The following is a 57,671-nucleotide window of genomic DNA, read 5'->3' on the forward strand; positions in this document are numbered from 1 at the left end:
GCGTCCTTTCTGTTCTTGTCGGATCCCAGATGTTCTCTGGCGATCCGTGCCGTGAGTGGCGTTGTGTTGGGTGCGACCTGCTCGACGGGTGTCGAGATCAGGCCTCGTCGCCACCCTCGGCGACGTCTGCGGTGGCCTCTTCGGCAGCCGGAGCTGCGTCGGAAACCGGGCCCTCGGTCTCGACCTTCGCGCGCAGGGCCTCGATTGCACGAGCGCTCTGCGACAGCGGGGCCGCGAAGAGGTAAACCGCCTGGCTGAGCGAGGCCTGGAAGCCCCCGGCCAGCTTGGCGAGCAGGGTCTCGCGGGACTCGAGGTCCGCAAGCTTGTTGATCTCCTCGGCCGACATGGCCTTGCCGTCAAGGACGCCGCCCTTGATGACGAGGAGAGGGTTGGCCTTGGCGAAGTCACGCAGCTTCTTCGCCGTCTCCACCGGGTCACCGGTGACGAAGGCGATAGCGGACGGGCCCTGGAGCTGGCCGTCGAAGGCCGTGACTCCGGCCTCGGCAGCCGCACGAGCGGTCAGCGTGTTCTTCACCACGGAGTAAGTGGCGTGCTCACGAATGGAGTTACGCAGATCGGTGATCTGCGCCACGGTCAGGCCGCGGTACTCCGTCAGCACGGCAGCATCCGAGTTGCGGAAGTTGTCCGCGAGCTCGGCAATGGCTGCATCCTTTGCGGCAGTAGCCATGCGTGCCTCCTTCGGTGGTGAATGCCAGTGGTGAGGGCGCACATGAAAAAGAGCCTCAGGCGCAGGCGCGCTGAGGCTCGTATGTCACCGACGATCACACTCGAAGAGGCGATCACGATGGACGGCTTAGCTCACCTGCGCGGGCTGCTCACTTCCGTGAGGCCTTCGGTCGTGCGCCGCTTCGAGAAGCAACTCATGACAACCGGCGGTCATTGGTACGCAAGAGACTACCGGGCGCGGTGCCAGCGACCAAATCGAGGGCGCCGTCTTGCCCGGACGGCACGGACGTCGTCGACAGCACACCTGCTGTTCATCCACCGGACGCATCGGGCGCGCTCCGCGAACTCCTTTGGCAGCGTATGTTTTTCGGCGCACCCTGAAAACTCCTTGGAAGGCATCCCCATGGGTCAGCACCCTCCCCGCCGGTTCCTCGCCGGCACGGCCGCCCTCGTCGTGGTCGGCGCGCTCGGCACCGCGTTCAGCCCCGCGCAAGCCGCGTCCTCGACCGTCCTCGTCTCCGAGGTCTTTGGGGGCGGCGGCAACTCCGGCGCTCCGCTGCGCAGCGACTTCGTCGAGCTGTACAACGCCTCCGGCACGGCGATCGACCTCACCGGGTGGAGCGTGCAATACTGGTCCGCCTCAGGCACGAGCGCGCAGACGACGCCCCTCACCGGCTCGGTCCCGGCGGGCCACCACTTCCTCGTCCAGGAGGCTGACGGAGCGAACACCTCGGCCGCGGCCCTTCCGAACGCCGACGTGACGGGCCGCATCCCCATGTCCTCCTCCGCCGGTCGCGTCGCCCTCGTCAACGCCGATGGCGCCACCGTCGACCTCGTCGGCTGGGGCAATGCGGCGGTCGCCGAAGGAGCCCCGGCTCCCGCGACGTCGAACACCACCTCCGTCGCACGCCGCAGCGAGTGCACAGACACCGACGACAACGCGAGTGACTTCGCCACCGGGGCGCCCTCTCCGGCGGGCGCTGCCGCCGGCGCGAGCTTGTGCTCTGCCGTGCAGCCGCCAGCCCCATCGGCCACGACCATTCAGGAGATCCAGGGATCGTCGCACCTCTCCCCGCTGCGCGATCAGCGCGTGAGCGGCGTTGCCGGTGTCATCACGGCGACCTCGCGCACCGGCTTCTGGATGCAGGCGCCCAGCGACGAGAACGACGCCACGAGCGATGCTGTCTTCGTCTACACCAGGTCGGCGCCGGCGCAGAGCGTCGGTGACGCCGTCGAGGTCGCCGGCGTGGTCACCGAGTTCCGCCCCGGCGGCGCATCCGGCAATGACAACCTCACGACGACCCAGATCTCGAGCCCGAAGGTCTCCGTCACCGGCCACGGCCAGGCGATTCCGGCCGTGTGGATCGGCAAGGACCGCATCGCACCGCAGCAGACGATCGAAGCGGGCGACCCCAAGAGCGTCGAGTACGACTCCGCCGTCTTCGACCCGGCCCGGCACTCCATCGACTTCAACGAGTCCCTCGAGGGCATGAAGGTGGCTCTCGACGATGCGCGCGCCGTCGGCCCCACGAACGCGCGCTACGGCGAGACGCCCGTCGTGCCCGGCCAGAACGTCAGCGCCACCACCAGCCCGCGCGGCGGCGTCGTGTACGGCGGATACGATCGCCCCAACGCCATGCGCCTCGTTCTCGACGACTCGCTCATCCCGGCGAACTCCATCCCCGCAGCCAACGTCGGCGACACCTACACGGGCACGACCATGGGCATCATGGACTACGCCTTCGCCATGCCCCACGTGCTCGTCACGACGCCCGCCGGCCACATGCCGTCCGGCCTCACCCGCGAGACGACCAGCGCACAGTCGAACAACCAGCTCGCCGTCGCCACGTTCAACGTCGAGAATCTCGCGCCCAGCGACCAGCAGGACAAGTACGACCGCCTCGCCGACCAGGTGACGACCAACCTCCGCTCGCCCGACGTCCTCGCGCTCGAGGAGATCCAGGACAACAACGGGGTGCAGAACGACGGCACCGTGGACTCCTCCACCACCGTGCGCAAGCTCGTCGACACGATCAAGGCCAGGGGCGGTCCCGCCTACGAGGCACGGTGGGTCAACCCTGAGGACGGCCAGGACGGGGGCGCGCCCGGCGGCAACATCCGTCAGGTCTTCCTCTTCCGCACCGACCGCGACATCGACTTCGTCGACGCCGGCAACCCGTCCGCGACGACGGCCACGCAGGTCATCGGGCGCGGCAAGAAGGCGGCGCTCACCGTCTCCCCCGGCCGCATCGACCCGACGAACCCCGCCTTCGCGGACTCCCGCAAACCACTCGTCGGCCAGTTCCGCTTCCGCGGCGAGAACGTCTTCGTCATCGCCAATCACTTCAACTCCAAGGGCGGCGACGACCCGCTGTTCGGCCGGTGGCAGCAACCCGTTCGCTCCTCCGAGACCCAGCGCCACGCCCAGGCGCAGGTGGTGCGAACCTTCACCGACCAGCTCCTCGCAGCCGACCCCGACGCACGAATCGTCGCCCTCGGCGACATCAACGACTTCGAGTTCAGCCGCACCACCGACATCCTCGTCGGCTCCGGAGCGAACGCGATGACGGACCTGCCGCGCACGCTCCCCGCGAACGAGCGCTACAGCTACGTCTACGAGGGCAACAGCCAGACCCTCGACCACATCCTCGTCTCGCCGCAGCTGACGCGCAGCCCCAAGGGCTGGAAGGGCGCGCCCTACAGCTACGACATCGTGCACACGAACAGCGAGTTCACCGACCAGGACTCCGACCACGACCCGCAGGTGGTGCGACTGCAGATCCGCCCCAACTGATCCGATCAGCACGACGCAAGAGGCCCCGCCGAGTTCGACTCGGTGGGGCCTCGTGCGTCAACGAGAAAGATCAGGCCTGCTCGCCCGACTCCTCCATGAGGTTGCGCGTACGCGACTGGTCGAGCAGGATGCCGGGGCCCATCGTCGTGGCCAGCGTGGCCTTCGTGATGTAGCGACCCTTCGAAGCGGACGGCTTGAGGCGCAGGATCTCCTCCAGCGCAGCCGCGTAGTTCTCGACGAGGGCGCGCTCGTCGAACGAGGCCTTGCCGATGATGAAGTGAAGGTTCGCGTGCTTGTCGACGCGGAACTCGATCTTTCCGCCCTTGATGTCGGAGACGGCCTTGGCGACGTCCATCGTCACCGTGCCCGTCTTCGGGTTCGGCATGAGACCGCGGGGGCCGAGGACCTTACCGAGACGACCGACCTTGCCCATGAGGTCCGGCGTGGCGACGACGGCGTCGAAGTCCGTCCAGCCGCCCTGAACCTTGGCGATGAGGTCGTCCGAACCGACGAAGTCGGCGCCGGCGGCCTCAGCCGCAGCTGCCTTGTCGCCGTTCGCGAAGACGAGGACGCGGGCCGTCTTACCCGTGCCGTGCGGCAGGTTGACCGTGCCGCGGACCATCTGGTCGGCCTTGCGCGGGTCGACACCGAGACGCATCGCGACCTCGACGGTGGCGTCGAACTTCGTCTCGTTCGTCGACTTGGCGATACGAACCGCCTCGAGCGGGGAGTAGAGCTTGCCGGCCTCGATCTTCTCTTCGGCCGCGCGGTAAGCCTTGCTGCGCTTCATGAGTTCTCCTTGGAACAGGTGGAGGTCGTGGTTGTACGGACCAGCGCGGGCCCAACCACTTTCGAACCGTGAGGTTCACGACGGACGGAAAGGCTCCGAACGCCGCTGATGCCACAAGGGCAACCCTTCAAGGATAGCCGAAGGGCCCAGCCCACCGAAATCGGTGAGCCAGGCCCTTCGAGGACGACAGCGGTGGAGATCAGACCATGTTTTCTGGACTGAAAGCACACCGCCGGATCGTCACCTACGAAGCGAACGCGCGGCGTCCGTTCCGTCGGTGCACTTTCAGTCCGTGGTAATACCCATCGAGCGCGCCGTTCCCGCAATGATGCGCGAGGCCATGTCGATGTCGTTGGCGTTCAGGTCCTGCATCTTCATCTCGGCGATCTCGCGGATCTGGTCCTTGCTCAGGTGAGCGACCTTCGTCTTGTGGGGCTCGCCGGAGCCCTTCTGCACGCCCGCAGCCTTCTTGATGAGCTCAGCAGCCGGCGGCGTCTTCGTGATGAACGTGAAGGAGCGGTCTTCGTAGACCGTGATCTCGACCGGGATGACGTTGCCACGCTGGGATTCCGTCGCGGCGTTGTACGCCTTGACGAACTCCATGATGTTGACGCCGTGCTGACCCAGCGCCGGACCGACCGGCGGTGCCGGCGTAGCCGCGCCGGCCTGGATCTGCAGCTTGATGAAGCCGGAAACCTTCTTCTTCGGGGGCATGGTGCCACCTCTTTCGTGTTGTGGGCCGACGCCGTGGGCGATGACCCGGTTGCATCCTCGTCACCCGGACGGGCGACGAGAGGAACAGGTGGGGCTGATCAGATCTTGGCGACCTGGTTGAAGCCCAGTTCGACCGGCGTTTCGCGGCCGAAGATGGAGACGAGGACCTTGAGCTTCGCGGTGTCAGCGTTGATCTCGGAGATCGTCGCGGGCAGCGTCTCGAACGGGCCCTCCATGACGGTGACGGACTCGCCGACGGTGAAGTCGACAGCAACCGGGGCCGTGCCCGAGCCGCCCTTGGCGCCTCCGGTGGCAGCGGCGTCGGAAGCCTTCTCCGGCTCGTCGAACGTCGGGTTCAGCATCGTGACGACCTCGTCGATCGACAGCGGCGACGGCTGGTGGGCGTTGCCCACGAAGCCGGTGACGCCCGGCGTGTGACGCACGGCGCCCCACGACTCGTCGGTGAGGTCCATGCGCACGAGGACGTATCCGGGCATGCGAACGCGCGTGCCGGACTTCTTCTGACCGTTGCGGATCTCGGTGTACTCCTCGATCGGCACCTCGATCTGGAAGATGTAGTCCTCCATGTTGAGGCTCGTGATGCGCTGCTCGAGGTTCGTCTTCACGCGCTTCTCGTAGCCGGCGTAGGAGTGGATGACGTACCAGTCACCGAACTGCGACTTGAGGTCGGCGATGAAGGCCTCGCGCGGGTCGACGGCAGCCTCGTCGGCGCCGTCCTCGGAAGCGGACGCCTCGTCCTCGGTGCGCGCGGCGTTCTCCTCGTCGGCTTCGTCGGCCGTCGGCAGCTTGCCGATCTCGCCGAGCTCGGGCGTGAGATCGGCGTCCGGCGTCTGTGCGGCGTCGGCCGCGTACTCGGCCTCTTCTCGAGCGGCGGGCGAGAGCTGCTCGGGGTTCTGCTCGGTCATCGACCCTGCTTCCTTCACATGAGGGGAACTACATTCAAGTGGTGCGCCACACAAGCGCGCCGCCCGTGCCTCCCGCGAAGCGGGCGCCCAGGCGGCGACTCTCGTGATGTCTCGGGGATCAGCCGGAGCCGAAGACCCACGACACCGCACGCGTGAACATCCAGTCTAGACCGTTGACGTAGGCCATGATGACCGCGAGGAACACCAGGACGGCAATCGTGAAGCTGGTGAGTTCGTCACGCGTGGGGTAGACGACCTTGCGCATCTCGTCGATCACCTGTCGGGCGAACAACAGGATGCGGCCGAAGAAACCGCGGCGCTCACGCTCGCCTGCGACGGCCGTGCTCGTCGCTGCGTCGTTGTCTGCCACAGTGTCACCCTTCCGGATCAGTGCGCTGTGCAGGGCACGAGGGACTTGAACCCCCAACCCCCGGTTTTGGAGACCGGTGCTCTGCCAATTGAGCTAGTGCCCTTCGCGGGTTGCCCCGCGCGGTATCCCGAATGGGTGTCCGGTCTACCGGCGCACGAGTCTACGGGACGAACGGCGCTGGGTGGAAATCGGGGTGGCCCCACGGCCGCGAGGCTGCGCCACGCTCGGGAACGTACGTGCTCGGTGACAGGATGAGGGCGTGACCGGAACGACCAGGACCGCCCGCGACATCGACACCCTCCCGAAGGCCCACCTGCATCTGCACTTCACTGGCTCGATGGCGTTCGACACGCTGCTCGACCTCAGCGTCGCTCACCGAGTTCGCCTTCCGGAGAGCCTCACGGACCACTGGCCGCCGACTCTCGCCTCCGCCATGGACGAACGCGGCTGGTTCCGGTTCCAGCGCCTCTACGACGCGGCCCGCGCCTGCGTGCGCTCGGAGGACGACATGCGACGCATCGTGGACGAGGCCGCGGCCACAGACGCCGCGGAGGGTTCGCGATGGCTGGAGATCCAGGTCGACCCCACCTCCTACGCCCCCTTCGTCGGCGGAATCACACCCGCGCTGGAGATCGTGCTCGACGAAGCGCAGAAGGCGTCCGAGCGCCACGACATCGGCGTCGGCGTCGTCGTGGCTGCCTCGCGCCTCAAGCACCCCTTCGACGCCCGCACACTCGCCCGGCTCGCCGCGAGGAACGCAGGCCCGGTTGTCGGCTTCGGGTTGAGTAACGACGAGCGCCGCGGTGACACCGAGAGCTTCGCGCCGGCCTTCCGCATCGCCCGGGACGCCGGGCTCGCCTCGCTCCCCCACGGCGGTGAGCTGCTCGGCCCCGACGCGGTCACGGAAACGCTCGATGCGCTGCGTCCCGACCGCCTCGGCCACGGGGTGCGCAGTGCGGATTCCGATGACGTCCTGCGCAGGGTCGTCGACGACGGTGTGGGCCTCGAGGTGTGTCCCGGCAGCAACGTCGCGCTCGGCGTCTACGAGGAAGCACGTGACGTGCCCCTGCGCCGCCTCTTCGACGCCGGAGCCAAGATGGCGCTCGGCGCGGACGATCCCCTGCTGTTCGGCTCGCGCCTGAGCGATCAGTACCGCACGGCGCGCGACGTCCACGGCTTCAGCGACGCCGAACTCGCGCAGCTGGCACGCGACAGCTTCGCCATCTCCCGAGCACCGCAGGACGTCGTGCAGCGCGCGAACGCCGACATCGATGCGTGGCTGCTCGCCCAGCCCGCCAGCTCGCCCCGGCCGAACGAGGCGTGACGCTCAGAGCGTGAGGCCGACCCAGACGGGCTCGGGCACGAGACGGACGCCGAAGGCCTCCTCCACACCGTCGACGACGACGCGGGCGAGCGCTGCGACATCGGCAGCAGTGGCCGTACCGCGGTTCGTCAGGGCGAGCGTGTGCTTCGTCGAGAGGGCCGCGGGGCCCGGCATGTTGTAGCCCTTGCCGAAGCCGCCCTTGTCGATGAGCCACGCGGCCGACGTCTTGAGCATGTCGGGGTGCGCCGCGCCCGCGGGGAACTGCGGAGGCACCGGGCCGTCGGCGCCGAGGCGCTCCTCGGCGCGCGCGACGATCGAGTCCATTTGCTCACGCGTGACGATGGGGTTGGTGAAGAACGAGCCGCACGACCACGTGTCGTGATCGCCTGCCTCGAGCACCATGCCGCGCTTCGCGCGCTGCGCGAGAACGCCTGCACGCGCGTCGGCGAGCGGCACGCGCTCGCCCTGCTCGACGCCCAGGCCGGCCGCGAGGTCGGCGTACGCGATGGGCTGGCTGCGGTCTGCCTTGCGCAGCTGGAACGAGACGTCGAGCACGACGTAGCGCCCGCTCTTGTCACCCTCGCGATACGGGGTGTTCTTGAAGATGCTGTGGCGGTAGGTGAACTCGCAGTCGGCGTTCGCGAAAGTCTTGATCTGCTGCGTCACCCGGTCGTAGGTGCGCACGCTGGAGATCGTCTGGGCGACCTCCTGGCCGTAGGCGCCGACGTTCTGCACCGGGGTGGCGCCGACGAGACCGGGAATGCCGGAGAGCGCCTCGATGCCCGACCAGTCGCGCTCACACGCCTCCCGCACGAAGTCGTCCCACACGACGCCGGCACCGACGCGGACGGTGACGCCACCGCAGTCTGAGTCGTGCTCGATCTCGAGGCCCTGGTTGGCGATCTTGACGACTGTTCCGGGGAACCCCTCGTCGGCGATGAGCAGGTTGGAGCCACCGGAGAGAACGAGCAGGGGCTCGCCCGCGTCGTCGGTCTCGCGCACGGCGTCGACGATCTCGTCGATGGTCTCGGCCACGACGAGGCGGCGTGCGGGGCCGCCGACGTGCATCGTCGTCAGCGATGCCAGGGGGATGTCGAACTGCTCCTGCACGAAGACCTCACTCAGATGTTGACGACCGCTCGGGCTCGGTTCAAGACCTTAGTGCCTGCCACCGACACGGCCGCATCGAGCGTCACTGTGCCGGCGGACTCGTCCGTTGCGGCGACCGTGAGAACGAGCGCCACCTCGACGCCGTCGTCACCGGCCGGCACGACGACCGGGGCGGCGAAGCGCGTCGTGAAGGATGCGACCTCACGCCCCGCCGCTACCGTCTCGACGGCGGAAGCCACGAGGCCCATGGTGAGCATGCCGTGCGCGATGACGTCGGGCAGACCGACGGAGCGGGCAAACTCCTCGTCCTGGTGGATGGGGTTCTGATCGCCACTCGCGTTGGCATAGGCCACGAGGTCGGCTCGCAGCAGACGGTGGGTCGTCGACCAGACCTCGTCACCGACCTCGGCGTCGGCGAGGCATGTCACGGTGCTCATGCCTGCTCCCCTCGAATGACGACGACACTCGTCGTCGTGACGCGGGGCTCGCCCGCAGTGGTCTCGACGCCCGTCTCGAGCGTCACCATGTCGTGCCCGCCGGCCGAGCGCACCCGGCGCACCGTGGTGGTGGCGGCGAGTTCGTCGCCCGCGACGATCGGTGCGTGGTAGGTGAAGCCCTCCTCGCCGTGGACGAGCCGCGAGAAGTCGACGTTCGCCTCCGGATCGACCATGAACTCGGCCTCGGCGCGCTGCGCGATCGTGACGGCGAACGTCAGGGGCGCAGCCTGTGACGTCGCGCCCGAGCTGGCGCCGGGCGAGCGAACGGCCGCAGCGAAGGCGTCGAGCTCGTCCTGCGTCACGACGTGCGGCTCCGGAATGGAATAGGTGCGGCCCTCGACGGCCGGATTCACTGCCATGGCTCGACCGTAGGCGCCCCGCAGGGCTACCCGGAAGTCGCTGCCGACGCCGAACCTGCGCGAGCGGCTCAGACATGACGAAGGGCCGTCACCGTGCGGTGACGACCCTTCGTGGATGTTTCGTGCGCGAGATCAGCGGGTCTCGCGGTGCGCCGTGTGCTTCACGCAGCGCTTGCAGAACTTCGCCAGTTCGAGACGGTCGGGGTTGTTCCGACGGTTCTTCTTGGTGATGTAGTTGCGCTCCTTGCACACGGTGCAAGCCATCGTGATCTTCGGGCGAACGTCAGCGCTCTTGGAGGCCATGTCCCACACCTGCTCTCGGAAAGTCGAAATCTGTTGTCATGAAGATTGGTAGCGGGAGCGGGACTCGATCCCGCGACCTCACGATTATGAGTCGTGCGCTCTAACCAGCTGAGCTACCCCGCCGCGCCGTGAACCTTCCGGGCGAGCCCGAAACATTCAAGCGAGCCCCCAAACGGAATCGAACCGTTGACCTTCTCCTTACCATGGAGACGCTCTGCCGACTGAGCTATAGGGGCCTCGCGCCACCGGTATCGAAGGCTCGACACGTTTTGGGCGCGAGGAAGACCTTACACGGGTGGGTAACCAAAGTGAAATCGAGATGACCTGCGGATGCGGGTGTTCTCGACCACACACGAAGCCGCTTCGTGACGCCATCGCTACGACCGTGTAACACCGACCGGCACCCGGGCATTCCCGACGCTGCGCCGGGGCCACTCGGGCCACTCTGGGCCGTCGGAAGCCACTGGCGGCCGTTCGCGCACAGGATGACGGCGGGGCCTCCCCCAGAGGTGGCCCCGCCGTCTGCACCTTGTTCACCCTTGCCCTCGACGTGGACGTCAGGCTCCACGCGAGGACACCCGGACAAACGCCTCGGGGCGCCGGGAAAGTTCCCGACGCCCCGAGGCGTTTTTTCGGCGCTTCTTTTGCGCCGCGATCCGATGCGGCTCAGGCGAGCGGACGCACCGATCCGCGCACGTGTTCCGTGCGCTTCTTCGCGTTGCGCAGGGCAAGGTCGAAACCGCCGTCGCGCGCACCCTCGGCCACGAACGACACCGTGCTAGGGATGAGCAGCGGCTTGCGGAAGCTCATCGTCGCCTCGTAGGCGTCCGGCAAGCGGTTCTCGATCGCCGCGAGCATGCGCGCCTTGCTCCACATGCCGTGCACGATCGTCGTCGGGAAACCGAGCGCCTTGGCGGCAAGCGGATTCATGTGAATCGGGTTCACGTCGCCCGAGACCTTGGCGTAGCGACGCCCGAGGTCTCCCCCGAGGCGCCACGTGGCTCCGAAGCCCTCGACGGCGTCCGGCTCGTCCACCTTCGGCGGCACCTCGCCCTCGACCTTGCGGCCGCGGAAGAGGTACGTCGAACGCCCTTCCCACACGAGCTCGCCGCCGACGTAGACCTCACCGATGAGGTCGGCCTGCGCGCCGCGGAAGTGCGGACGCAGGTTCTCGGCACGAGCGCGCAGTTCGAGCGTCTCACCGAGCAGCACCGGACGGTGCTGCGTAATGGTGTTCTCGAGGTGCACGCTGCCCATGAGCGGGAACGGGAAGGCCTCGTCGGACATGAGCGCGACCTGCAGCGGGAAGACGAGCACGTGCAGGTACGTGCTCGGCAGGCGGTTGCTCAAAGCGAACCCGCAGACGGCGTCGTAGTCGGCGACGTCGGTAACGCTCGGCGTCACGTCCCGGCGCACGACCTCGAGGTCCGGCAGGGTCTTGCCCTTCCGGCGCCCGCCCGTGGCCACGGCCTTCGCGAACATCGGTCCGAGCTTGGGCTCGCCCTTCAGTTCGATCGTCCGAGCCGATGCCACGTCAGGCTCCGATCTGGCTCTGACCGCACACGCGCAGAACCTGGCCGGTCACACCCGCGGAACCCGGCTCGGCGAAGAAGGCGATGGCCTCGCCCACGTCGACCGGCTGGCCGCCCTGGAGCATCGAGTTGAGTCGACGACCCACCTCGCGCGTGGCGACGGGGATCTTGGACGTCATGTCGGTCTCGATGAAGCCCGGCGCGACGGCGTTGACCGTGATGTTGCGGTCGGCGAGGTGCTCCGACAGCTCACGGACGAGACCGATGACACCGGCCTTCGACGCGGCGTAGTTGGCCTGGCCACGGTTACCGCCGATGCCCGAGGTGGAGGCGACGGAGACGATGCGGCCGCCGTCCTTGAGCCCGCCCTTGGTGGCCGGGTCGAGGAGCACCTCGTTGATGCGCAGCTGCGAGGCGAGGTTGACGTCGATGACGGAACCCCAGCGGTCGGCGTCGGTGTTGACGAACAGCTTGTCGCGCGTGATGCCGGCGTTGTGGACGATGACGTCCAGCTTGTCGGCCTTGCGCGCCACGGCCTCGGCGATCTTGTGACCGGCGTCCGGCGTCGTGATGTCGAGGCCGAGCGACGTACCGCCGATCTCGTTGGCGACCTTGCTCAGGGCGTCACCGGCGGCGGGGATGTCGACGGCGATGACGTGCGCACCGGCGCGGGCGAAGACGCGCGCGATCTGCGCACCGATACCGCGAGCGGCGCCGGTGACGACGGCGACCTGACCGTCGAACGGACGGTGCCAGTCGAGCACCTCCTGGACGCCGTGCTTGCGAATGCGCACCGGCTGGCCGGAGACGTACGCCGAGCGGCTCGAGAGGAAGAAGCGCAGCGGCGCGGCGAGCACCGAGCTGTCGCCCTGAGCGTTCGGGTCGACCCAGAACAGGTTGGCCGAAGCGCCGGCACGCAGCTCCTTGCCGATCGAGCGCGTGATGCCCTCGAACGCCTGAGCGGTGGCGGCGGCCTCGACGTCGTCGATCTCGCTCGGCGTCGTCGCGAGGACGATGACGCGAGCCGAACGACCGAGCGCCTTGACGGCGGGCACGGCAATGGCGCGGAACGCCTCGAGGTCGGCCAGCGTCTTGGCGTCTGTCACGTCGATGACGAGGGCGCCCAGCTTGTCGCCGTAGGACGCGTCGGGCGTGGCCTCGACGACCGTGGCGTCGGACGAGCGGATGATCGCGGCGGCGTTGGCGGCAGCGACACCGGCGCCGACGACACCGACGGCGGCGGGGCCGTCGAGGAGGGCCTGGCCCACCTCGTAGCGGCGCAGCACCGGCGGCTGGGGAAGCCCCAGCTGCTTGGCGAGCTTCTTGCCGAAACCGTTGTTGACGAAGTTCGAGTAACCGTCAGCCATCACACTGCCTCCAGAATCGCGACGACGCCCTGGCCACCGGCGGCACACACGGAGATGAGGCCGCGGCCGGAGCCCTTTTCGTGCAGCTGCTTCGCGAGCTGGGCGATGATGCGCCCACCCGTGGCAGCGAAGGGGTGACCCGCCGCGAGCGACGAGCCGTTGACGTTGAGCTTGCTGCGGTCGATCGAGCCCAGGGGCGCGTCGAGACCGAGCTTCTCCTTGCAAAACTCCGGGTCCTCCCACGCCTTGAGCGTCGCGAGGACGGTCGAGGCGAAGGCCTCGTGGATCTCGTAGAAGTCGAAGTCCTGCAGGGACAGACCGTTGCGCTCCAGCAGACGCGGCACGGCGTAGGCGGGAGCCATGAGCAGGCCCTCGTCACCGTTGACGTAGTCCACCGCGGCGCCCTCACCGTCGACGAAGCGGGCGAGCAGCGGCAGGTTGCGCTCCTTGGCCCACTCCTCGCTGCCGAACAGGACGGCCGAGGCGCCGTCGGTGAGCGGCGTCGAGTTGCCGGCGGTCATCGTGCGGTTCTCGCCCTTGCCGAAGACCGGCTTGAGCTTGGCGAGCTTCTCCGCCGTGCTGTCGGGACGCAGGTTGTTGTCCTTGGAAAGGCCCAGGAAGGGCGTGATGAGGTCGTCGAAGAAACCGCGGTCGTACGCAGCGGCCATGTTCTGGTGGCTGGCGGCCGCGAGCTCGTCCTGAGCCTCGCGGGTGATGCCCCACTTCTCGGCCGTGATGGCCATGTGGTCACCCATGGTGAGGCCGGTGCGCGGCTCCTCGTTGCGCGGCTGCTCCGGGGCCAGCTGGTTCGGGCGGATCGAGGCGAGCGCCTTGAGGCGGTCACCCGTCGTCTTCGCGTAGTTGGCCTTCATCAGCGTCTTGCGCAGGCCGTCGTTGAGGGCCAGCGGGGCGTCGGACGTCGTGTCGGTGCCGCCGGTGATGGCGGAGTCGATCTGGCCGAGTTTGATCTTGTTCGACACGAGGATGGCGGCCTCGAGGCCGGTGGCGCAGGCCTGCTGAATGTCGTAGGCCGGCGTCGTCGACGCCAGGTGGCTGCCGAGAACCGACTCGCGGGTGAGGTTGAAGTCGCGCGCGTGCTTGATGACGGCGCCCGCGACGACCTCACCGAGGCGCTCGCCGGCCAGGGAATAGCGCGAGACGAGGCCGTCGATGGCCGCCGTCAGCATGTCCTGGTTGCTCGCCTTGAGGTAGGCGCCGCCCGAGCGTGCGAAGGGGATGCGGTTGCCGCCGATGACGTAGGCGTCACGGATCGTGGTCATTTCTCGCTCCGATGGTCGTGAGAACCCTGGTCGCCGAGCCGCGTTCGCGATTCGACGTGAGTAGAAGTGCTCATTGAAACTTACCGATACGGACAGTAGCAGGTACGCGCGGTACGCGGTACCCTCTGGGACATGTCCGCCCCTTCGAGCACCTCCGACCAAGGCCAGACGCCCCGCGACGGGCGCGACGTGCGCTGGGCCGCCCACCGCGTCGCCAGGCGCCGTGAGCTCGTCGACGCCACCGTGCGGGCCATCCGCACGCACGGCGCCGGCGTCGGCATGGAGGAGATCGCCGCGCAGGCGGGCACGAGCAAGACCGTCATCTACCGCCACCTCGGCGACCGACACGGGGTCTACCTCGCGGTCTGTGAATCCGTTGACGCCCGCATCCTCGCCGAGATCGAGCAGGCCACCGCCTCGTCCGGCGGCTTCGCCACGACGGCCGAGGTCAACCTCCCCCGGATCCTCGGCGCGGTCATCGACAGCTACCTGCGCCTCGTCGAACGCGACCCCGAGGTCTACCGCTTCGTCGTGCGCCGCCCCGACGTCACGCTTCCCGACGACCTGCCAGCGAGCGACCCGGTCACCGGCCTCTCGGGGCGTATTGCGGACAACCTCACCCACCTGCTCGCGCAGTTACAGCCGGACGACGCCCACGCCCAGGGGCGGAATCGGGCGCTGGCCTGGGCGCTCGTCGGCATGGTCAAGGAGTCGGCCGATCGCTGGCTCGAAAACCCCGACGGCCTCACGCGTACGGACCTCGCGCGCCACCTCGCAGCGTTCGCCCACACCGGCCTGGCCGGCCACGGCGAGCTCCCGACTTCCGACGGATCGGCCCCACACCCGCGCCGTCGATGACACGATCCTGACCAGACGATGCCCTTCATCCCACCCAGACCGACGCGTCACGCAACACCGCGTCCCAGGAGGACGACATGAGCACGACCACGAACGACACCACTCCCCGTCACGAGAACCCGAACGCCGCCGAACCGCTCGGCGCACAGGCCGACGTCGACGTCCTGCGCGCCGCGCTCGACGGCCCGTGGCGCGACCTTCGCGAGCGCGTGCGCCGCGAACTGCCGGCCGACGCCATCACGGGCACCCCGGGCGAGCCGATCGACGTCCAGCGCGAGCGCGTCACCCGTCAGGTACTCGCCCTCGCGGACATGGGCTACGGCTCCATCGGCTTCCCCACCGAGCACGGCGGCACCCTCGACTACGGCGCCTCCTGCGTCGCGTTCGAGATGCAAGCCTTCGGCGACCTGTCGCTCCTCATCAAACTCGGCGTCCAGTTCGGCCTGTTCGGCGGCGCGCTCGCCCGCCTCGGCACCGAGCGTCACCTCTCGGCGTACCTGCCCGACATCATGTCGGGGCGCCTCATGGGCTGCTTCGCCATGACGGAGATCGGCCACGGTTCCAACGTCGCAGAGGTCGAGACGACCGCGACGTACGACATCGAGACCGACGAGATCGTCATTCACTCCCCCACCGTCTCCGCGACGAAGACCTACATCGGCAACGCCGCGAAGGACGGCAAGGCGGCCGTGGTCTTCGCCCAGCTCGTCGTGCCGCAGGTCGGCGACGTCCCGGACGGCGAGGAGGAGAGCGGCGAGCACGGCGTGCACGCCCTGTTCGTGCGCATCCGCGACGACGAGGGCAACCCGATGCCCGGCGTCACGATCGGCGACAACGGCGCCAAGGGCGGCCTGCCGGGCGTCGACAACGGCACCATCGCGTTCGACCACGTCCGCGTGCCGCGCGAGAACCTGCTCGACAAGTTCGGCGGCATCGACGAGACCGGCGCCTACGTCTCCGAGATCGACAACGTCAACCGACGCTTCTTCACGATGCTCGGCACCCTCGTGCGCGGCCGCGTCTGCGTCGGTGGCGGCTCGGGTTCCGCGGCGCAGAAGGCGCTGGCCATCGCCATCCGCTACGGCGACCAGCGCCGTCAGTTCGCCGCTCCGGGTGAGGAGCAGGAGATCGTCGTCCTCGACTACCTCGCGCACCAGCGCAAGCTGCTGCCGCGCCTGGCGAAGTCGTACGCGCTGCGGTTCGCGCAGAACGCCATGACCTCGCGCCTGCAGGAGCTCGAGGACGCGGCCAAATCCGCCGAGGGCGGCACGCCCGGCCCCGACCACGAGGACGCCCAGCGCGAACTCGAGTCGTGGGTGGCCGGCATGAAGGCGCAGACGACCTGGCACGCGCTCGACACCATCCAGGCCTGCCGCGAGGCCTGCGGTGGCGCCGGGTACATGGCCGTCAACGGCCTGACGCAGATGCGCGCGGACGTCGACGTCTTCGCCACCTTCGAGGGCGACAACACCGTGCTCATGCAGCTCGTCGCCAAGGGTCTGCTCACCGAGTACCGCGACAGCTGGGGCGACCTCGACATCGCCGGCATGATCGCCCGCGTGGCCTCCCAGACCGTCGAGGGTCTCGTGGAGAACACGCTCAAGCGCGCCGGCCTGCAGAAGCTCATCGACGGCGCCACGCCGCGCAACGACGAGACCGCTCTCGACTCGCGCGGCTGGCAGGAATCGATGTTCTCCGAGCGCGCGAGCCACCTGCTCGAGACGGCGGCGATGCGTCTGCGCAAGGCCGGCAAGGACAACGGCTTCGAGGTGTTCAACAACGCCCAGGACCACATCCTCGCCGCCGCGAAGGCCGACATCGACCTGCGCGTCTTCGAGGCCTTCCAGGACGGCCTCGAGGCGATGGAGGACGGCTCGGCCCGCGACCTCATGGCGAAGGTCTTCGACCTCTACGCCCTGTCGTCGATCGAGGAGGACAAGGGCTGGTTCATGGAGCACGGCCGCCTCTCGGTGGCGCGCTCCAAGGCCGTCACGACGCGCATCAACTCGCTGTGCGGCGAGCTGCGCCCGCACGCCGTCATGCTGACGGAGGCGTTCGGCATCCCCGAGGGCTGGCTCGAGAACGACCTCATCGACCTCGGCCAGGACCGCGCCGGCGTCACCCGCTGACACGAAATCCTCGCACCACCTCAGACGGCGGCCCGGCTCAACGTAGCTGGGCAGCCGTCGGTGTCCGTCAGCGCTCGCTACGTCACGGCGACCGGGCCTGCCGCGAGCGCCGTTAGGGTCGGATCATGCAGACGATCCATCACATCGCCCTGGCCGACGAGTGGGACGAGGCGCAGCGTGAGGGCACCTACGCGACGTCGACGCTCGGCATGAGCATCGACGCCGTGGGTTACCTGCACGCGAGCTTCCCCGAGCAGGTTCGCCCGACCCTCGAGCGCTTCTACTCCGACGTCGACGCGCCGCTCGTCCTGCTCACGCTCGACCCGGAGGCCCTGGCCGAGGCGGGCCTCGAGGTGCGCGTCGAACCGGCGGCGCCCGACGACCCCGAGAGTGAGCGCTTCGCGCACGTGTACGGCGGCGTGCTGCCCGTCAACGCTGTCAGCTCTGTCGAGTCGCTCGAGTTGCCCGGCACGCAGGCGTGAACAGCAGCAAGGACAAGACGAAGGCCCCGCAGCTGATGCTGCGGGGCCTTCGTGCACTGGGGTGCCAGGTGAAGGATTCGAACCTTCGAAGCTTTCGCGACGGATTTACAGTCCGCTCCCATTGGCCGCTCGGGCAACCTGGCTCGCGTGCTCGGAAACAATAGCAAAGAGGCGGGAGGCTGGGCGAATCGGCTCGTTCGTCCCACCCGCGCGGCGCCACCTTCGCCGACCGCCTCCCCTAACCGGCATGTCGGGCTCTATCGTGGCGCTGGAGAAAGCACTCACCGGCGACCCGAGGAGACACCGTGGTAGACAGCTCGTTCGACATCGTCAGCAAGATCGACAAGCAGGAGGTCGCGAACGCCGTCAACCAGGCGGCCAAGGAGATCTCGTCGCGCTACGACTTCAAGAACGTCGGCGCCTCCGTCGAGCTGTCCGGCGACTCGATCGTCATGAAGGCCAACTCCGAGGAGCGCACCCTCGCCGTTCTCGACGTGCTGCAGACGAAGCTCGTCAAGCGCGGTGTCTCGCTCAAGACGCTCGACTACGGCAGCGACGAGCCGACGCCGAAGCTCTCCGGCAAGGAGTACCGACTCGAGGCCGCCCTCAAGGAGGGCATCTCGTCGGAAAACGCCAAAAAGATCAGCAAGCTCATCCGTGACGAGGGCCCCAAGACGGTCAAGGCACGTATCGAGGGTGACGAACTGCGCGTCACGAGCAAGAGCCGTGACGACCTGCAGACCGTGCAGCAGCTCCTTCGCGGCGCCGACCTCGACGTGGCCCTGCAGTTCACGAACTACCGCTGACCCGGCCATGACCTCCCTCCGCGAGTCCTACGCGCTACGGACGTGGGCACTCGTGCTCGTTCTCGTCGTTCTCGCCGCGGCCGGTGGCGAACGCCTCGTCGACACGCTGGCCGACGACGAGGAAACGGTCGCCTGGGCACACGGAGCACGCCTGGCCTCGTCCGCCGTGACACTCGTTGTCTCGCTCGTCGCGCTCGCGCTCATGGGGCGTGGACACCATCGTCGGATGGCCACGTTGCGCCCTGCCGCGCCCACCCCGACGAAGCTGTTGGGCTCCCCGCGGGACGAGGAGGACGAGGAGGAGAAGGCGCAGATGCTCGTCGAGACCTTCCCGCTGACGACGTGCCTGCTCGTGCTCGCCCTGGCGGTGGCGGTGTTCGTCGCGACCTACCCGGAGGAGCCCGCGTTCGTGCGGGTTCTTGCCTCGACGGGAGCCCTCATCACGTTCCTGTGGCTCCTCGGGGCCGTCGCCTCCCGCGTGCGCGCGGGACGGGCGCTACGCAGCTGAGAGCCGCCGGTCAGTGCAGTGGGTTGGGCAGGAGGAGTTCGGTGTTGCGGTCGGCCGGGGTGCCCAGCCCCTCGCGCTCGGCGTTGATGTCGTTGTACGACAGTTCGCGGTAGAGGGACGCCAGCGCAGCCTGGGAGCCGTCGGAGTAGGAGGCCTGGTACGGCGCCGCCGACTCGACGAGCGTCGTGAAGAGGCTCAGCGTGCCGTCGGCGTTGTCGCAGACCTCGATGATGCGGGCGAGCTGGGGGAAGTCGACGTGGCTGGCCGTGTTGATCTCCCAGAAGCTGCGCTCGGGATCGCGGTGACGGCGCGCGGTGATGCTGTTGACGTGAGTGTGGCCGTTGACCCAGGCGATGACGTTCGGGAAGCGCTTCAGGGTGTTGACGACTTCGAGGCCACCGTGGCGGATCTCGGGCTTGCCCGGGTCGAGGAGCAGGTTGTTCATCGACTCGCTCGTGTGGTGGCTGAACAGGACGAACAACTCGTCGTCGACCTGACGCTTCTGCTCGGCGCCCCAGACATCGAAGAACCGGCTGCTGCCGGCCTCCAGACGGCGCTGCAGCCAGCGGAACTGCTCGTCACCGAGGCTGCCCTCGGTCCAGCCCGCGCGGTTCGTCGAATCCATGGCGATGCCGGTGACGCCGTCGGCGATGCGGAACGCGTAGTAGCCACGGCCCGTGGCGACGTTCTCCTCGGTGAAGCCGTGTCCTCCGCTCGGCAGGTGCGCCTTCATGTACTCGACAGGCGTGAACGGCGCGCGACGGGCGTCCGGCGTCACGCTGCGCGTCGTCATCGACGATGTCTGCGGCAGGGTGCGCGAGGCGCCGGTGTAGGCACGACGTAGCTGCGTGTTCGAGGTTGACGCCTTGAACCCCATGAACTTCTTGTCGCTCGTGTAGAGCTTCGCGACGGCCGCCCAGTCGCTCGGCAGCACCCCGCTCATCGAGTCGTCGTGGTTACCGAAGACGCTGAACCACGGCGTCTTGAGGCCGTGGCTGCGGTGCGGCGCAACGGCGCGGGCGAAGAATCCGGGCACCGTCGGGAAGCCGGCCTCCTTGTACCGGTCGCGCACGGCGTCGTCGCTCACGTTGTAGAACTGCTCGTCACCGCCGGTGGCGACGCCCTCCCACTCGGTGGCGGCACCGGTGTTCTGCCGAATCGTTCCACCGTTCATCACGGCGAGGAACCAGTCGAGTTCGACCGACTCGTGGTTGTCGGTGTTGTCGCCGGTGGAGACGACGCAGTCGAAGACGCGCCCGGAGAAGGGCCCCTTCGCCAGATCGTTGATGCGCTTGACGAGCTGCGCCCCACCGTGCGAGCCGAGCGGCTCCTGCGGGCGGAACGCGCTGCCGTTGACCGTGCTCAACCACTCGAAGCGCACCGGGCTCTGGGCGTCGATCATGTGCAGGTCGGTGAACTGAACGATGCTCGCGAGCGCCTTACGGGTGTCGTCGCGGTTCGGCTTGCCTGCGACCAACTCGTCGCGCACGACGAGTGCCCAACCCGGCCCGGCAGTGAGGCGCGCGTAACCCGACGAGGCCTTCGGCGTCGCGACGTTCGCCAGCGTCGTGCCCTTGGTGAACACGCTTCGCGACGCCGCGTAGGCAACCTGGCGATCGGTGGCGACGCCGGCGAAGGCGAGGGCGGCGAGGGAGCCTGAGGCACCCTTGAGGACACTGCGGCGGGAGATGTCGGACACGGGGAGACCTCTTCTCGGGCTGGGCGATCGTCCGAACATCGTGCCCGGCCGCCTCTACTCCCCAGTAACCCGCAACTGAACGTCGAATGAACGGCCCCTCGGGAGCGTTTCGTGAGGGCCCGCGGCTTACGCCTGCGTAGGGAAGCGGGGTGGGAGGCGCCGCCATCGTCGGCGTCGTAGCATGGCTGGAGCTACCCATCAGTATCGAAAGGCTGCGACCATGCCCCGCAACATTTACGACGAAGACCACGAGGCGTTCCGCTCCTCCGCCCGCGAGTTCGTCGAGCGCACCCTCGCCCCGCGTGCCGAGGAGATGATCCGCGATCACGTCATCGCGCGTGACATCTGGGAAGAGGCCGGCAAGCAGGGCTTCTTCGGCCTGTGCATCCCGGAGGAGTACGGCGGCGCCGGCATCGACGACTACCGCTTCAACGCGATCTTCGCCGAAGAGATCAGCAAGTTCACCGCCGCCGTCGCGTCGTGCTTCGGCATCCACTCGGATGTCACCGCGCCGTACATCGTCAGCCTCGGCACCGAGGAGCAGAAGCAGAAGTACCTGCCGCGGGTCGCGACGGGTGAGCTGATCCTGTCGATCGGCATGACGGAGCCGTCGGGCGGTTCGGACCTCGCCAACCTCAAGTCGATCGCCGTCAAGGCCGACGACGGTTCGGGCGACTGGATCCTCAACGGTTCGAAGACGTTCATCACGAACGGCCACCAGTGCGACGTCGCCGTTGTGGCGGCACGCACGGACCCGAGCAAGGGCGCCAAGGGCATCTCGCTGTTCCTCGTCGAGGCCGGCACCGAGGGCTTCACGAAGGGCAACAAGCTCGACAAGGTCGGCCAGGTCGAGTCCGACACCTCCGAGCTGTTCTTCGACAATGTGCGTCTGCCCGCCGACGCGCTGCTCGGCCCGCAGGACCTCGGCTTCATCGCGATGATGAAGCACCTGCCGCAGGAGCGCATCGGCAACGCCATCGCCAACATCGCGAACGCGAAGCAGATCCTCGCCGAGACGATCCAGTACTGCAAGGACCGCAAGGCTTTCGGTCAGCCCATCGGCTCGTTCCAGCACAACACGTTCAAGATCGCCGAGATGGTGACGAAGATCGAGGTCTCCGAGGCGTACATCGACGACTGTGTCGCCGCGCACGCCGAGGGCAAGCTGACGGCCGTCGACGCCGCGAAGGCGAAGTGGTGGGCCGCCCAGGTGCAGTGCGACGTACTCGACGAGTGCGTGCAGTTGCACGGTGGCTACGGCTACATGAACGAGTACCGCGTGGCACGTGCGTGGCGTGACGCGCGCGTGCACAAGATCTGGGCCGGTTCGAACGAGATCATGAAGATGATCATTGGGCGTGACCTCGGCTTGTGACGAGCGGATACCGGAGGTCGAGGGCCGGGCGAGCGCATGCTCGCCCGGCCCTCGACCGTAGGTAGACGCGACAGAACAAGCCCGAAGACGCAGGCTCTGACGAGAGCGCAGTGAAGGTTGAGGCCGTGCCGAGCGAATGCGAGGTGCGGCCTCAACCTTCACCCCTGCGACATCTCACAAGGTGGGGAGTTCTCCTGCCGATCGCCCCGCCATCGACTGCGTGACGCCCAGCGTTGGGAGTTTTGCAGCGAGCGGCACCGCCGGCTTCAGGCGAAGGCCTCGGCGGTCGTCGTCACCGAGCCGACGGCGTCGGGCTGCTTCGTCCACGCGGCTTGGGCGTTGAGAACTCGGATGGCTTCGTCCGGGCCGTGGGGCAAGCCGTGTTCGCGCATGTCGCGGGTGGTGTGCGCGTCCGCCACGAGCGTGATGTCGCACCCGCGGTGGATGCCGCCGTAGAACGCCCCCAGGTCTTGTGCACGACCGGCTGCTCGTCGCCGGTTCCAACTCGAGAACGATGCGCCACCCGTCACTCCCTTCGGGCAGCCCCTGATCCGAGTGCTGCACCCAGATGGCGGGGATGTCGGCGCGGCGCGCGTTCGTGACGAGGGTGGCGACCGCGGTGACGACGGCCTCGGCGTTGACGGATTCGGCCATGACGTCGTTCTGGACGTCGACGCCGAGAAGTGGTGTTTCGCTCGTGGTCTGACGATAGGGCGTGCCACCGACAACGGGGTGGCATGGTTCACCCGCCGAATTCCTATTGAGCATTGCTCAACACGGGCAGCCAAAGCATGATGGGATGTGATCCAGAGCACGTCGATAGCCGTCATCACGTCCGAGGAGCCCCTCATGACCGATCTGCCTCTCGTCTCCACCACCCTCTCCCTCGCGTCCGTCCTGGCCGAGCCGGCGTGGCGCACGCCGGAGACCGTCGCTCTCGTGCAGGGCCCGCGGCGCCTGACCTACGCGGAGACGTGGAACGAGGCGCGCAAGGTGGCCGCCGCACTCGTCGAGGACGGCGTGGAGCCCGGTGATCGGGTCGCACTGCTCGCTCCCAACGTCGTCGAGTTCGTCACGTCCTACTACGGCATCCTCGCCGCCGGTGGTGTCGTCGTGCCGGTACCGACGCTGCTGCAGGGTCGCGAAGCGGCGTTCCTCATCGCCACCGCGGGCGCCTCGCGCCTGCTCTACCACCCCGCTGTCGCGAGCACCGCGAATCAGGGTGCCGAACTCGCCGGGGTGCCGCTGCACGACATCACGACGTACGGGGCCGCCACCGAGCCACTCGCCTCGTTCGTCACGCGCGAGCCGATGGATCCGGCCGTCATCTTCTTCACGAGCGGCACCACGGGCAAGCCCAAGGGCGCCGTCCTCACTCACCTCAACCTCGTGATGAACGCCACCGTCAGCGCCTTCGACGGCAACGGAGTCGCGGACGACGCCGTCATCCTCGGCTGCCTGCCGCTGTTCCACATCTTCGGCCAGTCTGTGTCGCTCAACGCCGGCTTCCGACGCTCCTCGACCCTCGTGCTCCAGCCCCGCTTCGAGCCCCGTGAGGCGATCGACCTCATGAACGCCGAGGGCGTGACGATGATCTGCGCCGTGCCGACGATGTACATCCAGCTCCTCGCGGCGGTCGCGGAGAACCCCGATCTGAAGGTGCCCCACCTCGACGACGCCATCAGCGGCGGCGCCTCTCTGCCCGTGGCCGTCCTCGAGAGGTTCGAGAAGACGTTCTCGACCCGCATCCACGAGGGCTATGGCCTGTCCGAGACGTCCCCGTCGATCACCTCCAACCAGGAGCGCTTCGGTGTCGTCCCCGGCAGCGTCGGGCATCCGCTCTGGGGCGTCGACGTCGATATCGCCGACCTCACCGTGCCGGAGCGCATCAGCCTCGTCGGGCCGGGCGAGCGCGGCGAGGTGGTCGTGCGCGGCCACGCCGTCTTCGCCGGCTACTGGAACAACGCGGAGGCGAGCGCCGAAGCGCTCACCGACGGCTGGTTCCGCACCGGAGACATCGGCATCAAGGACGCTACGGGGCGCATCACGATCGTCGACCGCACAAAGGATCTCGTCATCCGCGGCGGGTACAACGTCTATCCGCGCGAGGTGGAAGAGGCGCTCATGCGCTACGACGGCGTTGCCCAGGTGGCCGTCATCGGTGTCCCCCACGAGGAGTACGGCGAGGAGATCATGGCCGTGGTCGTGCCCACCGAGGCCGGCGCCGTCGACGCCGACGCCCTCGTCGAGTGGTCGCGTGACGAGCTGGGCAAGCACAAGTACCCGCGTCGCGTGCAGATCGTGGAGCAACTGCCGCTCGGGCCGAGCATGAAGGTGCTCAAGCGCGAACTGCGTACCCAGTACAGTGACAACGCATAGGCTTGTTGAGCATCGCTCAATAAGCGCGCACACCCCAGGAAAGGAACGTCACACATGACGGCACGATTCACCGACCAGGTCGCCATCGTCACCGGCGCGAGCCGCGGCATCGGGCTGGCCATCGCGCAGCGCCTCGTCGACGAAGGCGCAAAGGTCATCATCACGGCCCGTGGCCAGGAGGCGCTCGACGCGGCCGTGGAACAACTCGGTGACAACGCCCGCGCCGTCGCCGGCAAGGCCCAGGACAAGGAACACCAGCAGGCCGTCGTCGACCTCGCTCTGTCGACCTGGGGCCGTCTCGATGTCCTCGTCAACAACACCGGCATCAACCCCGTCTACGGCGGCCTCATGGACCTGGACGACGACGCGGCCCGCAAGATCGCCGAGGTCAACCTGCTCGCCACCCTCTCGTGGACGCGCACCGCGTGGAACAGCTGGATGAAGGACAACGGCGGCTCCGTCGTCAACCTGGCCAGCATCGCCGGCCTGCGCACGGCCCCCGGCATCGCCTACTACGGCGTGACGAAGGCCGGCCTCATCCACCTCACCGAGGAGCTGGCCGTCGAGCTCGGCCCCACGGTGCGCGTCAACGCCGTGGCCCCCGCCGTCGTCAAGACCGACTTCGCCAAGGCCCTCTACGAGGGCCGTGAGGACGAGGTCGCCAAGCCGTACCCGCTCAAGCGCCTCGGCCGCCCCGAGGACATCGCCGGCCCCGTCGCCTTCCTCGCCTCCGAGGATGCGGCCTGGGTGACGGGCCAGACGCTGCCGATCGACGGTGGCATCACACTCACCGGCGGCTTCTGAGCATCCCGAAACCCTCGAACTCCCGACGAAAGGACATACCCATGACCCAGCGAACCGCCATCGTCACCGGTGCCGCGCGCGGCATCGGCGCGGCCGTCGCCCAGCGTCTCGCCTCCGACGGCTTGCAGGTTGCCGTCATCGACCTCGACGAGAGCGCGTGCGCCTCGACGGTCGAGGCCGTCACGTCCGCTGGCGGCAAGGCCATCGCCGTCGGCGCCGACGTCTCCGACGAGGAGAGCGTCAAGAAGGCCGTCCAGCGCGTCGCCGACGAGCTCGGTGCCCCCACCGTGCTCATCAACAACGCCGGCATCCTGCGCGACAACCTGCTGTTCAAGATGAGCGTCGACGACTGGGACATGGTCATGGGCGTTCACCTGCGCGGCAGCTTCCTCATGGCCCGCGAGGCCCAGGCCCACATGACGAAGGAAGGCTTCGGCCGCATCGTCAACCTGTCGTCGAGCTCGGCGCTCGGCAACCGCGGTCAGGCCAACTACTCGGCCGCCAAGGCCGGCCTGCAGGGCTTCACGAAGACCCTCGCCATCGAGCTCGGCAAGTTCGGCGTCACCGTCAACGCCATCGCTCCGGGCTTCATCGCCACGGACATGACGGCGGCCACCGCCGAGCGTGTCGGCGTGCCGTTCGACGACTTCATGAAGGGCGCGGCGGACGCCACGGCCGTCAAGAAGGTGGGCCGCCCCGAGGACATCGCCAACGCGGCGTCGTTCTTCTGCGACGAGCGCTCCGGGTACGTCTCCGGCCAGGTGCTCTACGTCGCCGGCGGACCCCTGAACTGAAGGAGGAGCTCATGCGTACGTTCAACGGACTCGAGGAACTCAAGGCCGCCGTCGGCGAGGAACTCGGCTCGAGCGAGTGGCACGAGGTCACCCAGACGATGGTCGACCAGTTCGCCGAGGCGACGGGCGACCATCAGTGGATCCACGTCGACCCGGAGAAGGCGAAGGCCGGCCCGTTCGGCACGACGATCGCTCACGGCTACCTCACGCTGAGCCTCGTGCCGATGCTGGCTGCCGAGATCTGGTCGATCGAGAACATCTCGATGGCCGTCAACTACGGCTCGAACAAGGTGCGTTTCACCCAGCCGGTTCCCGTCGGCTCGCGCGTGCGCGGCACCGCGGTGCTCGACGAGGTCAAGGAGTCGCCCAAGGGCGCCCAGGTGGCCATGACGTTCACCGTCGAGATCGAGGGCGAGGAGCGCCCGGCCTGCGTCGCACAGACGCTGTCGGTCATCGTGCCCTGACGCGAGTTCGCGGCTGACGCGAGGCCCGACCCGGAGTCCCTGCTCCGCGGTCGGGCCTCGTTCGTCTTCCCCCCGTCCTGTCCGGAAATGAACCGCCCGTCAGCGGGCGAAGACGGCGCGGGAGGCGATGACCTCGCGCATCGTGGCGTGCGCATCGACAACCGAGCGGCGCACCGACGCCGGGAGCTGCTGATCGAGCATCCGGCGCACCTCGACGTCGAGCTCCTCGCTCGCGAGGGCAGCGGGGAACGCGAGCGAGGCGACGCGGGCGAGGGCGTCCTCCCCCACCCACTCCCGCATGCGCGGGATGTCGCTGACGTAGCGCTCCACGTACGGCGCGAGAGTGGCCTCGTCGTCGGCCGACCAGAAACCGGAGGCGAGCGCGTTCATCTCGTAGTTGCTGTGAGCCGGCGAATCCTCGCTCGGCGCTGCCGTGAGCTCCTCCCAGGCCCACACCTTCGTCGCGGCGTCCGGGAACGACGCGCGAGCTGTGAGGTAGCCCAGGCGGCCGGACATCGTGTTGTCGGCGGCGAGCGCCTCGTCGAGATCGTCGATCGTGACGGCGTCGAGCTGCGCGAGGCGGCGCGCCACCCGCCAACGGAACGGAGTGTCACCGTCGAGCCCGGCGGGCAGGTCTTCTCCCCGGAACCACGGCGTGAGGCGCCCGGCGTCACCCGTACCGGCCAACAGGCGCGCGCCCGCGAGGGTGCGCGGGTCGTGTTCACCGTCGGCCTCGGCCAGCATGCGCTCGGCAAGGTCCGCGAGCCCGGCGAGCGCAGCCGGACGCTCGGACCACGGCAGGAAACGACCGACGACTGCGCCCAGAGCGAGCGAGGTGGCGACGTCGAGCACGGGCATCTGCGTCTCGGCCGGAAGCGCGGCCTCGGCTATCGCGAGGATCTGCTCGGGCGCCACCTCGGCGCGGGCCAGGCCGTGCGCGAGCGCCGTCCAGATCATGGCGCGCGTCGTCGCGTCGTCGATTCCCGGTAGCGCCCCCGCCATGGCCTCGAGGCTCGCGTTGTCGAACGCCACACCCGCCCACGTGAGGTCACCCGCGTTCGGCACGACGAGTGCAACGCTCTCGCCTCCCGTCGCAGCGGCGATGTTCGGCAGCTTCACGCGCCCGCTCACGCCGTGCAGATCGTCGGCGGCCACCTCGGCGCCCGTCTGGTCGTAGGCGGCGACGCGCACCGTGTGAACACGCGTCGCAGGGCGATCCGGGTCGGGCGTGATGACGAGTCGGGGGCTCGCGGTCTCGCCCACGTTGTCGCCGTCATGCTCGATCCGCAACGTGTCCATTCCGGCCGTCTCGAGCCACGCCTGCGCCCATTCGGTGAGGTCGCGTCCCGCCGCCTGCGAGAGTGCCTCGAGGAAGTCCGCGAGGGTGGCGTTCGCGAAGGCGTGACGCTCGAGGTGAGCGCGCACCCCGGCGACGAACGCGTCGTCCCCGATGTGGTGGATGAGCTGACGCAGAACGGCCGAGCCCTTGGCGTAGGAGATGCCGTCGAAGTTCTGAAGGGCCGTGTCCGTGTCGTCGGCGGGTGCCCCCGCGACGGGGTGCGTGGACGGCGAGCGCTCCGCCGCGTATCCCCAGGCCTTGCGGGAGGCTGCGACGTCGACCCAGGCGTCGTCGAACTCGGTGGCGGCCTCGAGCGTCCGGTTCGCCATGTACTCGGCGAAGGATTCGTTGAGCCACAGGTCGTCCCACCACTGCATCGTGACGAGATCGCCGAACCACATGTGCGCCATCTCGTGGCTGATCGTGTTGGCGCGCACGAGATGCTCGGTGCGCCCGGCCGCCCCGGTGAAGACGAGCTGGTCGCGGAACGTGACGCAGCCGGGGTTCTCCATGGCGCCCGCGTTGAACTCGGGCACGAACACCTGGTGGTACTCCCCGAACGGGTACCGGATGCCGAAGAGCGAGTGGTAGTGGTCGAACGACTGCTTCGTCACCGTGAGCATCTCGGGCGCCTGCGCTTCGAGGTGGTCTCGCAGCGACGCGCGGGCGTGGATGCCGAGGCGGATGCCGTCGTGCTCGTCGGTCACCGTGGCGAACGGGCCGGCACAGACGGTGACGAAGTAGGTGGCCAGTGGCTTCGTCGTCTCGGCCCGCCAGAGCCCGGGTTCGACCTCACGCATCGCTCCGTTCGCCACGACGATCCAGCCGCCGGGGGCGCGCACCGTGACGTCGTAGGGCGCCTTGAGGTCGGGCTGGTCGAAACACGCGTAGACGCGCGGCGCAGCATCCATGAAGAGGTGACCGTAGACATAGGCCTCGCCGTCCGCCGGGTCCTCGGCACGGTGCAGCCCCTGGCCGTCGCGGCCGTAGCGCATCGTAGCGGTGACGACGAGTTCGTTGTGTTCGGCGAGATCCGTCAGGTGCAGACGGCGTCCCTCGAGGGCCGACGCGGGCAGCTTGCGGCCGTTGAGCATCGCCGACTCGAGGCTCACCGGGTCGAGGTCGGCAAACGTCGAGGCACCGTTCTGCGCCGTGAACGTCAGCCGCGTCGTCGAGGCGAACTCTCGTGGGCCCCGGTCGAGATCCAGCTCGATGTCGTAGTGCTCGGGGCGAACGATCTGCGAGCGCTCGCGGGCTTCGTCACGGGTCAGCGTCATGGGCTCATCCTGCCACCGCGACCGAGTCGTTGAGGGGAGCGCGAACGCGTCGCGACACGCCGGAGGCGGAGCGACCGCGTGGTCGCTCCGCCTCCGTCTGTCGGCTGGCGCCGGTGGTCAGCCCTGGTGCGGACCGGGCCGGTAGGGCCCGTCGAACCGCTGGGGCATCCGGATGCGCTGGCCGGCCATCTGCTCGAGGCGCTCGATGCGGTCGGCCGTCTTCGGGTGCGTGGAAAACATGCGCGAGATGTCCTGCGCGCGGAACGGGTTGGCGATGAACGCGTGGCTCGCGTTCTGCAGCTGCGGCGTCGGCGCGAGCGGGGCCGAGGCGACTCCCGCTTCGAGCTTGGCGAGCGCCGAGGCGAGCGCGAGCGGGTCGCCCGTCAGCTTGGAACCGTCCTCGTCGGCGTCGAACTCACGCGTGCGGCTGATGGCCATCTGGATGACCGACGCTGCGAGCGGCGCGAGGAACGCCATGAAGAGCATGACGATGGGGTTCGGGCGGTTCTCGCTGCTCGAGCCGCCGCCGAAGAACATCATCATCTGCGCGACGCTCGTGATGAGGCCGGCGAGGGCTCCGGCGACGGACGATGTGAGGATGTCGCGGTTGTAGACGTGCATGAGCTCGTGGCCCAGCACACCACGCAGTTCACGCTCGTCGAGCAGGCCGAGGATGCCCTCGGTGCAGCAGACCTTCGCGTTGTTCGGGTTGCGGCCCGTGGCGAACGCGTTGGGTGCCTGCGTCGGCGAGATGTACAGCTCGGGCATCGGCTTGCCGGCCTTCGTCGACAGCTCGCGCACGATGCGGTACATCGCGGGCGCCTGCGTCTCGCTCACCGGGTAGGCCTGCATCGCGCGGATGGCAAGCTTGCCGGAGTTCCAGTACGCGTAGAAGTTCATCGCGAGACCGATGACGGCGAACACACCGATGTAGCGGCCGTTGCCGATCACCGCGCCGAGGCCGAGCAGCAGGGCCCAGATGAGCCCGAACAGCGCGGCCGTCTTCAGCCCGTTGAAATGCCTGTGCATGTCCGGTTCAACGAAGGCTCGGGTGCGGATGTTCCGGCGCGGTCGGCCCCCGATGTGAACTTTGGCCCGATCTGTGACCGGCGCAGGTCACAGACCGAGCCAAAGATCACAGCCTGTGCGGCGGAGCGCGTCAGAAGAGGGCGAGGAGGACGTTCGGCGCGAGGCTCGTCGTCACGACGGCGAGCGAGACGAGCGCGGCGAGCACGCCGTAGACCTTCTTGGGGCGCGGCAAGGGCGTGAGTTCGGGTTCGTTGCCCGACAGCGCCGCCACAGCGGCTGCCTCCTCGGAGACGTCGTCGTTCTCGGGCGCGGGGGTGGCGACGGGCGCGAACATCGCGGCGATCCAGCGCAGGTACACCGCCACGCCGAGCACGGCGTTGAGCAGAGCGATGACGACGAGCCACCACACTCCCCCGGCGACGACCGGCTTGAGCGCCACGATCTTCGCGACGACGCCGATGATGCTCGGCGGCAGCCCGGCCAGGGCGAGAAGGCCGAGCGCGAGCGTCGCGGCCATCATCGGGCGGGTGCGGAACAGGCCGCGCAGGTCACCGATCGTCGTCTCGTGCTCGCGCGAACGGGCGTCCTCAAGGGCCGCCAGGACGACGAAGACAGCGAGCGTTCCGATCGTGTAGAGCGCGAGGTAGGCGGCGGCCGCGGTGACGGAACCACCGGCGACGACCGTCATCGGCAGCACGACCCAGCCGGCCTGCGCCACCGTCGACCACGCCATGAAGCGCAGCGCGCCGTCCTGACGCCAAGCCATGACGTTGCCGACCGTCATCGACAGGGCCGCGACGACGGCGAGCGCCGTGAGCGCGGACGAGCCGAGCGACGACGCGGCGCGCAGCACGACGAGCATGCCGCCGAGAGCACCGACCTTGGACGTCGTGGCAAGGAAAGCCGCGACCCAGGAGCCCGAGCCCTCGAACGCCTCCGGCGTCCACGCGTGGAACGGAGCGAGGGAGAGTTTGAAGCCGACACCCGCGATGACGAGCATCATCGCGAGGACGACGAGGGGCTTGCGGGCCGGGTCGGCGAAGACGTCGAGCACCTGGTCGCCGGTCATCGACGCCGTACCCGTGGCCGCGAACCACACGGCCGCGCCGAGGGCGAGGACGGCGAACGAGACGAGGGCCGTCACGAGCAAGGTGAGTGCGCCGTGAGCGGCCTGCCGGCCCCCACGCAGAGCGACGAGCGCGACGCTGGGAATCGTGGCGAGCTCGATGAGCACGAGCCAGGAGCCGAGATCACGGGCCGCAACGACGCCGACGCAGCCGGCCGTCGCGGCGAGCACGAGCATCGCCCGCACCGCGGGGTGGCCCTTCGTGCCGGGCACGTCGCTGGTCTTCTCGGCGAGGGCGAGCACCGCGACCACCGCCGCGGAGGCGAGCGCCAGGCCCTGCAGACCGACGCCGGTCTGGTCGGCCTGCCAGTAGCAGCCGCCCGAGGCGTCGCACAGGCTCGTGCCGTGACCGCCGGTCACGGCACCGACGATAAGTGCGCCGAGGCCGCCGAGACACGCCAGGACGGCGAGCACCCACGGGAGGCGGGCTCGCCCGGGCAGAACGACGTCGACGAGGAGCACGAGAAGGGCACCCACCATCGGCACGACGGCGGGAGCGAGTGCGAGGGCGTCGAAGGAAATCTTCACTTGAGGCCTCCGAGCAGCCGCGGCAGGTCGGCGTCCGCCACGTTCATGAGCAGCGTCGGCGCAAGGCCGAGGACGAAGACGGCCGCCACGAGCACGCCGATGGCGAGCCACTCGAGACCGACGACCCGCTCGGTGGCCACAGGGACACTCGCCTCGGCGTGCTCACCGGCGGTGGACGCCGGGGTGGCCCCGTCGCTCGTGCCGAGCGCGGCGTCAGCGGCCTCGGGCGCGCGCTCCCCGGCCCACACCGCACGCAGCACACGCACGCCGTAGGCCGCAGCGAGAACGGCGCCGAACGCGGCCACTGCCGTCAGGACGTGGAACAGGGCGCCCGGGCGGTGCGGAGCACCCCAGGCAGCGAACAGGGCGAGGATCTCACCCCAGAAGCCGGCGAGACCGGGCAGGCCGATGGCTGCGGCGGTGCCGACGACGAGGGCGAAACCGAGCCGCGGATCGCTGTTACGCAAGCCGACCATCGGTTCGTCGACGTCCACCGCACCGCGACGCGCCTTGAGCGCGCCGACGACGGCGAACAGGAGCGCGGAGATGACGCCGTGTGCGATGTTGCCGTACAGCGCAGCCTGCAGACCGATCTGCTGACCGGCTGCGAGCGCAAGCATGACGAAGCCCATGTGCGCGATCGACGACCACGCCACGAGGCGCTTGAGGTCGCGTTCGACGAGGCAAACGAGCCCCCCGACGATGATGCCGACCACCGCGAGAACCGCGATGACGGGGGCGATCGTGCGCCACGCGACGGGCAGCGGCAGGACGACGAGACGGATGAAGCCGTACGTGCCGAGCTTGAGCAGGACAGCAGCGAGGAGCATCGAGCCGGCCGTCGGGGCGGCCGTGTGAGCCCGCGGCAGCCACGAGTGAACACCGATGAGCGGCACCTTCACGGCGAGGCCGAGCGTGAGCAGCACGCCCGCCGTCATCGCGATGGGGAACGGCAGTGCGGCAGCCGCACCACCGGCGAGCCGTTCGAGGTCACTCGTGCCCGCCGAGACAACGAGCAGGAGGATGCCGGCGAGCATGAACATCGAACCGCCGACGGTGTAGAGAACGAACATCCACCCGGCACGACGGCGGTCGGCCGCGGCGTCACCGAAGCGGTCGATGAGCACCCACATCGGCACGAGAACGACTTCGAAGGCGATGAAGAACGCAACCGCGTCACGGACACTGAACGCCGCGACGGCACCACCGAGAACGACGAGTAGGCAGCCGTAGAACAGCCCGGGTGTGCCCTTCGGGCGCTGGCGGGAACTGACGGTGACGGCCAGCAGCGTCACGGCCGCCGCGAGGATGACGAGCGGAGCGCTGATGCCGTCGGTGGCCAGGTGGAGGCGCATTCCGAGACCGGGCACCCACGGCTTGTCGATGTGGGCGTCCGTGACGACGGCCGCGACGCACGCGGCGAGGGTGACGACGCTCGCGAGCATCGCGACGGCCCAGGCGCCGGTGTGACCGACAGGGCGTCCGAGTCGGTCGCCCGCCATGAGGGCGGCACCGACGCCGAGCGGCACCGCCACGGCCGCGAGCAGAACGAGGCTCACCACAGCGTCACCCCCAGGATCGAAGCGATGACGACGCCGACGATCACCCACGACAGGCCTGTCGCGGGACGTCGTCCGTGGACGCCGTCGAGAGCCTTGCCGGCGCGGGCCAGGGCACCGGGCGCACGCGTTGCGGCAGCGTCGACGCCCGAGTCGAGGCGGTGGACGCCGCGAGCCAGCGCGAGCACGGGACGCGTCACGAGAGTGCGGTAGAGCGTCTCGACACCGAACCCTCGCGAGGCGGCCAGCGGGATGTGGCGCGGCAGGCGACGGGCGGCGTCACCGTAGAGCTGGCCGAGCGACATGATGCGCACGACGAGGCCGGTGGCGACGATGAGCAGTACCGAGGCGCCCATCATGGCGAGGTTGAGGTGACTCGTGTCGATGTCGAACAGCGGCGTGAAGGCGAGGAGCCCGCCGAACACTCCCCCGAGCACGAGCAGCCACAGCGCGAGGCGCACCGAGACGCCCGGGCGCGGCAGCACCTCGTCCTCCTCGATCTCCTCGATCGGGTCGATCTCGTCACCGAACTCGTTGACCTCCGGAGTGCTGCGCAGCATCTCGACGATGTCGACGTCACGCACCGTGTGGGAGTCAGTGAGCACCTGACGTTCACCACGCCGTTCGAGGACGGTGCGGTGCTGCAGGATGAGCCACGCGCGGGCCGAGTACGCGGCGGTGCCGACGATGATGAGCGCGAGCATGATGAAGCCGACGAGTCCCTCGACGTGTCCGTCGCTCTGGGAGCGCACGGCGTTCTCGAGCATCGCGTCCTTCGAGACGAACGCGACGGTCGGCGGCAGGCCGGCCATCGTGAACAGGGCGAGGGTCACGGGGACGAAGGTCTTGGGCAGCCGACGGGTTGCGCCCGTCATCCGGGTGACGAGCGTGGAGCCGACGACCACCGCGAGCCAGCCGACGAGCAGGAACAACAGCGACTTGAAGAAGGCGTGACCGACGAGGTGCAGGAGCGCGGCGTCGGCGCCCTCGCCCGGGGCCAGCGCGCCGAGGCCGAGGAGCATGAGGCCGACCTGGCTGATCGTCGACCACGCGAGCAGCCGCTTGATGTCGACCTGCGCGAACGCGCTCACCGCAGCGAACACGGACGTCGCGCCGGCGACGATGACGAGGGTGAGACGGGCCGTCGGTTCGGCGGCCAAGAGCGGCAGGAACTGGGCGAGCACGACGGTGCCCGCGGCCACCATCGTCGCGGCGTGGATGAGTGCCGACGCGGGCGTCGGGCCCTCCATGGCGTCGGGCAGCCAGTCGGTGAACGGAAGCTGTGCGGACTTGCCGAGCACACCGCACACGAGGCCGAGCAGAAGAACGAGGCGCAGGGTGCCGTGGGCGTCGAGGTTCGAGGTGCTCCAGGCCGTGACGATCTCGCTGATGCGCGTCGTGCGCGCACCCATGGCGAGGCCGGCGAGGCCGACGACGAGCGGCGCGTCGGCCACGCGCGTGACGAGGAACGCCTTGAGCGCGGCGCGGCGCGGGCCCGGCTGGTTGCTCTCGTGGCCGATGAGCAGGTAGGAGCACCAGGCCATGACCTCCCAGCCGACGAGGGTGAGCAGCACGTCGTCGGAGAGGACGACGAGCACCATGGCGGCGGTGAAGGCGGAGACCGTGGCGGCGAACGAGCGGTAGCGCGGGTCGGAGAACAGGTACCAGCGCGCGAACATCTGGACGCACGTCGCGACGAAGAGCGCGACGGCCGCGATGAGCGCGCCGGTCGGTGTCACCCGCAGTTCGAGCGGCGCCTTGAGCGCGGGCCCGAGCGGCAGGGACCCGACGGTGACGAGGTGCTGGGCGACCGGCGTCGTGAGCTGCTGCGCGACGAGCAGAATCGCCGCGACGAGGCCACCGAGCGTGCCGAGGGCCGCGAGCGCGTAGGCGCCGGCGTTACGGCGCCCCAGGAGGAAAGCCAGCACCGCGCCGAGCAGCGGGACGGCGACGGCGGCCTGCGCGAGGTGTGCGGTCACGACGTCACCCGCCCGTCGGTCCGGTCGTCGACGGGCGCGTGGGCCGCGTCATCGTCGAGGCGCTCGGTGAGGTCGATGTGCCCGCGCAGTCGGAACGCGGCCAGGATGATGCCGAGCGCGAGCGTCACCTCGGCGGCGGCGAGCGTGATGACGAAGATCGTGAGGATCTGCCCTGCTGCGGCGTCGTCGGGAAGGGTCGTGCTCATCGTGACGAGGATGAGGCTCGCCGAGGCGAGGATCAGTTCGACCCCGACGAGCATGAGCACGGCGTTACGGCGCGCCAGCACGCCGTAGACGCCCGAGCCGGCGAGCACGGCGGCGAGTGCGAAGGGCAGGAGGAGGTGGATCACTTCGAGCCACCGTCCTTGCGCGTGCCGATCATCGCGAGGGCGCCGACGAGCGCGGCGAGCAGCACGAGCGAGAGCACCTCGAACGGCCAGGCGAAGCGGCCGAAGAGGTTGGCGGCGAGGTTGGCGTTCGTTCCGCCGTCGAGGCCGACCTGCTGCGACCCGAAGGCTGCCGCGAAGGCTGCGAAGAGCAGGCCACCGGTGGCTGCGGAAATGACGAGGGCCACCATCCGGCCGGCCATCGGCACGTCGTGATCGGCGCTCTTGCCGATGGGAGCGCGCGTCAACATGACGGCGAACAACACGAGCACGACGACGGCACCGACGTAGACGAGCAGCTGCACGAGCGCGACGAGTTCGGCGCCGAGCACGAGGTAGCAGCCCGACAACGTCGTCATACACAGGGTGAGCCACAGCGCGGCGTGTACGAGCTGACGCGTCGTTACGGCGCAGACGGCCGACACGGCACTGATGAGGCCGAGGCAGCCGAAGAGGGCGTCGTGCACGGTCATGGGCTCACTCCTTTCGTCGTCGTCGCGTTGGCTCGGGTCACTTCGTCACGTTCCGGCGCGCCACCCGTGGGGGCTTGCTCGCCGCTGCGACCTCGGGCGCCTCGGGGGCACGCTCGTCGAGGTCGGGCGGGGCCGGAACCGTGCGCATCCACTCGCCGAGCTGCTCCTTCTCGTGGAGCAGGTCGCGGATGTCGCCGGAGGCGTACTCGAACTCCGGGCTCCAGAAGAGCGCGTCGAACGGGCACACCTCGATGCAGATGCCGCAGTACATGCACAGTGAGAAATCGATGGCGAAGCGGTCGACGACGTTGCGCTGACGATCACGCCCACCCGGCGTCTCGCTGGGAATCGTCTCCTTGTGCGAGTCGATGTAGAGGCACCAGTCGGGGCACTCGCGCGCACAGAGCATGCACGCGGTGCAGTTCTCCTCGAGCAGCGCGATGACGCCGCGACTACGCGGCGGCAGGTCCGGCTTCTCGTCCGGGTACTGACGCGTCGACGTCTTCTTCGTCATGGTGCGCGCCGTCGTGGCCATTCCGGAAAGAAGGCCGCGGATCGGCCCCTTCTCGCGGCCCGAGGCGGGCAGGTCGTGGACGTGGTGAGCGTGCTCGTGCACGTGCTCGCCGTGGTCGTGGTTCGCGTTTTGCTCGGTCATGCGGTGTAGATCACTCCTGCCGCGGTGAGAGCCAACTGGAACAGGGCAAGGGGAACGAGGAAGAACCACGCGAAGCGCTGCAGTTGGTCCTCGCGCAGGCGCGGCCAGCTCATGCGCACCCACAGGACGACGAACGCGACGGCGGCGGTCTTGAGCAGCATCCAGACGAAGCCGAGCGCCCCGTCGAACGGACCGTTCCACCCGCCGAGGTAGAGCGCGGCGAACAGCGCCGACATGACGACGATGCCCGCGTACTCGGACAGCAGGAACAGCGCGAAGCGCAGGCCCGTGTACTCCGTCATCGCACCCATGACGACCTCGGAGTCGGCCACGGGCATGTCGAACGGCGGGCGCTGCAGTTCGGCGGTGGCCGCGATGAGCAGCACGATCGCACCGGGCAGCTGCCACAGCAGCCAGATCGGGTGCCAGGCGTGCACGATGCCGCCGATCGAGAGCGACCCTGCCGCCATCGCGAACGACGCGCACGCGAGGATGAGCGGCACCTCGTAGCTGACGAGCTGAGCGGCGGAACGGAACGCGCCGAGCATCGCGTACTTGTTGCCCGAACCGAAGCCGGCCATGAGCGTCGCCACAGTGCCGATGCCGGAAACGGCCAGCACGTAGACGAGCGATGCTGGCAGGTCGCCGGCCACGGTGGACGGCGTGAACGGGATGGCGACGAGGGCGAGCAGGTAGCTGAACATCGAGACTGCAGGCGCCAGGCGGAAGACCGGCTTGTCGGCGGCGCGAGGAACGATGTCCTCCTTCTGCGCGAACTTCACACCGTCCGCGATGAGCTGCGCCCATCCGTGGAAGCCCCCGGCCTTCATCGGGCCGAGGCGCCCCTGCATGTGGGCCATCACCTTGTGCTCGGCTTGGCCGAGCACAAGCGGCAGCACCATGAAGCACACGAGCACGGCGACGCTACGCAGGACGATCTCGAGGACGCTCATCGCGGCCCCCACGTCTCGTCGGGCACGCCGGGGGCCATGACCTTGCGACGCTTCGAGGCGCCCGCGCGGCCGCCGGACTCACCGGGATCCTTGATGCCCGGCCACTCCTTGCTCGCACGCGCCGTGAGGACGAACGACTTGCGCAGCGGCGTACCGGTGAAACTCGCGGGCAGCAGGAGCTTGCGCACGCCCTGCCCCGTGCCGTCGTCGAAGCCGGCGAAGTCGATGCCGAACATCTCGAAGGTCTCGCGCTCGTGCCAGGCCGCGCCGCGCCACAGCCCGGTGAGGCTGACGATACTCGGGGCGCCCGCACCGTGGTCGTCGACTTCGAGGCGCGTGCGTACGAGGATGCTGCGGCGAGCGCCGCCGGCGATGTCGTACAGGTGCGTGACGATGTCGAAGCCCGCGGGCTTGCCGTCGGAGGGACCGGATTCGCCACGGTCGCTCTCGTCGACGGCGGTGAGGAAGTCGAAAAACGTGAAGCCCTCCGAGCGCAGACGCTCATGGGCTTCGACCCAGTCGGACGTCTCGACGTCGTGGGTGGGGACGTCGCGCGTCATCCCTCACCATCCTCGTCGGTCTTCGCCTGCTCCGTTTTGGTCGGCCCCGCCTTGGTCTCGTCGGTCTGCGCCTGCTCGGCGGCGCGACGTTCGCGTGCCTTACGGCGGGCCTCGGCGATGCGGGCGGCACGCTCGTCGTCAGAGATGTCGGCCTTCGTCGTCGGTGCCTTGGCGGGGGCCTTTTCGGGGTCGCCCGTCTGCGCAGCCTTCTCCTGTTCCGCCTTGCGCTCACGCGCCCTACGGCGCGCCTCGGCGATGCGGGCGGCGCGCTCGTCGTCTGGAGCGTCGGCCTTCGAGGCCGGCTTGGCCACGTCGGCGGCTGTTTCCTCGGTACCGCCTGACTGTGCTGCCTTCTCCTGCTCGGCCTTGCGCTCACGCGCCTTGCGACGAGCCTCCGCGATGCGGGCCGCACGCTCGTCGTCGGAGAGGTCGGTCTTCGCGGCGGGCTTGCCGCCGTTGTCGCTCGCGCCTTCCCCAGCGGCCGGCGAGGTGTCCTTCTCCGCCTTGCGCTCTCGCGCCTTGCGGCGGGCTTCCGCGATGCGGGCGGCGCGCTCGTCGTCGCTGAGATTCGCCTTGCCTGCGGGCTTGGCGTCCGCAGGTGCGGGCTCGGGCGTTGCCTTCGACTCGGTGGCCCCACCTTCCTTCGCGGGCTCTGCCACCGTCTCCGCCTCGGGTGCGGCGGGCTTCGTCACGAGGGGGCGCTGCACCGATGCGGCGGTGCGCCCCCGGCCGGCGAACGGGTTGAGGCGGGCGAGGATGCCCTCGCTGCTCACCTTCTCCTCAGCGATCTGGTTCTGGAGCGTGACGATGCCCTGCAGCAGCGCCTCAGGGCGCGGCGGGCAGCCGGGCACGTAGACGTCAACGGGCACGAGCTGGTCGACGCCCTTGGTCACGGAGTACGAATCCCAGTACGGCCCACCTGAGTTCGAGCACGCACCGAAGCTGATGACGTACTTCGGCTCTGGCATCTGGTCGTAGAGGCGCCGCACGGCAGGAGCCATCTTGTCGGTCACCGTGCCGGAGACGACCATGAGGTCGGCCTGCCGCGGGCCGGGAGCGAACGGGATGACACCGAGGCGGATGAAGTCGTGACGCGACATCGACCCGGCGATGAATTCGATGGCGCAGCAGGCGAGCCCGAAGTTGAAGACCCACAGCGAGTACCGGCGACCCCAGTTGAGGACGAGGCGCATCGGCTTGGGGGCGTGTTCCTGAACGGCGCCGACGCTCGGACGCACGGTGGGCATGGGCAGATCGGTCGTCATCGGATCACCCGCCTCACAGCCAGCTCAGGACGCCGCGACGGGCGGCGTGGGCCAGACCGACGAGAAGCACGAGGATGAAGATGCCCATCTCGACGACCGAAGCGACGCCGAGCCCGGAGGTGCGCAGCACGAGCGCCCACGGGAAGAGGTAGACGGCGTCGACCGCGAAGACGACATAGAGGAACGCGTACGCCACGTAGCGGAAGCCCGACTGCTGCCAGTCGCCGCCGCTCGGGTCGACTCCCGACTCGTACGTGGCGAGCTTCGCCCCACTCGGAGCTCGCGGTGCCAGAACTCGACGAACCACCATGGCAGCCGTGAAGAGACCGACGCCCCCGAGGGTGACGCCGAGCACCACGAGGTAGCCCAGGAGTCCGGAATTCACCAGGCAAGCCTAACGAGCCGACTCGCCGGGGGCGGAAAGGCTGGGGGTGCGTGTCTTCACAGTGAGACACATCGGGCGTGGCACCATACGCGACGTCCCTCCGCCCGGCTCGAGGGGCCCGTGGTTCACCAGACCGTTCGAGCGGAGGTTTTTCGCGCAACGGCGCGGTTGTCGGAGGCTCGCGTTAGTGTCGCGACGTGGCCCTCATCCTGCATCGTCGTGACGCTCCCACGGCCCTCGCCGACCAGCTCGTGCAGCTGCTCGCCGAGGCACCGCTCGACGTGTTCGCCCGCGAGCTCGTCGTCGCTCCCTCGGCCGGCGTCGAACGCTGGCTGACGCAGCGGCTCTCGCACCGCCTCGGCGCCACGCTCGGTGACGACGGCGTCTGCGCGGGGCTCGACGTGCGCACACCGCACACCTTCATCTCGCTCCTGTTGGGGCGGGAGAACGACGATCCGTGGCACCCCGACCGCCTCGCGTGGGCGGTGCTCGCAGCCATGGACGAGTGCGTCTCACGCTCGGGCTTCGAGGCTCTGGCGCGGCATCTCGGTGCCGATGCGGTGCGGGCGGGTGAGGATCCGTGGTGGCACCGTGCCCGGCAGTCGCGCCGTTACGCGGTGGCGCGCCGTGTGGCCGGCCTGTTCGCCCGGTATGCCGACGACCGCCCCGAGCTCATGCGTGCTTGGGAGGCGGGCCGCGAGAACGACCTCGTCGATCCTGATCTCGCGTGGCAGGCCCCGCTGTGGCGCACCGTGGTCGAGCGCGTCCTGGCATGTGGCAGCGCCGACGCCTCCCCCGTCCAGCGCCTCGACCGCACCCTCGCCGATCTGCGGGCGGGCACGGCGCCGAGCGACCTGCCGGAACGCGTCTCCTTCTTCGGCTACACGCGCATGCCGGCCGCCATGCTCGACCTGCTCGAGGCCCTCGGGCAGGTGTGCGATGTCCACGTGTGGCTGCCGCACCCGAGCCCGGCCCTCTGGGCCGCGCTGGCCGAGAACCCGCAGGGCATCGTCGCCCGCCGAGATGATGCGAGCGCCGAGGCGGCCGCGCATCCGCTGCTCGCCACGTTGGGCCGTGACATCCGTGAGGTCGAGGCGGCTCTGCTCGCACGCAGTGTCGTCGATGCCACCGATTCTGGCGGTGGGGAGAGTCGCGACGCCTCTCGGGCGACGCCGACCCGCCTCGCTCTCATGCAGGACGACATCCGCGCCGACCGAGCGCCGTCGTCGGTGCCGAGCGTGCCCGAAGACGATCGCTCGGTGCAGATCCACGTGTGCCACGGCGCTGCCCGTCAGGTCGAAGCACTGCGCGAGACGCTCCTGTGGCTCGTGAGCGCCGAGGGCGGCAATCTCGAGCCGCGCGACATCGTCGTCATGTGCCCCGACGTGGAAACGTACGCACCGCTCATCAAGGCCACGTTCGCGGCCGTCGACGAGCACGACCACCACCCCGGCCGGCGTCTACGCGTGCAACTGGCGGACCGCGCCGTTTCGGCCACCAACCCGCTGGCCGAAGCCGCGCAGCGTCTCGTCGAACTCGTGACGAGCCGCGTCACAGCCTCGCAGGTGCTCGACTTCGCGGGGCTCCCCGCGGTGGCCGAGAAGTTCGGCTTCGACACCGACGCGCTCGAACGCATCGCCCGGTGGGTCCGCACGACGGAGGCTCGCTGGGGTCTCGATGCCCAGCATCGCGGCGAGTACAGCCTCGGCGGCCTCGAGAACAACACCTGGGCGCAGGCCCTCGACCGGCTGGCCCTGGGCGTCGCCATGAGCGCTGACACGGACGCGGCGGCGTCGCAATTCGTCCCGGTCGACGATCTCGGAAGCTCCGACATCGCCGTCGCCGAGGCCTTCGTCGCCCTCCTCACGAAGGTGAGCGAAGCGGCGTGGGAGATCCGCCGCGTGAGCGCCGTCGACCCCGCCCTGCCGCGGGCGAGCTTCACTCCCGAGGAGTGGTTCGCGTGGCTGCGGCGCAACGTTCTCGCCGTCGCTGCATCCGCTCATGACATGGCCTGGCAGCGCGCCGAGTTCGAACGCGAACTGTCGTTCCTCGAAACCGGCTCCGCATCGGGTGCCGCGCTTCGCATCACCGATGTGCGCGTCATGCTGGAGCAGCGCTGGGGTCCGCGCCGCACGCGCAGCAACTTCCGCAACGGGGCCGTCAGTGTCTGCACGCTCACGCCCATGCGCTCGGTGCCGCACAAGGCCGTCGTCCTGCTCGGTCTCGACGACGACACGTTCCCGCGCGCTCAGGTCGTCGACGGCGACGACGTGCTGGCCCGCCACCCACTCGTCGGCGAACGCGATGCCCGCAGTGAGGACCGGCAGCTCCTGCTCGACGCCCTCATGGCGGCACAGCAGCACTTCATCGCGTTCTACTCCGGCTTCGACGAGCGTGACGGCACCCGCCGCCCACCGGCCGTCCCGCTGCAGGAGATCATCTCGGCGGCCGCTCGGACCGGCACGGGCGAATCCCCTGCCCAGAACACGGCCCAGAGTGCGGACGAGGGGGCGCCGTTCGAGCACCTGCACCCCCTTCAGCCGTTCGACGAACGCAACTTCGTCGAGGCCTCCCCCCTGCCCGGCGGTTCCTACGACGCCGCCGCGCTCCAGGGAGCCCGGGCCCTGCGCGAGTTCCACGCCGACCCTCTGCCCCGCCCGGCGTTGCTCTCCGAACCGCTCGCGCCCGCACCCCCGACCGACGTCACACTCGACGACCTCACGTCGTTCCTCGAGAACCCTGCACGCACCTTCCTGCGCTCGCGCCTGCAGATCGGCGTCACCTACGAGGCCGAGGAAGTCGAGGACGGTCTACCGATCCAACTCGATCCCCTTGAAAAGTGGGCCGTCGGTGACCGCGTTCTGCGCCAGGTGCTCTCCGGCCGAGCTCTGGATCGTGCGCTGGCCGACGAGAGGCGCCGAGGCAGTCTGCCTCCGGACCTTCTCAAGGCGGGCCGCGACGACGCGGCCACCATCGAGAGGCAGGTGCGTGGCGTTCTCGAGGGTCTCCCCCCGGGCGACCGCACGTCGCACGACATCCACCTCGATCTCGCCCTGCCGCCGAGCGCCGAGGGCGCGCCCAGCACCTCGGTGCGTCTCACCGGTGTGGTGCCGGGGGTCATCGGCGACGAGATCCAGGTGGTCAACTACGGCAGCGTCAACGCCCGGCACCTCGCTTCGGGGTGGGTCAAAGTGCTCGCCCTGGCCGCCTGCTTCCCCGACCGAACCTGGCGGGCTGCGGTTCGCGGAAGAAGCGGCTCGTGCGTTCTCACGGTCGACTCGGCCGAAGCGCGCGAGAGCCTCGTCTCACTCGTCCTCAACCGCGGCTACGGGCTGCGGGCTCCGTTACCGGTCCCGGCCAAGACCGGCCTTGCGTACGTGGAGGGCTACCGTGCCGCGATGCGCAGCGCCAACCCGAACGAGGCGAAGGCCGTGGAGCGCGGCCTCATGAAGGCTCGTCGGGAGTGGGAGAGCAGCTACGAGTACACCCGGGAAGACGCCAACGAGTGGTGGAGCCGTGTCTTCGAGGGGCGAGCCAGCCTCGCTCGCCTGGACGCGCAGGGGCGCTTCACGCTGCTGGCGCCGCGCCTGTGGGGCCCCATCGTCGACCACCGTCAGGAGCTCTCGTCATGAGCGGATACCAGCCCGCGCTGCCCGACACCGTGCCGAACGTCATGCAGCCGTTCAGCATCACCGCTCCCATCCCGGAGGGCACCACACTCATCGAAGCCAGCGCCGGCACGGGCAAGACGTGGACCCTCGCCGCGCTCGTCACCCGGCTCGTGGCCGAGGAGGAACTCCCCCTCGACGAGCTTCTCGTCGTCACGTTCTCGCGCGCCGCGAGCCAGGAACTGCGTGAACGCGTCCGCGGCCAGCTCGAGGACACGCTGCACCGCCTCGGCGCACCAGCCGGCGATGACGACGACGAACTCGTCACGGCGCTGCGCGGCGGCGGCGCCGAGGCGGTGGATCAGCGCCGGGCCCGTCTGGCCCGAGCGCTCGCAACGTTCGACTCCGCCACCATCGCGACGATCCACCAGTTCTGCCATTACGTGCTCAAGAGTCTGGGCGTCGCGGGCGACTCGGACCCGTACGCCACGCTCGTCGAGGACACCGAGACCCTGCGCCAGGAGGTGGTCGACGACGTCTTCCTCCGGTTCAGCAAGGAAGCGAACTTCACCCTCGACTACGAGGAAACACAGAAATACGCGAAGGCCACGCTGGACAACAGCACCGCAGAGATCGGCCCGGTTCCGCCGCCGGCGCACCTCGAGACCGCGATCGCCTTCAGCCGTGCCGTGCGGGAGGAGTACGCACGCCGCAAGCGCCGCGGCGGCATCCTCGAGTACGACGACCTGCTCTCCCAGCTGCGCTCGGCACTCAACGACGAGAATTCCCCCGCACGTGATCGCATGAGGGAGCGCTGGAGCGTCGTCCTCGTCGACGAGTTCCAGGACACCGACCCGGTCCAGTGGGAGGTCTTCTCCCGCGCATTTGGCGAGAAGGGCCGCTCACTCATCCTCGTCGGCGACCCGAAACAGGCCATCTACGCCTTCCGCGGTGGCGACGTACAGACATACCTGTCGGCAGCGAAAACGGCCGTCAACTCCTTCACGCTGCCGACGAACTACCGCAGCGACGCTCCGCTCGTCGAGAGCCTGCAGACACTGATGGCTGGTGTCCAGCTCTCACCCGGCATCGTGACGCACCGCGTCGACGCGGCCCAGCACACCTCACGCCTCGGCGGACAGCCAGGGCAGGCTGACGCCCCCGTCGAACTGCGCTGGGTTCCCGAGGCCGGGCTGGCCGTCGGGCTGGCCCGCTCCATCGTCCTGCGCGACGTCGCAGCGAGGGCCGCGCAGCTTCTCGCCGGGGGAACGACGTTCGACGGTGAGCCCCTCGCTCCCCATCACTTGGCCGTCCTGTGCCGTACCAACAATCAGCTCGTCGAAGTGCGCGAGTACCTGCGCGAGTTGGGCATTCCGGCGGTCATGATGTCGAGCGAGTCGGTACTGCGAAGCTCCGCCGGCCGGTGGTGGCTCGAACTGCTCATGGCACTCGAGCAGCCGCACCGCCCCGAGCGGGTCAGGGCCGCCTGCCTCACGCCGCTCGTCGGGTGGTCCGCCGAGCGCCTCGACGCGATCGACGACTCGGGCGTCGACGAGGCAGCCGAACTCGTCGCCATGTTGCTGGCGCGGTTCCATTCCGGCGGCGTTCCTGGCATCGTCGACGCGCTACGTGCGCGCGGCATGCTCGCCCGCCTCCTGCGCCGCACCGGCGGAGAACGCGACGTCACCGACATCGAACACTGCGCCCAGTTGCTCACGGCCCGGCAGATGTCGGCCCAGGCCGGCATCTCCTCGCTCGTCGCCTGGCTGCAGGAGCAGAGCGCACAGGACGCCAAAGCAACCGCCGACGCACGCATCATGCGCCTCGACTCCGACGCCCTCGCCGTCACATTGTCGACCATCCACAGCAGCAAGGGTCTGCAATACCCCATCGTTCTGGCCCCGACGCTGTGGGACCGCTACGACCAGCCGACCAAGACTCCGGGGGTCGTGCACCGCAACAACCGCCGGGAGCTGTCCTTCGACCCCGCGACGGTGAACGCTCCCGAGGCCACGGAGGAGAACACCGGGGAGGAGATGCGTCTGGCGTACGTCGCGATGACGCGGGCGAAGAGCGGCCTCGTCCTGTGGTGGGCCGGCACGAAGCAGAACACGTCCAAGAGCGCCCTGCACCGGTTGCTCTTCGGGCAGGCCAACGGCCCCGAGGCCCTCGATGCGCTCCTTCAGGAGCGCGCCGACGGAGCATCCGAGAAGTGGCTCACCACCACGGAACAGAACGGCACCCCCAAGGTGGACCGGGTCCGCGAGGTCTTTGCCGCTTGGGCGAAGCACGGCGCGTTCACCGTCCATGAAATCGACCCCAACACCGTTCCTCCGCACATCACGGTCAGGCGGGGTGACGCGCGGCTTGCGGTGAACACCTTCAACGACGCGGACGTCGATCGCGCCTGGCGCCGTACGTCCTACTCGGCGCTCTCCGCCGCCGGTGAGGCCGCCGACGAACTCGCCGCCCTCGGTGATGTGACAAGCGAACCCGAGCACCTCGCCGTCCGCCTCGACGAGGACGCCGACGTCGAACTCGCGACGCCGCCGTCCCCGGACATGCCGGGCAGCGAGATCTCCTCCCCCATGGCGAATCAGCCGATGGGCGCGACGTTCGGTTCCCTCGTCCACGGCGTGCTCGAGGAGGCTGACTTCCAGGCCGCGGACCTGCGCGACGAGCTGCGGGCCCACATCCTCGAGCAGCAGATGTGCTGGCCCGCGGATGTCGAGGTCGAGTCACTCGCCGACGCCCTCGTCGCCGTCATGCACACGCCCTTCGGCCCCCTGGCCGACGACGTGACGCTGCGGGACATCGTCTCCACCGATCGACTGCCCGAGATGGACTTCGAACTCCCTCTCTCCGGCGGCGAGGAGCCCCACCCGTCATCGACGTTGCGCGCTTTCGCTCCGCTCCTGCGCGAGCACCTCGACGAAGGCGACCCCCTGCGCACCTATGCGGATCAGCTCGATTCCTCGGCACTCGGCGATGAGCTCCTGCGCGGCTACCTCACGGGTTCGATCGACCTCACCTTCCGTCATGGTGGCCGCTACTTCGTCGTCGACTACAAGACCAACCGACTCGGCGATGTCGACGCGGCGCTGACGCTGGCCGACTACGCGCCGTCGCGGCTCGTCGAGGCGATGAACCACTCGTCGTATCCGCTGCAGGCGATCCTTTACTCCGTCGTGCTGCACCGCTACCTGCGTTGGCGGCTGCCCGGCTACAACCCCGACGAGCATCTCGGAGGCGTGCTGTACCTCTACGTCCGTGGCATGGCCGGCCCCGACACGCCGCGCGAGAACGGCACGCCGTGCGGAGTCTTCACCTGGCGGCCGCCGGCGACACTCGTCGTCGCGCTGTCCGACGCCGTCGACGGGGGACGGGCAGGTGGTGTCCGATGACCGACACGCAGCTGCCGACCACACCCGGCGAGCGTTCCGCAGAGCCGGGCGGCGACACACCGAACGGCACTCCGCTCGAAACGCTCAGGGCGGCGGCGTTCGTCACCGAGGGCGATGCCCTTGTCGCGAGCCGCGTCGCCCGGCTCGTCGACGCGCCGACCGACACGTGGCAGATCGCCACGCTCGCGCTGACCGTGCGCGCCGTGCGCGAGGGCTCCAGCGCGCTCGCACTCGACGAAATCGGCCGCCTCACACCCGAACGGGACCGTTCGCTCGACGACGACACCGAGGCACCGACCATCACGCTCGCCGACATCGTCGCGCCACCGTCGTCGCACCAGCTGGCAGACGACCTGCGCACCGGTCCCCTCGTCGGGCAGGGTGTCGTGCACCTCGAGTACGGCTTGGCGTACCTCGATCGCTACTTCCGCGACGAGGTGATCGTCGCCGGTCTCCTGCGCTCACGTGGTGTTGCGCCCGTCGACGACGACGCTCTCCGGCGCGCAGGTGCGGCTCTCGAAGGGGGCACCCTCGACGACGCCCAACGCGCCGCAGTGGACTCGGCACTCACGTCCGCAACGACAGTCCTCACCGGTGGTCCCGGCATGGGTAAGACCTACACGGTCGCTGCAATGCTCGTGGCCGCCCGAGCAGCCCTCGGCGACACGACACGCATCGCACTCGCTGCCCCCACGGGCAAGGCCGCGGCACGCATGGCCGAATCGCTGCGCGAAGCGGACGTGCTCGCCGACAACGACGCGCTCACGCTCCACCGGTTGCTCGGCTACGACGGCACCAACTCCCAACGGTTCGTCCACGGTCGGGGCAATCCGCTCCCGCACGATGTCGTCGTCGTGGACGAGGCGTCGATGATCTCGCTCAGCCTCATGGCACGCCTGCTCGAAGCGCTCGGGCCGAACACGCGCCTCGTGCTCGTCGGCGACCCGGACCAGCTCGCGAGCGTCGAGGCGGGTTCCGTGCTCGGCGACCTCGTCGCCGGGCTCGACACCGGAGTGATCCGGCTCGCCACGCACCACCGCCTCACGCAGGGTCGCGCAGCGGTGGCGGAGGCCTTCGCGCAGCCGACCGGCGACCATCCCGACGGCGGCGAAGGAACTGTCCCGCCGTCCTCGGAGCGTGTGCTCGCAGCCGTCGACAGCCCGGACGACGGCGTCGAGTTCCTCGAGACCGACGCCCCCGACCTCACGATGCTGCCTCACCTCGTCGAGGCCGCTTCCCGGCTGCGCGAGGTCGCGGCCACGGGCAACGCAGAGGCGGCTGTCGCGCAGCTTCGCGCAAGTCGGCTCCTCGCGGCGCACCGCACCGGGCCGTTCGGTGTGGCGCGGTGGAACCGTCTCATCGAGAACGCCCTCGCCGAGCGGTTCCCCGACGTCACGCCGTACGCCATGTACGTGGGGCGCCCGGTCATCGTGACGAAGAACGACCGCGCCCTCGGGCTCTTCAACGGCGACAGCGGCGTCATCATCCGCCAGGGCACCGCGCTCGTGGCCGCGATGGAAACCGCCTCCGGCGTGCGCACGTTCTCGCCGTGGCGCCTGGGCGACCTCGAGACGATGCACGCCATGACCGTGCACAAGGCCCAGGGAAGCCAGGCCGAGCACGTCACCGTCATCGTGCCGCCGGTCGGCTCGCGCCTGCTCACCCGCGAGATGCTCTACACGGCTCTCACCCGAGCGACAGAGCGCCTCACCGTCGTCGGCACGCGTGAGGCCGTCGAACTCGCTGTGGAGACGCCGATCCTGCGCGCCTCCGGGCTGCGTCACCGTCTGCGCGAGCAGGACGGCTGAGGCCGCAGCGTGAACACCCCCGTCGGCCGGTTCGGGCGGCGTGATCGAATGAGGTCGCGCCCCGAAACCGGAGCGACGGGGTGATGAAGGGACGGGCTTCGTGAGCAACGAGGACGAGACACGCAAGGGCACGCTCTACGGCTTCCTCGCGTACCTCGCGTGGGGCATGTTCCCGCTCTACTTCCACGCCCTCATCCCTGCCGGGCCGTGGGAGATCCTCGCCCACCGCATCCTGTGGACGCTCCTGCTGTGCGTCGTCCTGCTCGGCGTCACACGTCATCTCGGCTTCCTCAGGAGCCTGTTCGGCGATCTCAAACGCCTCGGCGCCATCTCGCTCGCAGCGGTGCTCATCGCGATCAACTGGGTCGTCTACGTCCTCGCCGTGACGACGGGACACGTCACCGAAGCCGCGCTCGGCTACTTCCTCAACCCGCTCGTCACCGTCATGCTGGGGGTGCTCGTGCTCGGCGAGAAGCTACGTCGGATGCAGTGGCTCGCCGTAGCCATCGGTGTCATCGCCTGCGTGTACCTCGCCGTCGACTACGGCAGCCCGCCGTGGATCTCCGTCGGCCTCGCCCTCAGCTTCGCGGCGTACGGGCTGATGAAGAAGCGTGTCGGCGGGCGCCTCACGGCGCTCGAGGGGCTCACCGCAGAAACGGTCGTCCTCGCTCCGTTCGCGGCCGTCATGCTCGTGTGGCTCGGCGCCACGGGGCGCAGCACGTGGTCCGGTAACGGCTCGTGGCACCCCGTGCTGCTCGCCCTGTCGGGCGTCGCCACCGCCATCCCGCTGCTGCTCTTCGCCGCCGCAGCGCGCCGTATCCCACTCTCGACGATCGGGCTACTGCAGTTCATGACGCCGGTCATACAGCTGCTGTGCGGCGTGCTCGTGCTCGGCGAGACGATGAGCGCCGGACGCTGGGTGGGCTTCGGCCTCGTCTGGATCGCCCTCGTCGTCCTCACGGCCGACTCCCTCGCCCAAGCCCGGCGAACCCGGCGAGCGCGCCGCGCGACGCCCCTGGAGACGTCAGCGGCCGACCCCACCTAGACCGAGGTCGAGGCGGGGCCGGCCGGAGAACCTGAGGTCAGCGTCAGGCGCCGAGCACCTGGTCGAGGTAGGCGTTCGTGAAGACCCGCTGCGGGTCGAAGCGCTCGCGCAGCGCCACGAAGTCGTCGAACTTCGGGTAGACGGTGCGCAGGTACTCAGCGTCGTAGTCGTGCATCTTGCCCCAGTGCGGGCGCGCCTCGTGAGCGCGCGCCATGTCCCAGAAGTACTTGAAGTACGTCCGGTGGTCGGCCTTCACGTAGTGGTGGATGGCGATGTAGCAGCTCTCGCGGCCGTAGGCGGTCGACATCCAGCGGTCGTCGCCGGCCGTCCAGCGCACCTCGACGGGGAAGGCGACAGGCTCGTTGGTGCGCTCCACCCAGGCCTGAAGATCACGCAGGATCGACTCGGCCGCCTCGACCGGCACAGCCATCTCCGACTCGCGGAAACGCACGGTGCGCGGTGAGGCGTAGACGCTGTGGCTGACGTCGCTGAACTCTCGCGCCGAGAGGGCCCGCGCCGAGACGTTGTTGATGCGGCGGGTGAGGTTCGGGCGAGCGACGCTCAGGCGGCAGATCGCGTCGAAGAGCGTGTTGGAGAGGAACTCGTCGTCGAGCTTGTGGCGCCACTGCGCCAACGGCTTCGTCGGGGCATCGCCGGCGCCGCGCGTGTTGCGCTTCGTCATCACCTTGTCGGTGTGCGGGAACCAGTAGAACTCGTAGTGATCGGTCTCGGCGAGGGCCGCGGGGAGCACGGCGAGTTCCTCGGTCATCGTCGAGGGACGCTCGACGGCCGAGAGGGTGAACGCGGGCACGCACTGCAGCTCCACCTCGGTGAGCACACCGAGTGCTCCGAGCGTGACGCCGAGCGCCGGCACGAGGTCGCTGTTCTCGCCGCCCTCGCTCCAGCGCAGCACGTCGCCGGTGCCCGTGACCATCTCGCCGCCGACGACAGTGCCGCCGAAGCCGGTCCACGCGAGGCCCGTGCCGTGCGTCGAGGTGGAGACGGCGCCGGAGATCGTCTGACGGTCGATGTCGCCCATGTTCGCGAGCGCCAGGCCGCGGTCGGCGAGCAGGTTGACGAGCTCGTACAGGTGGGTGCCCGCCTTGACACGCACGCGGTTCGTCGCTTCGTCGACCGAGACGATGCCCGTCATCGCGTCGAGACGCACCTGGGTGTCGACCGGCTGCGCGATGGGAGTGAACGAGTGGCCGGCACCGACGGGGCGAACCTTGCGTCCAGCCGCAGTACTCTCACGCACGAGCTCCGCCGTCGCGGCAGTATCGCTCGGCGAGACGACGCGTGACGGCGTCGCCGTGACGTTGCCCGCCCAGTTGCTCCACTCAGCCAAAGTTCTTGCCCTCCCCTCGATACGTGGGCACCGTCTCGATGACGCGCCCACCCTCCACGACGTGAACGGTGTCGAGACGCTCGCACACCTCGCCCGCCTTGGTGTGGCGGAACCAGACGTTGTCGCCGATCGCGAGCCCACGCGTTCCGGGGCCACGCAACGGGGTCTGCACCTCGCCCGGGCCCTCCTGACCGAAATAGCGCAACCCCTCGGGCCACACCGGGGTGGGCATACGCGACGAGTTAACGACACCGGAGGCGAGGTAGCCGCCGCTGAACGTGACGACGACGGATTCGGACGGACGCCGCACGACCGGCGAGACGAAGTAAGCGGCCGCCTTGGTGGTCAGATCGCGGTAATTGTCGAAGAACGTCGAGGTGAACAGTCCGGAGCCCACAGCGATGTCGGTGACGACACCGTCGTTGCCGGTCAGGTGCACCGAGCCGGTTCCGCCACCGTTGACGAACTCGAGGTCGGCGTATTGCTCGACGGCCCGACGCACCGCACCGCGACGCACCTCCAGCTCCTGCACGGAGCGGCGCTTGATGAGACGGTGCACGGGGGTGGCGTCGGCGACGCCGGCCACCTGGGCCTCGTACATCATGATGCCGACGAGGCGCACACCCTCGGTCTCGGATGCGAGGCGCGCGAATTCTCCGGCCTCTTCGGCGGTGTGCACCGACGATCGGTGGACGCCGAGTGAGAGGCGTCCGATCCGCAGGGACGCGTCGACGTCGAGGCTCACACGCAACTCGCACCCGTGCTCGCGTCCGATCCGCCCGATCATCTCGAGGTGCTCGGGAAGGTCCACCATGAACGTGATCTCGCGGCGGGCGGTGTCGTTCTGCGCAACCATCGCCATCGTCGCCACGTCAACACTCGGGTAGGCGATGACGACGTCGTGGGCGCCGTTCTCGACGAGCCAGAGCGCCTCGGCCGCCGAGTAGACGAGCAGACCGCAGACCCCGTCCTGCTCGAGGCCCCATTCGAGGATCGAGCGCACGCGCACCGACTTGCTCGCGAGCCGAAGCGGCACACCGTCGGCGGCGCGACGCAACTTCTCGAAGTTCTCACGCAGCACGCCTTGATCGACGACGAACTGCGGCCCCTCACCTGCATCGATGGGGGCGTCGAACACGGAGGTCATGTCTGGGTCATCGCGAGAATCTCTGCAAAGCTGTCGAGAACCTCGAGGGCCTTCTCGTCATCCCCGTCCGCGAGCCACGCGAGAGCGACGCCGTCCGTCATGGCAACAGTCATCCGGGCGATGACATCGGCGGGCAGACCGAGTTCGGCCTCCCCCTTCTTCTGGAACAGTTCGACGAAGCCGCGCACGACCTCGTATTTGTTCGCGAAGATGCGTTGCGCCAGCTCCGGACCCGGGGCCTCCTGGCGCACGAGGTAGGCCACCAGTTCGTAGACCAGGCGCTGCCGCTCGGTCTGGGCACCACTCAAGGTCCAGTAGTACCGGAAGGCTTGCTTGATGGCGTCGACGGGGGTGGCGCCGTCGGGCAGGTCGAACTCGGCTACGTCGACCTCACGCTGAAGGAGGGTCTCGACTACTGCTTCGAGCAGGGCCCGCTTGTTGTCGAAGCAGTAGTGCACCGTTCCGAGCGACACACCCGCCTCCGTCGCGATGCGCCGCACCGTCGTGTTGTCGAGACCGTCACGGAGCGCGATGCGGATGGCAGCGTCGATGAGCTGCGTCCTGCGCGTGTCGATGTCCAACCGAGGCATGCTTGCGACCCTACTCCCTCATGAGGACGCGTGACCCGACGAAAGAAACCCATTCATCTTTCAACGATCGGACTGCGTGACGCGTCTCGCGGGTTCAGGCGGAACGCGACGCGACGCTCATCGGTAGCGCCTTGAGAGCCGTCTGCGCGTCACCTTCGCCCAACTCGTCGATGAGCGCAGCCGCCTCACGAGCCAGCGAGGCAGTGTGCTCACGTGCCTTGTCGATCGCGGGGTGACGACGCAACAGCTCAAGGGCTTCGGCGTGCTCGGCGTCATCGACCAACGGGCGCGCGAGGAGCTCCTTGAGCCGCTCGTCGGCCGGGTCGTTCGAGGCGTTGACGTAGAACGTCGGCAGGGTCGCCACGCCTTCGCGCAGATCGGTGCCGGGCATTTTGCCCAGCGTCTCGGCGTCGCTCGTGATGTCGATGATGTCGTCGGAGAGCTGGAAGACGAGGCCGACGAGTTCGCCGTATCGGCCGAGCAGGTCGATGACGCGCGCGTCGCAGCCGGAGAACATGGCGCCGTACTGCGCGGCGGCCGCGATGAGCACACCGGTCTTGTCGGCGAGCACACGCAGGTAATAGGCCATGGGGTCTTCGCCGTCAGGAGCCTGACGCTCGTCCTCGATCTGGCCTGCACACAGGCGGACGAAGGTACGCGCCTGCAGGAGCACGGCCTCGGAGCCGAGGTGAGCGACGAGCTCGGAGGCCTTGCCGAACAGCAGGTCACCGACGAGGATCGCCGTCGAGTTGCCGTAGACCGAGTTGGCGCTCGGCACCCCGCGACGCAGGTCGGATTCGTCCATGACGTCGTCGTGGTACAGCGAGGCGAGGTGCGTCAGTTCGACAGCGGCGGCGGCATCGACCACCTCGTTGCTCGCGCCCGTGCCGAGTTCGGCGGTGAGCAACGTGAGCAGCGGGCGAAAACGCTTGCCCCCGGCGTCGACGAGGTGGTGGCTCGCCTCCTTGACGAGGGGGCTGTCGTGATCGACGACCTCGTCGAGGCGGTCGTTGACGCGCACGAGACCGTCGGCGAGGCGCTGCGTCAGTTCGTCCGACGCCTCGGGCACGACCGCAGCGGCAGGGGATGTCATCGGTTCACTCTTTCGTCGTCGCTCACGCGCTGGGCGTGATGCGCGTCAGGGCGCTGTACAGGCGGTCGGTGGTGCTCGTGCCCTTCGGGTCGGCGAGGTTCGCCATGACCCGGACGACGAGCTTCATGAGGTCTTCCCGCGGCAAACCGTATGTCACGGCGAGCTTCATCAGCTGCGGGTTGCCGATGATCGTGGCGAAGTGACGCCCCAGGGTGAAGTACCCACCGAGGGCGTCCTTCATCACCTTGGGGTAGGTCTCGAGGACGCGTTCGCGGGCAGCGTCGTCATGGCGGCCACGGGTGAAGGCACTCGCGACGACCTCGCTTCCGAGGCGTGCGGCCTCCATGGCGTAGGCGATGCCTTCGCCGTTGAACGGGTTGACCATGCCGCCCGAGTCACCGACGAGCATGAGGCCGTCCGCATAGTGCGGCGTCCGGTTGAAACCCATGGGCAAGGCTGCGCCGCGCAGGTCGCCGACGAGCGTCTCGTCGGTGAAGGTCCATTCGGCCGGCATCTGCGCGACCCAGCGCTTGAGCACCTCGCGGTAGTCGGTGCGCCCGAACGCCTTGGAGGTGTTGAGGATGCCGAGGCCGACGTTCGAGGTGCCGTCGCCGACGCCGAAGATCCAGCCGTAGCCCGGGAGCAGGACCTCGCGCCCGTGCTCGTCACGTCCGGGCAGCTCGAGCCAGCTCTCGAGGTAGTCGTCGTGCGTGCGGGGGCTCGTGTAGTAGCCGCGCACTGCGACGCCCATGGGGCGGTCCTCGCGCTTCTCTCGCCCGACGGCGAGCGCCAAGCGGCTCGAGTTGCCGTCAGCCGCGACGACGAGCGGGGCGCGGTAGGTGGCCGTATCACCCGTGGCACGGCCGTCCTCACCGAGGAGCTTGGCCCTGACACCGACGACCTGCGAGCCCTCGCGCAGCGGCTCGGTGACATTGACACCCTGCAGGAGACGGGCACCCTTGCTCACCGCGTGACGCGCGAGGATGTCGTCGAAGTCCTGGCGGGTGCGCACGAGGCCGTAAGTCGGGAAGCCGGACGCCTCGGGCCAGTCGACCTGCAACCGCATACCGCGGCCCACGAGGCGCAGCCCCTTGTTGCGGATCCACCCCTCGCTCTCGGGGGTCGGAATGCCGAGCAGGTCGAGTTCCTTGACGGCGCGCGGCGTGAGGCCGTCACCGCAGACCTTCTCGCGCGGGAAGCGCGTCTTCTCCAGGAGCAGGACGTCGAGGCCCGCGTCCGCGAGGTACGCGGCCATCGTCGAACCGCCGGGGCCGGCGCCGACGACGATGACGTCGGCGCGCTCGGATGCGTCTGCGCTGTTCACACCGGTGCCCGGCGTGAGGTTCGAGGTGTCGCTCACGCCGCCCCGCCCTTGGACTTCGGCTGGTTCTTCTGTCCCTTCGCCGCCGCAGGCTTCACCGCGCGGTGAAGCGCGACGATGCCACCCGAGAGATTGCGCCACTCGACGTCGCCCCAGCCTGCTGCCTTGATGCGCGTGGCGAGTTCGCGCTGCGCCGGCCAGGCCTGAATGGACTCGGCGAGATAGACGTAGCTCTCCGGGTTGGAGCTGACGGCGCGCGCCACCGGCGGGAGCGCCTGCATGAGGTACTCGCCGTAGATCTTGCGGAAGGCACCGTTCGTCGGCTGGCTGAACTCGCAGATGAGGAGGGTGCCACCGGGCTTGGTCACGCGGGCGTACTCGGCGAGGGCGCCGTCGACATCGACGACGTTGCGCAGGCCGAAGCTCATCGTCACCGCATCGAACGAGGCGTCGGCGAACGGCAGCTTCGTCGCGTCCGCGGCGGTGAAGGCCATGTCGGCGCGGCGCTTCTTGCCCTCACGCAGCATGCCGAGGCTGAAGTCGGCGGGCACGACGTGCGCTCCCGCGGCTTCGAAGGGCTCGGACGACGTGCCGGTTCCGGCAGCGATGTCGAGCACGACCTGACCGGGCCGGGGAGCCAGCGCCTTGAGCACCTGCTTGCGCCAGCGACGGTCCTGACCGAGGGAGAGCACGTCGTTCATGAGGTCGTAGCGTGCCGCCACGTCGTCGAACATCCGCGCCACGTCGGAGGGTCGCTTGTCCAGGCCTGCTCGATTCATGCCTGCATTCTCGCACCCGTCACCGCCTGGGCCGAAGCGCGCCTTAGGCTGGTCCATTGTGAACGAAGCCCGTCCCGCCGCCACGCCGCGTCTGTGCGTACGCACGTACGAGCTCACCGACCCCGGTGACCTCGTCGGCCTCATCCCCGCAGGGCGCCCCGCGGAGGACGTCATGTCCTGGGTTCGGCGCGAGGAAGGGCTCGTGGGCTGGGGACGCGCGGCAGCCGTTTCCACCTCCGGCGACGCTCGCTTCGCCGACGCCGAGGAGTGGTGGGACGCCCTCGTCGCCGCAGCCGACGTCGTCGACGAGGTGGAACGACCGGGCACCGGCCTCGTCGGCTTCGGCTCGTTCAGCTTCCGCAACTCCTCCGACGAAGGCGCTGCGCTCGTCGTGCCGGAGATGATCGTCGGTCGGCGTGACGGCCACGCGTGGCTGACGACGATCAACCGCACCACCGACCAGTTGCCGGAGGTGAAGCCCGCCAAGGCCCCCACCGGCGTGGAGCGCACCGACGGTGCGCTGTCGCCGGCGCAGTGGCGCGGCGCTGTCGGAGACGCCATCGAGTACATCCGCGCCGGACGCATCGACAAGGTCGTCCTCGCGCGCGACGAGATCCACACCGCCGACGCCGACATCGACCCGCGCTGGCTCCTCGCCCGCCTGTCCACCGCCTACCGCGACACGTGGGCGTTCGCCGTCGACGGGCTCGTCGGTGGCACGCCGGAGCTGCTCGTGCGCTCGGACAAGGGCCTCGTCACCTCGCGTGTGCTCGCCGGAACGATCCGGCGCACCGGTTCCGACGATCACGACCTGGCTCTCGCGGCGAGCCTCGCGCGCAGTTCGAAGGACCTCGTCGAGCACGAATTCGCCGTGCGTTCGGTGGAGGCCGCGCTGCGGCCGCACTGCTCCTCGATGAACGTGCCCGACGCTCCCTTCGTGCTGCACCTGCCGAACGTCATGCACCTGGCGACGGACGTCTCCGGGGCTCTCACCGACGGCGCGTCGTCGCTCACGCTCGCGGCGTCACTGCACCCCTCGGCCGCCGTCTGCGGTACGCCGACGCGCGAGGCCGCCCTCGTCATCGACGAGCTGGAACACATGGACCGCGGCCGGTACGCCGGGCCCGTCGGGTGGATCGACGCGCGCGGTGACGGCGAGTGGGGCATTGCCCTGCGCAGCGGCCAGATCGACATCGAGAACCCGTGCCGCATCCGCCTGTTCGCCGGCTGCGGCATCGTTGAGGGCTCGGATCCGGTGAGCGAGGTGGCCGAGTCGGTCGCCAAACTCGCACCGATGCGCGAAGCGCTGCGCTGATCGCCGCTACCGTCGAGGGATGAAGCAACTCCTCGTCATCACACACGCCCCGACGCCCGCCACCGTTGCGTTGCGCGACGCCGTGCTCGCGGGTGCGAGCGATCCCGAGTTCTTCGCCGACGAGGTCGACGTGCACGCCGTGGCAGCCCTCGAGGCCACCGATCCGCAGCTCTACCTCGACGCCGACGGCTACCTCTTCGGCACGCCCGTGAACTTCGGCTACATCTCGGGCGCACTCAAGCACAGCTTCGACTCGACGTACGACGACCTGCTCGAGGAGGTGGCGCGCCGCCCCTTCTCCTACTGGGTTCACGGACGCAGCGACGCCACCGGCGCGCGTCGTGCCCT

General features: G+C 69.0%; 49 protein-coding genes, 4 tRNA genes and 2 pseudogenes (1 of these 55 only partly in view). 18 read left to right on the forward strand and 37 right to left on the reverse strand.

The genetic code is table 11. The features are described from left to right. Window positions 1-97: 97 nt before the first annotated feature. Window positions 98-688 (reverse strand): 50S ribosomal protein L10, encoded by a 591-nt coding sequence (gene rplJ / locus AA983_RS01085; protein WP_047310406.1) that lies wholly within the window; start codon window positions 686-688, stop codon window positions 98-100. A gap of 402 nt (window positions 689-1,090) precedes the next feature. Here rplJ and AA983_RS01090 point away from each other — a divergent pair, with 402 nt between their 5' ends. Then, a complete protein-coding gene (locus AA983_RS01090) occupies window positions 1,091-3,481 on the forward strand; it encodes a lamin tail domain-containing protein (RefSeq protein WP_047310407.1) in 2,391 nt (796 codons plus the stop codon). A 70-nt stretch (window positions 3,482-3,551) separates the two neighbouring features. On the opposite strand, the gene rplA is transcribed toward AA983_RS01090, so the two are convergent. The 5 genes from rplA to AA983_RS01115 all read right to left on the reverse strand — a co-directional run bounded on the left by rplA (window position 3,552) and on the right by AA983_RS01115 (window position 6,384). After that, a complete protein-coding gene (gene rplA, locus AA983_RS01095; protein WP_047310408.1) occupies window positions 3,552-4,271 on the reverse strand; it encodes a 50S ribosomal protein L1 in 720 nt (239 codons plus the stop codon). A 285-nt stretch (window positions 4,272-4,556) separates the two neighbouring features. After that, window positions 4,557-4,985 carry a 50S ribosomal protein L11 gene (gene rplK / locus AA983_RS01100; protein ID WP_047310409.1) on the reverse strand — a complete coding sequence of 143 codons (429 nt, stop codon included), beginning with the start codon at window positions 4,983-4,985 and terminating at the stop codon, window positions 4,557-4,559. Window positions 4,986-5,083: 98 nt separating this feature from the next. After that, the gene (nusG, locus tag AA983_RS01105; RefSeq protein WP_047310410.1) at window positions 5,084-5,911 is read right to left on the reverse strand and encodes a transcription termination/antitermination protein NusG; all 828 of its coding nucleotides are present in this window, start codon (window positions 5,909-5,911) and stop codon (window positions 5,084-5,086) included. A 118-nt stretch (window positions 5,912-6,029) separates the two neighbouring features. Beyond that, entirely contained in the window at window positions 6,030-6,281 is a 252-nt protein-coding gene (gene secE / locus AA983_RS01110) for a preprotein translocase subunit SecE (RefSeq protein WP_047311060.1), read from the reverse strand. A gap of 30 nt (window positions 6,282-6,311) precedes the next feature. Further along, window positions 6,312-6,384, reverse strand: a tRNA-Trp gene (locus AA983_RS01115). 156 nt (window positions 6,385-6,540) lie between these two features. Here AA983_RS01115 and AA983_RS01120 point away from each other — a divergent pair. After that, window positions 6,541-7,605: an adenosine deaminase gene (locus tag AA983_RS01120; protein ID WP_047310411.1), complete on the forward strand. Its 1,065-nt coding sequence runs from the start codon at window positions 6,541-6,543 to the stop codon at window positions 7,603-7,605. Between the two features lie 3 nt (window positions 7,606-7,608). On the opposite strand, the gene AA983_RS01125 is transcribed toward AA983_RS01120, so the two are convergent. The 9 genes from AA983_RS01125 to AA983_RS01165 all read right to left on the reverse strand — a co-directional run bounded on the left by AA983_RS01125 (window position 7,609) and on the right by AA983_RS01165 (window position 14,053). Then, window positions 7,609-8,715, reverse strand: a complete 1,107-nt coding sequence (locus tag AA983_RS01125; RefSeq protein ID WP_047310412.1) for a UDP-N-acetylmuramate dehydrogenase — start codon at window positions 8,713-8,715, stop codon at window positions 7,609-7,611. A gap of 11 nt (window positions 8,716-8,726) precedes the next feature. After that, the gene (locus AA983_RS01130; protein ID WP_047310413.1) at window positions 8,727-9,152 is read right to left on the reverse strand and encodes a MaoC/PaaZ C-terminal domain-containing protein; all 426 of its coding nucleotides are present in this window, start codon (window positions 9,150-9,152) and stop codon (window positions 8,727-8,729) included. Then, entirely contained in the window at window positions 9,149-9,571 is a 423-nt protein-coding gene (locus tag AA983_RS01135; RefSeq protein WP_047310414.1) for a MaoC family dehydratase N-terminal domain-containing protein, read from the reverse strand. The genes AA983_RS01130 and AA983_RS01135 overlap by 4 nt, the downstream gene beginning before the upstream one ends. A gap of 132 nt (window positions 9,572-9,703) precedes the next feature. Then, window positions 9,704-9,874, reverse strand: a complete 171-nt coding sequence (gene rpmG / locus AA983_RS01140; RefSeq protein WP_047311061.1) for a 50S ribosomal protein L33 — start codon at window positions 9,872-9,874, stop codon at window positions 9,704-9,706. 46 nt (window positions 9,875-9,920) lie between these two features. Continuing rightward, a tRNA-Met gene (locus tag AA983_RS01145) sits at window positions 9,921-9,997 on the reverse strand. A 40-nt stretch (window positions 9,998-10,037) separates the two neighbouring features. Continuing rightward, a tRNA-Thr gene (locus tag AA983_RS01150) sits at window positions 10,038-10,110 on the reverse strand. Between the two features lie 430 nt (window positions 10,111-10,540). Further along, complete coding sequence (locus tag AA983_RS01155; RefSeq protein ID WP_197078918.1) at window positions 10,541-11,407, reverse strand: MaoC/PaaZ C-terminal domain-containing protein; 867 nt, start codon at window positions 11,405-11,407, stop codon at window positions 10,541-10,543. A 1-nt stretch (window position 11,408) separates the two neighbouring features. Beyond that, the gene (locus AA983_RS01160) at window positions 11,409-12,773 is read right to left on the reverse strand and encodes a 3-oxoacyl-ACP reductase (protein WP_047310415.1); all 1,365 of its coding nucleotides are present in this window, start codon (window positions 12,771-12,773) and stop codon (window positions 11,409-11,411) included. Next, window positions 12,773-14,053, reverse strand: a complete 1,281-nt coding sequence (locus AA983_RS01165; RefSeq protein WP_047310416.1) for an acetyl-CoA C-acetyltransferase — start codon at window positions 14,051-14,053, stop codon at window positions 12,773-12,775. Before AA983_RS01165 ends, AA983_RS01160 begins: the two co-directional genes overlap by 1 nt. A gap of 132 nt (window positions 14,054-14,185) precedes the next feature. On the opposite strand from AA983_RS01165, the gene AA983_RS01170 reads away from it, so the two are divergent. The 3 genes from AA983_RS01170 (at window position 14,186) to AA983_RS01180 (ending at window position 17,522) form a co-directional block, all read left to right on the forward strand. Further along, entirely contained in the window at window positions 14,186-14,911 is a 726-nt protein-coding gene (locus AA983_RS01170) for a TetR/AcrR family transcriptional regulator (RefSeq protein ID WP_047310417.1), read from the forward strand. Between the two features lie 77 nt (window positions 14,912-14,988). Beyond that, window positions 14,989-17,040 (forward strand): acyl-CoA dehydrogenase, encoded by a 2,052-nt coding sequence (locus AA983_RS01175; protein WP_052946730.1) that lies wholly within the window; start codon window positions 14,989-14,991, stop codon window positions 17,038-17,040. Between the two features lie 125 nt (window positions 17,041-17,165). Further along, window positions 17,166-17,522, forward strand: coding sequence for a DUF952 domain-containing protein (locus tag AA983_RS01180; RefSeq protein WP_047310418.1), 357 nt, complete (start codon window positions 17,166-17,168; stop codon window positions 17,520-17,522). A 62-nt stretch (window positions 17,523-17,584) separates the two neighbouring features. Here AA983_RS01180 and AA983_RS01185 read toward each other — a convergent pair. Continuing rightward, a tRNA-Tyr gene (locus tag AA983_RS01185) sits at window positions 17,585-17,665 on the reverse strand. A gap of 162 nt (window positions 17,666-17,827) precedes the next feature. On the opposite strand from AA983_RS01185, the gene AA983_RS01190 reads away from it, so the two are divergent. Together AA983_RS01190 and AA983_RS01195 are read left to right on the forward strand one after the other, a co-directional pair. Further along, complete coding sequence (locus tag AA983_RS01190; RefSeq protein ID WP_047310419.1) at window positions 17,828-18,328, forward strand: YajQ family cyclic di-GMP-binding protein; 501 nt, start codon at window positions 17,828-17,830, stop codon at window positions 18,326-18,328. Window positions 18,329-18,335: 7 nt separating this feature from the next. Next, window positions 18,336-18,836 (forward strand): hypothetical protein, encoded by a 501-nt coding sequence (locus AA983_RS01195; protein ID WP_047310420.1) that lies wholly within the window; start codon window positions 18,336-18,338, stop codon window positions 18,834-18,836. Window positions 18,837-18,846: 10 nt separating this feature from the next. Here the strand turns inward: AA983_RS01195 and AA983_RS01200 are convergent, their stop codons facing one another. Next, window positions 18,847-20,535, reverse strand: a complete 1,689-nt coding sequence (locus AA983_RS01200; protein ID WP_156170118.1) for a TIGR03767 family metallophosphoesterase — start codon at window positions 20,533-20,535, stop codon at window positions 18,847-18,849. 220 nt (window positions 20,536-20,755) lie between these two features. Here AA983_RS01200 and AA983_RS01205 point away from each other — a divergent pair, with 220 nt between their 5' ends. Then, complete coding sequence (locus tag AA983_RS01205) at window positions 20,756-21,910, forward strand: acyl-CoA dehydrogenase family protein (protein WP_047310422.1); 1,155 nt, start codon at window positions 20,756-20,758, stop codon at window positions 21,908-21,910. 266 nt (window positions 21,911-22,176) lie between these two features. Here the strand turns inward: AA983_RS01205 and AA983_RS15740 are convergent, their stop codons facing one another. Further along, a complete protein-coding gene (locus AA983_RS15740; RefSeq protein ID WP_047310423.1) occupies window positions 22,177-22,440 on the reverse strand; it encodes a hypothetical protein in 264 nt (87 codons plus the stop codon). Window positions 22,441-22,459: 19 nt separating this feature from the next. Beyond that, a pseudogene (locus tag AA983_RS15960) lies at window positions 22,460-22,678 on the reverse strand (isochorismatase family protein); the annotation flags it as partial. 81 nt (window positions 22,679-22,759) lie between these two features. Between AA983_RS15960 and AA983_RS01215 the strand changes: the two are divergent. Genes AA983_RS01215 through AA983_RS01230 form a run of 4 tightly spaced genes read left to right on the forward strand, consistent with a single transcriptional unit; the run spans window position 22,760 to window position 26,351 of the window. Continuing rightward, complete coding sequence (locus AA983_RS01215; RefSeq protein WP_047311064.1) at window positions 22,760-24,289, forward strand: AMP-binding protein; 1,530 nt, start codon at window positions 22,760-22,762, stop codon at window positions 24,287-24,289. Window positions 24,290-24,343: 54 nt separating this feature from the next. Next, window positions 24,344-25,093, forward strand: a complete 750-nt coding sequence (locus AA983_RS01220; protein WP_047310424.1) for an SDR family oxidoreductase — start codon at window positions 24,344-24,346, stop codon at window positions 25,091-25,093. Between the two features lie 41 nt (window positions 25,094-25,134). Beyond that, complete coding sequence (locus tag AA983_RS01225; protein WP_047310425.1) at window positions 25,135-25,887, forward strand: SDR family oxidoreductase; 753 nt, start codon at window positions 25,135-25,137, stop codon at window positions 25,885-25,887. 11 nt (window positions 25,888-25,898) lie between these two features. Beyond that, on the forward strand, window positions 25,899-26,351 hold the full coding sequence (locus AA983_RS01230; protein WP_047310426.1) for a MaoC family dehydratase: 453 nt from the start codon (window positions 25,899-25,901) through the stop codon (window positions 26,349-26,351). A gap of 99 nt (window positions 26,352-26,450) precedes the next feature. Here AA983_RS01230 and pepN read toward each other — a convergent pair whose 3' ends face one another. The 12 genes and pseudogenes from pepN to AA983_RS01290 all read right to left on the reverse strand — a co-directional run bounded on the left by pepN (window position 26,451) and on the right by AA983_RS01290 (window position 39,865). Then, entirely contained in the window at window positions 26,451-28,967 is a 2,517-nt protein-coding gene (gene pepN, locus AA983_RS01235; RefSeq protein ID WP_047310427.1) for an aminopeptidase N, read from the reverse strand. Between the two features lie 117 nt (window positions 28,968-29,084). After that, window positions 29,085-29,996 carry a zinc metalloprotease HtpX gene (gene htpX / locus AA983_RS01240; RefSeq protein WP_047310428.1) on the reverse strand — a complete coding sequence of 304 codons (912 nt, stop codon included), beginning with the start codon at window positions 29,994-29,996 and terminating at the stop codon, window positions 29,085-29,087. Between the two features lie 130 nt (window positions 29,997-30,126). Beyond that, window positions 30,127-31,650 (reverse strand): NADH-quinone oxidoreductase subunit N, encoded by a 1,524-nt coding sequence (locus AA983_RS01245; protein WP_052946733.1) that lies wholly within the window; start codon window positions 31,648-31,650, stop codon window positions 30,127-30,129. Then, window positions 31,647-33,209 (reverse strand): NuoM family protein, encoded by a 1,563-nt coding sequence (locus AA983_RS01250; protein WP_156170120.1) that lies wholly within the window; start codon window positions 33,207-33,209, stop codon window positions 31,647-31,649. The genes AA983_RS01245 and AA983_RS01250 overlap by 4 nt, the downstream gene beginning before the upstream one ends. Continuing rightward, window positions 33,206-35,188, reverse strand: a complete 1,983-nt coding sequence (locus AA983_RS01255) for an NADH-quinone oxidoreductase subunit L (RefSeq protein ID WP_047310430.1) — start codon at window positions 35,186-35,188, stop codon at window positions 33,206-33,208. Before AA983_RS01255 ends, AA983_RS01250 begins: the two co-directional genes overlap by 4 nt. Further along, entirely contained in the window at window positions 35,185-35,538 is a 354-nt protein-coding gene (gene nuoK / locus AA983_RS01260; RefSeq protein WP_047310431.1) for an NADH-quinone oxidoreductase subunit NuoK, read from the reverse strand. Before nuoK ends, AA983_RS01255 begins: the two co-directional genes overlap by 4 nt. Beyond that, on the reverse strand, window positions 35,535-36,047 hold the full coding sequence (locus tag AA983_RS01265) for an NADH-quinone oxidoreductase subunit J (protein WP_047310432.1): 513 nt from the start codon (window positions 36,045-36,047) through the stop codon (window positions 35,535-35,537). Before AA983_RS01265 ends, nuoK begins: the two co-directional genes overlap by 4 nt. A gap of 37 nt (window positions 36,048-36,084) precedes the next feature. Next, the gene (locus AA983_RS01270) at window positions 36,085-36,702 is read right to left on the reverse strand and encodes an NADH-quinone oxidoreductase subunit I (protein WP_082128608.1); all 618 of its coding nucleotides are present in this window, start codon (window positions 36,700-36,702) and stop codon (window positions 36,085-36,087) included. Beyond that, window positions 36,699-37,655, reverse strand: a complete 957-nt coding sequence (locus AA983_RS01275; protein ID WP_047311067.1) for a complex I subunit 1 family protein — start codon at window positions 37,653-37,655, stop codon at window positions 36,699-36,701. Before AA983_RS01275 ends, AA983_RS01270 begins: the two co-directional genes overlap by 4 nt. Continuing rightward, window positions 37,652-38,215 (reverse strand): NADH-quinone oxidoreductase subunit C, encoded by a 564-nt coding sequence (locus AA983_RS01280; protein WP_047310433.1) that lies wholly within the window; start codon window positions 38,213-38,215, stop codon window positions 37,652-37,654. The genes AA983_RS01275 and AA983_RS01280 overlap by 4 nt, the downstream gene beginning before the upstream one ends. Before the next feature lie 776 nt (window positions 38,216-38,991). Then, window positions 38,992-39,480 (reverse strand): annotated as a pseudogene (locus AA983_RS01285) (NADH-quinone oxidoreductase subunit B); the annotation flags it as partial. 13 nt (window positions 39,481-39,493) lie between these two features. Next, a complete protein-coding gene (locus tag AA983_RS01290; protein WP_047310434.1) occupies window positions 39,494-39,865 on the reverse strand; it encodes an NADH-quinone oxidoreductase subunit A in 372 nt (123 codons plus the stop codon). 197 nt (window positions 39,866-40,062) lie between these two features. Here AA983_RS01290 and recC point away from each other — a divergent pair, with 197 nt between their 5' ends. The 4 genes from recC (at window position 40,063) to rarD (ending at window position 49,730) form a co-directional block, all read left to right on the forward strand. Beyond that, window positions 40,063-43,497 carry an exodeoxyribonuclease V subunit gamma gene (recC, locus tag AA983_RS01295; RefSeq protein ID WP_047310435.1) on the forward strand — a complete coding sequence of 1,145 codons (3,435 nt, stop codon included), beginning with the start codon at window positions 40,063-40,065 and terminating at the stop codon, window positions 43,495-43,497. Then, on the forward strand, window positions 43,494-46,877 hold the full coding sequence (locus AA983_RS01300) for a UvrD-helicase domain-containing protein (RefSeq protein WP_052946734.1): 3,384 nt from the start codon (window positions 43,494-43,496) through the stop codon (window positions 46,875-46,877). The genes recC and AA983_RS01300 overlap by 4 nt, the downstream gene beginning before the upstream one ends. Further along, on the forward strand, window positions 46,874-48,685 hold the full coding sequence (locus tag AA983_RS01305; RefSeq protein WP_052946736.1) for an ATP-dependent RecD-like DNA helicase: 1,812 nt from the start codon (window positions 46,874-46,876) through the stop codon (window positions 48,683-48,685). The genes AA983_RS01300 and AA983_RS01305 overlap by 4 nt, the downstream gene beginning before the upstream one ends. A 166-nt stretch (window positions 48,686-48,851) precedes the next feature. Further along, window positions 48,852-49,730: an EamA family transporter RarD gene (gene rarD / locus AA983_RS01310; RefSeq protein WP_197078952.1), complete on the forward strand. Its 879-nt coding sequence runs from the start codon at window positions 48,852-48,854 to the stop codon at window positions 49,728-49,730. 43 nt (window positions 49,731-49,773) lie between these two features. On the opposite strand, the gene AA983_RS01315 is transcribed toward rarD, so the two are convergent. The 6 genes from AA983_RS01315 to AA983_RS01340 all read right to left on the reverse strand — a co-directional run bounded on the left by AA983_RS01315 (window position 49,774) and on the right by AA983_RS01340 (window position 56,008). After that, the gene (locus tag AA983_RS01315) at window positions 49,774-51,078 is read right to left on the reverse strand and encodes a D-arabinono-1,4-lactone oxidase (protein WP_047310437.1); all 1,305 of its coding nucleotides are present in this window, start codon (window positions 51,076-51,078) and stop codon (window positions 49,774-49,776) included. Continuing rightward, window positions 51,071-52,225 (reverse strand): alanine racemase, encoded by a 1,155-nt coding sequence (locus tag AA983_RS01320; RefSeq protein ID WP_047310438.1) that lies wholly within the window; start codon window positions 52,223-52,225, stop codon window positions 51,071-51,073. The genes AA983_RS01315 and AA983_RS01320 overlap by 8 nt, the downstream gene beginning before the upstream one ends. Further along, the gene (locus AA983_RS01325; protein ID WP_047310439.1) at window positions 52,222-52,815 is read right to left on the reverse strand and encodes a TetR/AcrR family transcriptional regulator; all 594 of its coding nucleotides are present in this window, start codon (window positions 52,813-52,815) and stop codon (window positions 52,222-52,224) included. The genes AA983_RS01320 and AA983_RS01325 overlap by 4 nt, the downstream gene beginning before the upstream one ends. Window positions 52,816-52,909: 94 nt before the next feature. Further along, window positions 52,910-53,908: a polyprenyl synthetase family protein gene (locus AA983_RS01330; RefSeq protein ID WP_047310440.1), complete on the reverse strand. Its 999-nt coding sequence runs from the start codon at window positions 53,906-53,908 to the stop codon at window positions 52,910-52,912. A gap of 22 nt (window positions 53,909-53,930) precedes the next feature. After that, a complete protein-coding gene (locus AA983_RS01335; RefSeq protein WP_082128609.1) occupies window positions 53,931-55,268 on the reverse strand; it encodes a geranylgeranyl reductase family protein in 1,338 nt (445 codons plus the stop codon). Next, window positions 55,265-56,008, reverse strand: a complete 744-nt coding sequence (locus AA983_RS01340) for a demethylmenaquinone methyltransferase (protein ID WP_047310441.1) — start codon at window positions 56,006-56,008, stop codon at window positions 55,265-55,267. The genes AA983_RS01335 and AA983_RS01340 overlap by 4 nt, the downstream gene beginning before the upstream one ends. Window positions 56,009-56,066: 58 nt before the next feature. On the opposite strand from AA983_RS01340, the gene AA983_RS01345 reads away from it, so the two are divergent. Together AA983_RS01345 and AA983_RS01350 are read left to right on the forward strand one after the other, a co-directional pair. Next, a complete protein-coding gene (locus AA983_RS01345; protein WP_047310442.1) occupies window positions 56,067-57,323 on the forward strand; it encodes an isochorismate synthase MenF in 1,257 nt (418 codons plus the stop codon). Window positions 57,324-57,342: 19 nt separating this feature from the next. Beyond that, window positions 57,343-57,671, forward strand: partial view of a flavodoxin family protein gene (locus AA983_RS01350; RefSeq protein WP_047310443.1) — the 5' portion only. It continues 133 nt past the right edge of the window; 329 of the gene's 462 nt are visible here — the first part of the coding sequence; the start codon lies at window positions 57,343-57,345; its stop codon lies off the right edge, out of view.

Origin of the sequence: Dermacoccus sp. PE3 (assembly GCF_001021715.1) — a bacterium.
GTDB lineage: Bacteria > Actinomycetota > Actinomycetes > Actinomycetales > Dermatophilaceae > Dermacoccus > Dermacoccus abyssi.

Bases quoted from the DNA above. Each gene is read 5' to 3' on its own strand.
- rplJ (WP_047310406.1), bottom strand. From the start codon at position 688: ATGGCTACTGCCGCAAAGGATGCAGCCATTGCCGAGCTCGCGGACAAC.
- AA983_RS01090 (WP_047310407.1), top strand. From the start codon at position 1,091: ATGGGTCAGCACCCTCCCCGCCGGTTCCTCGCCGGCACGGCCGCCCTC.
- rplA (WP_047310408.1), bottom strand. From the start codon at position 4,271: ATGAAGCGCAGCAAGGCTTACCGCGCGGCCGAAGAGAAGATCGAGGCC.
- rplK (WP_047310409.1), bottom strand. From the start codon at position 4,985: ATGCCCCCGAAGAAGAAGGTTTCCGGCTTCATCAAGCTGCAGATCCAG.
- nusG (WP_047310410.1), bottom strand. From the start codon at position 5,911: ATGACCGAGCAGAACCCCGAGCAGCTCTCGCCCGCCGCTCGAGAAGAG.
- AA983_RS01130 (WP_047310413.1), bottom strand. From the start codon at position 9,152: ATGAGCACCGTGACATGCCTCGCCGACGCCGAGGTCGGTGACGAGGTC.
- AA983_RS01135 (WP_047310414.1), bottom strand. From the start codon at position 9,571: ATGGCAGTGAATCCGGCCGTCGAGGGCCGCACCTATTCCATTCCGGAG.
- rpmG (WP_047311061.1), bottom strand. From the start codon at position 9,874: ATGGCCTCCAAGAGCGCTGACGTTCGCCCGAAGATCACGATGGCTTGC.
- AA983_RS01160 (WP_047310415.1), bottom strand. From the start codon at position 12,773: ATGGCTGACGGTTACTCGAACTTCGTCAACAACGGTTTCGGCAAGAAG.
- AA983_RS01165 (WP_047310416.1), bottom strand. From the start codon at position 14,053: ATGACCACGATCCGTGACGCCTACGTCATCGGCGGCAACCGCATCCCC.
- AA983_RS01170 (WP_047310417.1), top strand. From the start codon at position 14,186: ATGTCCGCCCCTTCGAGCACCTCCGACCAAGGCCAGACGCCCCGCGAC.
- AA983_RS01175 (WP_052946730.1), top strand. From the start codon at position 14,989: ATGAGCACGACCACGAACGACACCACTCCCCGTCACGAGAACCCGAAC.
- AA983_RS01180 (WP_047310418.1), top strand. From the start codon at position 17,166: ATGCAGACGATCCATCACATCGCCCTGGCCGACGAGTGGGACGAGGCG.
- AA983_RS01195 (WP_047310420.1), top strand. From the start codon at position 18,336: ATGACCTCCCTCCGCGAGTCCTACGCGCTACGGACGTGGGCACTCGTG.
- AA983_RS01205 (WP_047310422.1), top strand. From the start codon at position 20,756: ATGCCCCGCAACATTTACGACGAAGACCACGAGGCGTTCCGCTCCTCC.
- AA983_RS01215 (WP_047311064.1), top strand. From the start codon at position 22,760: ATGACCGATCTGCCTCTCGTCTCCACCACCCTCTCCCTCGCGTCCGTC.
- AA983_RS01220 (WP_047310424.1), top strand. From the start codon at position 24,344: ATGACGGCACGATTCACCGACCAGGTCGCCATCGTCACCGGCGCGAGC.
- AA983_RS01225 (WP_047310425.1), top strand. From the start codon at position 25,135: ATGACCCAGCGAACCGCCATCGTCACCGGTGCCGCGCGCGGCATCGGC.
- AA983_RS01230 (WP_047310426.1), top strand. From the start codon at position 25,899: ATGCGTACGTTCAACGGACTCGAGGAACTCAAGGCCGCCGTCGGCGAG.
- pepN (WP_047310427.1), bottom strand. From the start codon at position 28,967: ATGACGCTGACCCGTGACGAAGCCCGCGAGCGCTCGCAGATCGTTCGC.
- htpX (WP_047310428.1), bottom strand. From the start codon at position 29,996: ATGCACAGGCATTTCAACGGGCTGAAGACGGCCGCGCTGTTCGGGCTC.
- AA983_RS01265 (WP_047310432.1), bottom strand. From the start codon at position 36,047: ATGACCGTGCACGACGCCCTCTTCGGCTGCCTCGGCCTCATCAGTGCC.
- AA983_RS01270 (WP_082128608.1), bottom strand. From the start codon at position 36,702: ATGACCGAGCAAAACGCGAACCACGACCACGGCGAGCACGTGCACGAG.
- AA983_RS01275 (WP_047311067.1), bottom strand. From the start codon at position 37,655: ATGAGCGTCCTCGAGATCGTCCTGCGTAGCGTCGCCGTGCTCGTGTGC.
- AA983_RS01280 (WP_047310433.1), bottom strand. From the start codon at position 38,215: ATGACGCGCGACGTCCCCACCCACGACGTCGAGACGTCCGACTGGGTC.
- AA983_RS01300 (WP_052946734.1), top strand. From the start codon at position 43,494: ATGAGCGGATACCAGCCCGCGCTGCCCGACACCGTGCCGAACGTCATG.
- AA983_RS01305 (WP_052946736.1), top strand. From the start codon at position 46,874: ATGACCGACACGCAGCTGCCGACCACACCCGGCGAGCGTTCCGCAGAG.
- rarD (WP_197078952.1), top strand. From the start codon at position 48,852: ATGTTCCCGCTCTACTTCCACGCCCTCATCCCTGCCGGGCCGTGGGAG.
- AA983_RS01320 (WP_047310438.1), bottom strand. From the start codon at position 52,225: ATGACCTCCGTGTTCGACGCCCCCATCGATGCAGGTGAGGGGCCGCAG.
- AA983_RS01325 (WP_047310439.1), bottom strand. From the start codon at position 52,815: ATGCCTCGGTTGGACATCGACACGCGCAGGACGCAGCTCATCGACGCT.
- AA983_RS01330 (WP_047310440.1), bottom strand. From the start codon at position 53,908: ATGACATCCCCTGCCGCTGCGGTCGTGCCCGAGGCGTCGGACGAACTG.
- AA983_RS01340 (WP_047310441.1), bottom strand. From the start codon at position 56,008: ATGAATCGAGCAGGCCTGGACAAGCGACCCTCCGACGTGGCGCGGATG.